The following is a 57,671-nucleotide window of genomic DNA, read 5'->3' as shown; positions in this document are numbered from 1 at the left end:
ACTATTGTTGGTTTTCAAGGTTCCAGCTTTTTGTAATTCTTCAGCTGTACTGTCAATGGTAAGCCCGACTAATTGCTTAGCACTTAATAAACTTGCTTGTTTATTAATATAGTCTGTTGTTGCAAATAAATTAACGATCTCAAAATCAGATTCGAATAATTCAGCAACATTTTTTTCACCTTGCACTAGAAATAGGCCAGATTTTTTACGTTGCTTCTTTTGATCTAAAGAATGAATAAGTTTTAACTGATTTTTAGAAATCATAAAAATTCCAAATTATAAATAACAACAACTCACCACTATAAATTACAGTATATGGCTATTGTATGTAACAACACATCACAATGGCATCTTCTCGACCATTTTCAGCAGGGTAATAAGCAGGACGAATATCCACTTCTACAAAATCTAACTTTTGATAAATAGCAATAGCGGATTGGTTTGATGCTCTTACTTCTAACCAAATTTCCTGCTGCTCTAACTTGTGTGAAAACTGTATTAAATAAGTTAACAATTTTTGCCCGAGCCCTTTCCCTTGGTATTTAGGCGCAATCGCAATATTAAGCAAAGTTACTTCTCCAGCAACATAACTTGCAATAAAGTAACCGATTATTTCATCTTCAATAATAAGTATATGATTGATATAACGCTTACCAAAATTACTTAAAAAGAGTTTTTCTGACCACGGGTGACTATGCGCCGCACATTCAATGGTCAAAACAGCGGGAATATCTGTAACGGCCATTGCAATAATGGAAGGATTTAAAAGATTATTGTTGATAGGCACAGAATTGTTTCCACAATGATTTTTTAGCTGAAGGAGTGTTATTGAGCTCAGCCAAAGAAGGTGAATATAATAGCTGACAATGTGGAGAAACTTCTATTTCACCTAAGGTTGACCATATTAATTTAGGCAATGTGCCTTGCTGATTTTCAAACTGATTCAATGAACAATAAACAACGCTATCTCTCTCAATACCGAATGCGTTAATAATTGCTTTCATTAATGCATGATTTTTATCTTGCTCCGTGCACACCACTAATAATTTATATACAGATAAGTTGAGTTGTTTCAGCTCTTTTTCTGTTGTAAATAATGCCGGTTTTCGCACTTGCCAATGGGAGATCCCCATTTCTTGTAAAAAAACAGCCTGTCGATGTTTCATAACCAGCCCGAGATAAAAAGTATCAATGAATTAAAAAGCAAATATAACATTGAATAAGATAGGAGCGAAATTTTACGCTTTAAAAATTCATCAACAAATTACCCTATAAATACTTAATCTTTATATAAACAGATATTTATTAGATTTAAAATATTGAAAATTTAATTTTAGGACTGTTGAAAGTTTAAACTTGTAACAAAAAACAGCTTCAACAAGCATGATCTAGATCACACAAATAATTCTTCTAAGATATAACTTTATTGCATTACACTGCAATAAGGGTACCTTAATACGCTTTCCGTCACAAAATAAAAGTAGATACAGGTTTAATAAGACTAATTTTAAACTTGTAGGGATCCACTAAATGTCATTATTAGAAGTCAAAAACCTACGCATTGAATACCCTTCACGATTCGGGACTCATGCAGCAGTAAAATCATTATCTTTCTCTATTAACCGTGGCGAAATTGTCGGCGTCGTAGGTGAGTCTGGAGCAGGAAAGTCTACTGTAGGTAATGCCATTATCGATTTATTGAGCCCTCCAGGAGTAATCGCTGGCGGTGAAGTGTTTTTAGACGGAGAACAAATATCAGGCCTAACACTTGAGCAAATGCGCAAAATACGCGGCAATAAAATTGGTTTTATTTTCCAAGATCCAATGACATCGCTCAATCCGCTTTTTACTGTTGAGCAACAATTACTTGAAACTATTCATGCTAATTTAGAAGTCACTCAAGAAGAAGCTTTAGCACGTGCAATTAGTTTAATGGAACAAGTTGGCATCCCAGAAGCTGAAGTACGTATTAAACAATATCCTCACCAATTCTCTGGTGGTATGCGACAACGTGTAGTGATTGCAATAGCCTTATCGGGCGAACCAGATCTTATTATAGCCGATGAACCAACCACAGCTTTAGATGTTTCTATTCAAGACCAAATTCTGACTCTTATCCGCAACTTATGCATTGAGAAAAATGTAGGGTGTATGCTAGTAACCCATGATATGGGCGTAGTCTCTAATGTCACCGATAAAGTGGCTGTTATGTATCGTGGCGATTTAGTTGAATTTGGTGAAACCGCTAAAGTATTAGGCGATCCAGACCATGAATATACACGTAGTTTAATTTCAGCGGTACCTCGTTCAGATAGAAAGTTAGATCGCTTTCCTTTGGTAAGTTACATTGAAGAAGCGCATGAACATCAAGCATTAGACATTAAGAATCATTGGTTAGGTCAAAGTGAAGAGCAGCGTAGCTATGAAGGCCCGCTTTTAAACGTGGAAAATGTCAGTTTAAAATTTCTAACTAAAGATTCTTTCTTTGAAAGTAAACGTGAATATGTTGAAGCCAACAAAAATGTAAGCTTTAGTATTAATGAAGGTGAAACCTTTGGTTTAGTTGGTGAATCAGGCTCAGGTAAGTCAACAATTGCACGAGTTATCACAGGTTTATTTCCACCGAATGAAGGTAAAATCACTTTTGAAGGCATTGATTTAACAGCAATAAAATCAGAGAGTGAACGCCGCCCTATTCGTCGTCAAATGCAGATGGTATTTCAAAATCCATACACTTCAATGAATCCTAGAATGAAGATTTATGACATCATTGCAGAGCCAATCCGTTTCCATAAACTAGCAACAAGCGAATCGCAGATACAACAAATTGTATTTGATTTATTAGACCATGTTGGTTTAGGTAGAATGGCTGCCGTTAAATACCCGCATGAATTTTCAGGTGGTCAACGTCAACGTATCTCTATTGCTCGCGCATTAGCAACACGCCCACGCTTATTAATTTGTGACGAGCCCACTTCTGCATTAGATGTATCAGTACAAGCACAAATTCTAAATCTACTTAAAGATTTACAAGACGAATTAAACTTAACCATGCTATTTATTAGCCATGATTTACCTGTAATACGCCAAATGTGTGATCGTATTGGTGTGATGCAGAAAGGCCAGTTATTAGAAGTAAATGAAAGTGAACAATTGTTTACTCAACCAGAACATCCTTATAGCCAGCATTTGATTTCGTTAATGCCTGAGTTTAAAGGGTTAAGAAGTAGCATTTAAACTTGCTGCTTTATGCTCGACCACAATGAAAAATAATAAAAACAATAATCGAAAGTATTTTTTCACCAAGGAGTTGTAAATGAAATTTTTTAAAACAAAACTAGCTGTCGCATTACTTGCATCAGGTTTAACTTTCTCAGCCGCTGCCGCTGATATTACTGTTGCATATGATTCAGACCCAGTAACACTTGACCCACATGAGCAACTTTCAGCAGGTGTGTTACAAATGTCGCACATGCTATTTGATCCACTTATTCGTTTCACTCAAAAATTAGAGTTTGAACCGCGTTTAGCGACAAAGTGGGAACGTATCGATGAAAAAACATTCCGTTTTACACTACGTAAAGGCGTAACTTTCCATTCAGGAAACAAACTAACTGCTGATGATGTGGTATGGACATTTAACCGTCTAAAAACATCTCAAGACTTCAAAGGTATCTTTGCACCTTTTGAGAAAGTAAAGAAAATTGACGATTACACATTTGATCTTGTTTCTTTTGACGCTTTCCCGTTAGTACTTCATACAGCAACTTACTTATTCCCAATGGATAGCAAGTTCTACTCGGGCAAAATTGATGGCGTTGATAAATCAATCATTATCAAACACGGTAACTCTTTCTCTTCAACAAATGTATCAGGTACAGGTCCATACATTGTTACATCTCGTGAACAAGGTGTAAAAGTTGAGTTTAAACGCTTTGATAAATACTGGGATACTAATTCTCCAGGTAACGTAGATAACATCACTTTAGTACCAATCAAAGAAAACGCGACACGTGTTGCGGCACTATTATCAGGTGATGTGGATATGATTTATCCAGTAGCACCTAATGACCAAAAACGTGTAGAACGTACTAAAAATATCGACTTAGTAACACTAGGTGGAACACGTATTATTGAGCTACAAATGAACCAAAATTCAAATGAAGCATTAAAAGATGTACGTGTTCGTCAAGCGATTGTGTATGCAATCAACAATGATGCAATCGTTAAGAAAATCATGAAAGGTTTCGCGACAACAGCTGGCCAACAAGGCCCTGAAGGTTATGCAGGTTACGACGCAAGTCTAACACCACGTTTCGACCTTAAAAAAGCGAAACAATTGATGAAAGAAGCCGGTTATGAAAAAGGCTTTAAATTATCAATGATGGCACCTAATAACCGTTACGTTAACGATGCTCAAATTGCACAAGCAACGGCGTCAATGTTATCAAAAATCGGTATCACAGTTGATTTGAAAACAATGCCAAAAGCACAATACTGGCCTGAGTTTGATAAATGTTCTGCAGATATGATGATGATTGGTTGGCATGCAGATACAGAAGATTCTGCAAACTTTTCAGAATTCTTAACAATGACACGTAACGCAGAAACAGGTAAAGGCGCATACAACTGTGGCCACTACTCAAATGCAAAAGTGGATGAGTTAGTAGAAAAATCAAATGTTGAAACAGATCCAGCGAAACGTTCTGCAATGTTACAAGAAGTTGAAAAAATTCTTTATAACGAAGCGGCATTCGTTCCACTACACTGGCAGAACCTTGCTTGGGGTGCGAAATCTAACGTAAACATTACACCAATTGTTAACTCAATGAACTTCCCTTACTTTGGTGACCTTGTTGTAAAATAAGTCGTTAAATAAGTAAGTGGTTAGACAAGGAGGTTATGAATTCATACCCTCCTTTAATATATTTTAACTGTAATAAAAACACCCTCATTTCGAGGGTGTTTATAAATTGATAGGAAACAACTGATGTTTACCTTTTTGGTCCAGCGACTGTTTCAGGCATTTATTGTAATGTTTGTGATCAGCCTAGTCGCATTTGCAATCCAAGATAACCTAGGCGATCCACTTCGAGAAATGGTAGGCCAATCTGTATCAGAAGCAGAGCGACAAACCTTACGTGATGAACTTGGTTTAAATGACCCTTACATTACCAAATATGCACGTTTTGTGACTAATGCCGTACAAGGTGATTTAGGTACTTCTTATACCTTTAAACGTCCAGCGGTAGGGCTAATTTTAGACAAATTACAAGCAACACTAGAACTTGTTTTTGGTGCTGCAATTATTATTATCGTGGTCTCAATTCCACTCGGTGTTTATTCCGCAATCCACCCCAAAAGCGTGTGGACGAAAATAATCATGGCATTCAGTAGTATCGGTATTTCAATCCCGGTCTTTTTAACCGCTATTATACTTATGTATATATTTGCCATTGAACTACAGTGGCTGCCTTCCTATGGCCGTGGAGAAACGGTTTCGGTACTTGGTTGGGAAACAGGTTTCTTAACTTCTGATGGCTTATTACACCTCGTATTACCGTGTATTTCTCTGGCTTCTATTATGTTGCCTTTATTTATTCGTTTAGTGCGCTCAGAAATGTTAGAGGCATTAAGCTCTGAATATGTAAAATTTGCGACGGCTAAAGGCTTAGCAATGAATAAAATTTATTACCAACATGCCCTTAAAAACACAATGTTACCTGTATTAACAGTAGGTGGTGTTCAAATTGGTACTATGGTTGCCTACACCATTTTAACTGAAACTGTTTTCCAATGGCCGGGAACAGGTTATTTATTTTTAGACGCGATTAACCGTGTAGATACACCATTAATTACGGCTTATGTTATTGTGGTGGGTCTTATTTTTGTGATCACTAATACTATCGTTGATCTGTTATACGGCGTAGTGAATCCAACCGTTAATATCACTGGCAAAGGAGCATAATATGAATACTATTACAGAACAAAATGCAGCTCCATCTCGCTGGCAACGTATTAAGGATTCAGATTTCCTTTATCACTTTAAACGCGACAAAGTAGCAATGCTTAGTTTTGCTTTATTTGTAACGTTTTTAATTGCAGCTTTATTTGCTCCATTAATTTCGCCTACTAATCCTTATGATTTAACATCGATTGATTTAATGGATTCTGAGTTACCTCCTTCATGGTTAGAAGACGGTAATGTACGATTCCTACTAGGCACAGACGATCAAGGTCGAGATATTTTATCAACCATATTATATGGGTCGAGATTATCATTGACGATTGGTTTCTTAGCCGTTGCAGTACAGCTAATCTTAGGCATTATTATTGGTTTATCAGCAGGCTACTACGGTGGTCGTATCGATAGCTTCCTAATGCGTTTTGCAGACGTACAACTTTCATTCTCAACTATGATGGTCGCTATTATTATTACCGCAATTTTTAAAGCAAGTTTTGGTGCTGAATTTTTTGCTGATTATGCCGTAGTGATGTTAGTGGTGATCATTGGTGTGGCTGAATGGCCGCAGTACGCACGTACTATTCGAGCATCAGTATTAGCAGAAAAGAAAAAAGAATATGTAGAAGCTGCACAGGTGATGGGATTTAGATCCATACGGATCATGTTCCGTCATATCTTACCTAACTGTTTATCGCCTATTCTTGTTATCTCAACGGTACAAGTCGCCAATGCAATCATGTCTGAAGCTGCGTTATCTTTCTTAGGTTTAGGTTTACCGGTAGACCAACCTTCTTTAGGTGCTTTGATTAGTATTGGCTTTAAATACATATTCTCTGGCGCATGGTGGATCACCATCTTCCCAGGTATTGTATTAATTAGCTTAGTCTTAGTGATTAACTTATTAGGAGATTGGTTACGTGATGTATTCAATCCAAAAATCTATAAAGGTTAATTGATTAGCTAAATAGTTAATAAACTAAAGCCAGCAAATTTGCTGGCTTTTTTATAGCGGAAAATCAGTCGAAGTGTTACGCGACTGTATAAGTAATTTGTTTATCAGCATTTTTTAGTTTGATATTAATGCTCGTTAATTTAGCCTCGATGTTTTTTTTCAACATACGGTCTTGTTGAGAACGCTTTAATTCATCGATATCTGATCGTGACATAAAGGCGCAAATGATCTGTAACGAATTAGGGAAACTATCGTAATTCACTTTATGCGTGAGCCATTGGTAACCTTCAATATTCTCAAGCGCAAAATGGCACACTTCAGTTAAAGATTGACGTAACTGATTTTCAATTTTTTTATCTGTTTTTCTCATCGTTTTATTCATTTACTCAGATTCACTTCATTAAAAAGTAAATCGTATTAGTTAGAAGAATTTCTTATTATCGTTTTGATTCAAGCTTGTTAATAATAACGCCTTGAATAATTAATTAAGTAGAAAGAGTATGTTTAAAACACCTATTATTATTACCTTAGTCATGCTGTCCGTGATCATTGCGACCTTAAGCAATGGTATTATTGCCGCTGCTTGCTCACTATTTGCCTTCTCACTTTTATTCTATTTAGTAAGTACTGAAAAAAAACATAAGTCTCATCGAGATTAAAAAACCAACTTATTTGCATTAAGTTGGCTTTAGATTTTCTATCCTACTATTTTTGTAATAATGCTTTAATTTCAGCAAGCTCTTGCTTCAATTCTTTCATTGATGGCTCATCAGAATCTTTCTTTAATAAATCAGCTTCTATCTGACGCTCTTGCTCTAGAACATTTACCACGATACCAATCACCATATTTAAAAAAGCAAACGCGGTAAAGAAGATAAAAGTAAGATAATAAAACCAAGACAAAGAATAAACAGTCATCGTTTCATACATAACGTCAGTCCAATCTTCAAAAGTCATGACACGAAATAAAGTTAACAGACTAACCGCAATATCTCCCCATAAATCAGGATTAATTGCTGCAAAGAATGTTGTCCCCACCGCTGCATAAATATAGAAAATAATAAACATGAGCAACATGACATAACCTAATTGCGGTAAAGCTTTAACTAATGAATTAATTAAAATACGCAACTCTGGAATAATTGAAACCATACGTAATACACGGAAGATACGAACCAGACGTCCTAAGACCGCTAATTCACTGTCTTCAATAGGAATTAAACTAACCAATACAATAAAGGTATCAAACACATTCCAGGCATTATGAAAAAAACGTTTTTTATTAGGCTCGCCAATAAAACGAATAATGATTTCAATTAAGAAAATAACTGTGATGGTAATATCTAAGACAGATAGAACTTGATAGGTAGTAGCAGACACTTGGTAACTGTTTGCTCCAATCATTAATGCTGAAAAGATAATAATTGAAATAACAAACAGCTCGAACATTTTGTTATTTCTAATACTATAAAATTGGCGTTGTAACCTGCCGAACTTGGAAGTGATTAAATTTTTATCAATTGATTTGTCGAACTTTGTCATCTCTGTGCTACCCGAATTAATAATTACTCGCATAGCATAAAAGGAATGCCTTTTAGTGTCTAGACATATTATGACTCTATGCTTTTGATCATCTTATTTAAGCAACTCAATGTAAGCTAATACACTACTAGCAATGGTTATCCATAACAAAACACCTAACAACATAGGTTTATAACCTGCATTGCGAATATGTTTAATGGTTAATCCACAACCAATCAAAAATAAACATAAAACTAATAAGCGCTTACTAACAAAGAACACTCCTTGGTAAAGACCATCAAATTGAGGAAGATAATGCGCAATCGCAATGGCAACACAATAAAATAGAATAAACAAAGGCACTGTGATTTTTTTACCATCACCTTTAAAAAATAAAGCACTTACAAAGGCAATAGGCACAATCCACATAGCTCTTGCTAGCTTAACGGTTGTCGCGATTTGTAATGCTTCGTCACCATAAGCAGAAGCAGCACCGACAACAGAAGAAGTATCATGGATGGCAATGGCACTCCAAAGTCCAAAGTTATATTGGCTCATTGCTAAAGCGTGTCCTACCAGTGGAAATACAAATAGCGCAATGCTATTTAAAATAAACACTGTCGCGAGCGCGTGAGAAGCTTGCTCATTATTCGCTTGGATAGCAGGAGCAACTGCAGCAATCGCGCTACCGCCGCAAATAGCCGTACCAGAAGCGACTAAATGCCCTGTTTTAGGATCTACTTTAAATAACTTAGTTAATAAAGTCCCCATTAACAAAGTAGTAAAAATTGAGCCTACAATGAGTCCAAAATTGTCAGAACTCGCTTGCACGGCTTGTTCTACATTAATACCAAAACCTAAACCTACAATAGATAACGCCAACAACTTCTTTGTTAATGCACCAGTATCTAATTGAGTTGGCACTAAACCAAGCGTTGCAATTGTAAAACCAAGTATTAAAGCGATAGGTGAAGAGATGATAGGAAATAGACACACACAGCCTAAAGCAACAAAGGGGAACATACCTTTTTTTTGTTGAATTTTAGTTAATACTGAAGTGCACGCAGTGGTCATAAGTTTCCCTTTAATTATGACTACTGATAATACAAAAAAGCAGAGATTAAAAATATTAGAAAGAATTTAAGTACTCGTTCAATTTTTCTGAACATGAGGTTTATAGCAAACGACTAACTAAAAGAGGTAAAGCCTAAAGAAATAATGCTCATCAAAAAATTGTTTTAAAAATAACGATCTAATAATGAGCACTGCAATTAAAATACAGTTTGTTAAAAACCTAACGCTCCCAATAAGCCTCTTCTAAACTATCTTCACGTTCGGGTAAACCGTGAGATAAACGAGGACTATGTTGCGCTAACACCTCATAAGCAACACGATTAGCGTACTTACAAATTTGCGAGAATGATGAATAACATAAACCTTGGTTTACGTGCTTACTTGAGCCAGGTACATTAATCTTATGGAAATCATTAGAAGCCAAGTCATGTAATAACGCAGCTAGCGCGGCGTCACCTGCACCGTTAGTATTACGAATCACTTCAGGTCCGCCCATAAAAGGTGGAATGTGAGCGTAAACTTTTAATGGTGTAACACAATGTTCTTTCAACATTGGACGGGAAAATTCATAACGATTAAATTCAGGAATTATTCCTGGTAATAGCGGATGATTTGTTTCTCGTTTTAATGAATCTTCAGCATACCCCGCCATAAACAAACCTAATGGGCCTGCTGTTGTTAATACTAAATCACATAACTCTAACGCAGCTTCACTAGCAGAAAGGGGATCGTTAAAACCAGTTAATGCTTCCCCTTCCTCTTCATTCATTGCCAGAATATCAACATTATTGTTAATAAAATCACACCACCATTGAGGATCACTTTCAATTAAAAATCGCGTTCCTAATGTTAATACCACAGGCACTTTAGCTTGCTTAGCATATTCAATTGCTTTTAATGCAGCTTCAGTCATTTGGTCACCATCACTGGCGCGCATCAAATAAGCTGTAAGCACTAAAGCAGATGCGCCTTGAACAACGTCTTTATCGATAAAATCAGGGGAAAGTTGATCCATTGCGCCCTTGCTAATTGCAAAAGTTCGTTCACCATCTTCAGAGATTAAAGTGAAGCAACGCCCAATAGGCCCTTCAACAGGTTGTAAGTGATTTAAGTTAACCTTTGAAGATGTATTGCAAAGATAACGGTAAGCATAACTTCCCACTTGAATATTTTTACTCATTACACCAAATAAAACGGATTCAGCATCAGCAAGCGTTGAATAATTGTGAATAGTATTACCAATGGTCCCACCTGCAAATTCACCACTAATTAACTGATTTTCTTTCAATTCTTGATATAACGAATGAGCGGCTTGATCATCAATTAAGGTTGAGTTGCCTTTCATTAATTTGTAACGCTCAATAAGTTGCATATCCACTTTCGCTTCTATATCAACTAATACCTGATCAATACCAGCAATATAACTTGAAGCAGCCTCTGGCTGAGGGCGTAGACCAATTAATAACGGATCATTATTATTGACAGGGAAATAATGCTTTGACTTACGCTGACCAGGAAACTTCATGTTTGCTCACTCTACTGTTCAATAGAACTAATATATTGTTTAAGGGGTAATTTTAAGGCGAGCAGTTTAGCATAGACAAAGCGTTATAAGGTATGCCCAAAAGGCTGAAAATAGCTATAATTATGCGTTAATAAGTAGGTATTACACTAAACTCATGCGAATATCTAAAAAGCGATTCAGTGTATAGATAAAAACAACAATGAAACTTGTAACCAACTCAATGCTTAAGCACAATAAACACAGACACAACAAGGAAGGATTTACTTATGATTTCTAAATGGGCATCACGATTTATTCAAATGGCAGAACTAGTTGGTTCATGGAGTAAAGATCCATCAACGCAGGTTGGCGCGGTGATCACCGAGCATAACCGTATCGTTTCATTAGGCTTTAATGGTTATCCACAAGGAATTTCTGATAATGCCGCAATCGATAACCGTGAAATAAAATTACTTAAAACCTTACACGCAGAAGAAAACGCAATACTTTATGCAAAACGCGATTTAAAAGGGTGTGAAATTTGGGTAACACATTTCCCTTGCCCAAATTGTGCGGCGAAAATCATTCAAACAGGTATCAAAGCAGTACATTGCCACGCGCAAAGTGAAGACTTTTTATCGCGCTGGGGTGACAAAATAAAACTCAGTGAAGAAATGTTTACTCAAGCAGGGGTAGAGGTGGATTGGTTACCTTTAGATGAAGAGTTAACTCAATAAAGCACACGTTTTGCATTAATATTGATTCTGTTACAATTGAAACTTCAAGATCCAAGGTTAACTTCCTTAACAGTTAGCCTTGAGTATTTCGACATAAGCAATATTGCTATCTCATTATATTGCTTAGTAATGAATCATAAATGATGAGTAATAAATTTGATATCAACTAGCTACTTTCACCGCCCTACTTTCATTTTAATAAGTATCACCTTGCTAGCGCTTACTGGCTGCGAATCAATGTCGTCCTTCAAGTCTTTAAACTCAGTAAAGAATTTATCAGATCAAATTAAAAATGCTGACAATATTAAAGATGTTAAAGCGATTGCGAAGCAAGCAAAAGTCAGCAAAGCCTTGATCAGTGCCGATCTCAAAGTTGTTAAAGCGTTATATAAAGAATTGGATCAAAAAGTAAACAAAAGATGGGGCTCAAGCAACAGTCAATTACCCGCAAAGAAAAAGTATGTAAAATACAGTAATAACTACCAAGCAAGATCTATTGTCGATTTTGATAAAGGCATCGTCAGAGTTGAAACATTGACAACAGACTCACCAATTTGGTCATTAAAAAAAGCAGTCACCACCACATTATTAACAACATCAGATCCTACAAAAACAGATATCTTTTCTAGCTCTGCTCCTAATACCGATGGCGTACCATTTCTGTATCCACAAGTTGTGGACCATGAAGGTAAACTGGTCAAATACCCTTGGCGCGCGCAACGTTATTCAGATTATTTGGTTTCAAATAAACTACAAAAATCTGTCGTTAATGGTAAAACTGTTTACGCAGTGGAATTTAATTTAGTAGAGCAGCATCAACATTTACGCCAAGAAAAATACAGCCAATATGTGATTGCAGCAGCGAACCGCTATCATCTACCACCCGCGCTTATTTACGGTATTATTGAAACAGAAAGTTCATTCAACCCTTATGCCGTTAGTCCAGCAAATGCTTATGGATTAATGCAAGTTGTGCCAGCGACAGCCGGTAAAGATGTTTATAATTTGGTAAAAAACAAGTCGGGTCAGCCTACTAAAGAAGTACTTTTTTCACCTGCAAATAATATCGATATAGGCAGCGCTTATTTATATATCTTGCAAACGCGATATCTGGCGAAAGTCACTAATAAAGTAAGTCAAGAATACTCAATGATCTCTGCTTATAATGGCGGTACAGGTAATGTGTTAAAAGCTTTTGACCCTAATAATAGAACCACAGCAATGAGTAAGTTAAATCAAACTTCTGCAAGTGGTGTTTATAAAATATTAAGATACGATCATCCGCGTGATGAATCGCGTTATTATTTAGAAAAAGTAACCAAAGCGAAAAAGAATTACGAACAATAATTTCGTTTACAAAAACCAACGACTATTAGTGAGGCGCTGTTTTATATGCAAGCAAATATTGATATTAGTTGGTTGCAATTAGCAATTTTCTCAACGTTATTACTTATCCCATTATCCGTTAATGCTTACTTCAAACTAGGCATTAGCAGAAGCACAATCACTTCATTAATCAGGATGTTCCTGCAGTTACTTTTTCTTGGCTTATACCTTGAATATATCTTTGTGTTAGACAGTATATGGATTAATGCAGCTTGGGTTATTGTGATGATCATTATTGGTAGCCATGGCATCATCAACAAAAGCAACTTGCCTCATCGCACGCTATTTTTTATTAATGTTTTAGCACTGAGCAGCGCTTTATTACCACTGTTATTGATACTTTCAATTGCTATTATTAAACCCACGCCTTTATACAGCGCACAATATATGATCCCATTAGCGGGCATGCTACTAGGCAGTAGTATAAGTAGTAATATTGTTGGCTTACAAACCTTCTTTGATGGATTTAAACAACGTGGAAATGAATATGAAGCAGCGATTGCTTTAGGCGCAACCGCCTCACAAGCCGCCTTTCCTTTTTTACAACAAGCGATGAAAAAAGCACAAGCCCCGATTTTAGCTACAATGGCAACAACCGGTATTGTAACCTTGCCAGGCATGATGACAGGGCAAATATTAGGAGGTGTAACGCCAATCATCGCTATTAAATATCAGCTACTTATCTTAATTGCAATTTTTGTCATGTTAAGTATTTCCTTGTCATTAACCTTGTTACTTTGCTTACGATATATGTTAGCCAGAAATGGGTTACTTAAAATAAAATTAACGAAAGATTAAGGTTAAGCGATAAAATAAAACAATGAATATGGAAATAAAACTATCTATCTATCATTTATTGGGTTAGTATCCAAATCGCTCTAAAGCATCAGAGTTATTAATGTCAAATAAAGTCCAAGATATCCTCAGTTACATCGTTACCGTTGTCCTCAGTATTTCCCTAGCTTCATCAAATCATTGAATAATTTCGATCTTAGCAATGCACCTTTTGTGCAATTAACTTCTGTGAATTGGCTTTTCGCCATTAACAGAAAACTTAACAATCATCCTTATAAGGAAATATATGGCTCGTTCTACAGGTAGAAAAAGATTTTGGTTCCAACAAAATAAAGACGAAGATAAGCAACAAGTAATAGAACAGAAAGACACAACAAAGAATAAATAGAAGTTAATTAAAACTTTTTAACAAGAGCAGAATAGCCCCGCTCGGTTAAGCAAAAGACTGAATATATAATTTCAGTAGTAAGCAAATTATTTTATACGTGCCACAGCATAAGGTTCCTCTACCTTAGCTCTTTTCAAGAACATATCGCTCATCAAATTTAAATACTCGCGCTCTATAACGTGCGAGTGAAATTGTGTTGTTATACCAATTGTATTAGCATTAAACTATCAACACAAAAAACTCCCTATAAAACACCAAACAACTCCAGTGCATAGATTGAATTCAAGCATCCGATATTTGGTGTTATAGCTTTTAATAGCAATTACGATATAGAGTAAATCGATTTTTCTCGCTAAAGCGCTCACTTCTTTGTTGTAAATTTCGTAAAGAGAACAACAATTAAAGTATTAAGGTGTTTACCTTAATATCACCGATAGAGTTAACCACTCGGAAGATATCCACTTAGCCTAGCAATTGAATATTTTACTGAGCAGAATTTAGATAATAGATTTAACGTAGGCGCTATTATTTTGAATCAATAAATTTTAAGCAAAAAAAATGGTAAACCTTTTCAGATTTACCATTCTCTCAAAACATAATTAACAACATAAGTTGTTAATTTGTCATAGCGGATTAAACAGCTACGATGTTTTCTGCTTGCGGGCCTTTAGGACCTTGGCTTACAGTGAATTCTACTTTTTGGCCTTCAGCTAAAGTTTTGAAACCTTCGCTTGCAATTGCACTAAAATGTGCGAATACGTCTGGACCAGACGCTTGCTCGATGAAACCAAAACCTTTAGATTCGTTAAACCACTTAACTGTACCTTGAACTTTAGACATAATAATATCCTGTAAAATTTAATAAAAATTGCCTTCAATAGGCTTGAATAGCGTAAAATTAGACTGGAACTTAAAGACTACAGAGCGAGGTATTATTAATAAAACAACGATGAAGAATGTAAACAAAAGGCTTGATTTTTGCTGAGTTGAATCTTATAGGTTTATGAGTTTAAGTCAACAAGAGTTTCGAGAAAAGGAGCTAAAGGAGGCATAAAGATAGACTTTAATGTAAAAGTGCGATCAAAAAAAAAATTTACTCCAATTAATACGTATTTTGTAATACTTCCTAGGCTAGGTTTTGTATTTCTACATTGACCTAAGTAGCCATTAAACTATACAGTTGAATTCAATCATCAACATCCAAACAGCAAACCTTATCGTGCTTAACTATTATCACAATACAGGGCGACATAGATTTATAAAAAGGGTCAAACAATGAATCAACAAACTGCAGTCTCAGCAACAGAATGGAAGCACATGTGCTTTGCAGGAATCAGTAAGCACTCAATTAATGAGATCGACTTAAATGAAGAACAAATTGCAGGTCTGCTTTCAATGATAGACCTTAGTTCTGTTATTTCTAGTGGTACCGCGATTGAACTTCAACACCTAATTAATGAGCAAGGTACTACTGCATGGGCAGCCATGTATGCACTTGTTATAGCTAACGACAAAGAAGCACTGAATCTCATCGCTAATGGAAAAACTCGCATTCATATCCCAGCTAATTTTATAAGAAGTGTATTTGGCAACCACATTAATTGGCCTGCAGCAATTCTTGAAAAATACGACTTAACTTTAGGAGAATACCGCCCTTTTGCAATCCCTTTCCTCGTCCATAAAAGCGTCACCAATATCGGCGCTCTATCTCAATCATTAAAAGCGCCAGATGGCAGCTTAGAGATATTTGGAGTGTATGAGTTTTTAGATACCGATCCCGAAGGACTACTTAAGGAATACGCTGAATTAGCAACTTTCATAAAAGAAGAACGCGAAGATGCCATTCAGTAAAGTCAGTTTATTCGAGTGAATAATTTACTCAGTGTTTAGTTTGAAAGTGATTTGAAGTAACTAACTTAGAGTGTGATTAAAGCTAAAAACGAAGCACAATCAGAAAACGGTAAAATATTCAGACATAGTTAAATCAATAGTCGTGTTTGTTTACAAATGAATCAACAGAAAAGGAAATAATCTCATGGGAATTGTCATGGCTGTCATCATGCTTCTAGGTGTTTTAGTGCTCGTTAATGCACGCTGGAAACATAAGAGCATTAGCATTGTGTTATTACTTGGCGGTTTATGGAATACATTTTGGTATGGTTTACGTCATATAAACAGTTTCTGGGGCAACTCTGCAATAATCACAGGTATTTTAATGGTGCTAGCTGCATTACATTTACTCGGGATTTTAAAGCTAGTTAAGGGAGGGAATAAATTTTACGCAATCTGTCTCTTCGCAGGATTTTTACTTTATAGCATTACCATTATTCAACTTAATTTAGGTTACCCCATTCTTAAATAAACAAATCAAAAGGATTTATCCATGAGTCTTGAATTAAAAATTGCGACCTTAGAAAACGTAGCTGAAGTGTTAACCTTGCATTATAAATATCAAGTAGATTCTATTTCTGAAGAAGATAAAAAAGATGGTTTTATTACCACTGCTTTTACAGAGTCACATTTAACTCGATTAATCACAGAAGAAAGCGGGCTTTTTATCGCCGTCAAAGATGGAAAGATCGTCGCTTATGCCATGTCTGCTTCTTGGGGATTTTGGTGCCAATGGCCCATGTTTGAATACATGGTAGCCAATTTACATGACGCCACATTATTAGGTAATGAACTCACCGAAAACAACTCATATCAATATGGGCCAGTTTGCGTTGATAAAAGTGTACGTGGTGAAGGTGTGTTTGAGGCTGTATTCCAATTTGCACTTAAAGAAATGTCAGCTCGTTACCCGTTCATGGTCACTTTTATTAACAAAATCAATCTTCGTTCTTATCAAGCACATACGCGAAAAGTCAATTTAGACGTGATCAGCGAATTTGATTTTAACAATAACCACTACTTTAAGTTAGCTTGTAAAACGAGCTAACGCTTTATTGAATTGCCTGAATGGTAGGAATAATATCTTTGCTTACCATATCATGTAATAAGTCACGGTAACCGGTTCGCCCAGAAGGTAGGTTTTCTTGAGAAGTAATAGCAATAGTTAGTGCTAATTCGGGCAAGACATAAATCATTTGCCCGCCATAACCCCAACCGTAATAGCCTTGCACACCAGAAAAAGGTTGAATAAACCAACCATAACCGTATTGACCTCGATGGAAACGTGATTGCGTTCTTGGTATCCAACTTTCTTCAATCCATTGTTTAGGGATAATGCGAACGCCCTTTTCAGTTACGCCACCTCGACGATACAACTCACCGAATGCTAATAAAGAAGCGGGAGTCATACTCACCTGATTACCGCCCATTGGCACTCCCTGTGGGTCTGTCTCCCAACTCTGTATCTTTACACCTGATCCTTGTAACCATTTATTCGCGAGCTTGTAAGTATTCTCTCCGCTTTGTTTCATAATGATCGCAGAAAGCAGGTGCGTATTGCCTGTTGAATATTGCATTTTACCACCAACGTCTTCAACAAATGGCCATGACAAAGCTGACTTAACCCAGTTTTTACTTGTCACCCAGCGACCATAGTTTCGACCCGAGGTACGCTCTAATCCAGCTTGCATTGAAAGTAAGTGGCCAACAGTAATTTCATTAATACGGGGATCTGCTTTGCTGGGTAACTGATTAGGTAATAACGAGGCAACGGTTTGTTGCACACTATCAATAACACCACGCTCAATAGCGATACCAACAATAGCGGACATAATGGATTTTGAAGCTGATTTGATATTGGTAGGCGATGTTAAATGGCTATTGTTATAAGCTTTTGCCCAAACAAGATCGCCCTGATAAGCGATTTGAATGGTTTTAATATTTGGGAATGTCTTCGCCGTTTTGTCCATTGCGCTAAAATCAAACTCATTGGCTTGAGCAAAACTAAAAACAAAAAAACTGCAAAGCAATATAAAACGCATAGGCACTACAAACCATTTAGTAATAAAAATAAAACTATAACATGTTTTGACGCTATTCTTATTTAGGCTGGTTTTGGGGTTTATATGGAAAAGTAAAATAGTTTATGAAGCAATAAACAGAAAAAGTGCACTCTATAATACTCACCCTCATTAAATATGAGGATGAGCAATTAAGTTTTAAAACTTAAAGGTCTGATTTTTGTTTATTTTTATTTTTAAAGTAGGTCACCGCTTTAAAAACAACAACTGCAAATAAAGCCCAAAAAACAGCATGGTAAATCATGTGTAAAGTGCCGTGGCCTAATGCGTGATCAGTATGTGCAAAAGCTTGTGACGATAATAATAGTGCGAAAACTAGGGTAATAAATTTCATAATCGTTCCTTTAAATAACGTATAAAGTTTAGGTTTCAATAATAACAAGCGCGATTCTACTTAAGCATGCCTTGGGTTTCAATGAATTCAATAATATCAGCTAAACCTTGTTGGGTTTTCATATTACTAAAAATAAAGGGTTTATCACCACGCATCTTCTTAGCGTCTCTATCCATGACTTCCAATGATGCTCCCACTAATTCAGCGACATCTATTTTGTTGATAATTAATAAGTCAGACTTTGTAATACCCGGTCCACCTTTACGAGGGATTTTATCACCCGCAGAAACATCAATTACGTATAAGGTTAGATCCGATAATTCAGGGCTAAAGGTAGCACTTAAGTTATCACCACCACTTTCTACTAATACAAAATCTAAGTCAGGATGACGTTCATGTAGCTCATCAATGGCAGCTAAATTCATAGAAGCATCTTCACGAATCGCAGTATGTGGACAGCCGCCGGTTTCAACACCCATAATACGATCCGCAGATAAAGCATCGTTACGCGTTAAAAACTGCGCATCTTCATGTGTATAGATATCATTAGTCACCACAGCCATTTCATATTTTTCACGTAATGCTAGGCATAATTGGCTTAATAATGCGGTTTTACCCGAACCAACTGGGCCACCAACACCAATACGTAAAAGTTGTTTTTTTCTCATTGTATTTCTCTCATATTCAGTAATTTCAGTTTTCTAAGATCGAAAAAGGCGCGTGTACTGTGTTTCATGCCAAGCACTCGCCATCGCTAATCTGGGTAAACTCGCACCAATATCATCGTCTTCAATGGCATTAGCAATATCGATGGCTTTGCTCACTTGTTCACTTAATTCGAACAGTAAATTTTGTGATTGTGTCTGACCTAATGGCACTAACTTAGTAGCAGCAGCAACTTGGTTGTCCAAATAAGTCCAACAATAACCACTTTGAGCAGAAATTAGATCTAACTTGCACAAGTAAGCGGCTAGCGCAAAAATACTGACAAAACTACAATCTTGCTGTGCGAATAAATCCTTATAGGGTTCGCTATCGACACCATCCAGTTTTTTTAATAAACGTACTAAAGCTTTACCCATAGCCACATCAGCAAGTCGTAATTCACTGCTTTCGCGGCAAGCAATTAAGTACTCGTTATGCAATTTAAAACTCTCAAAGTCTTTGTTTTCTAATGCTTGATACAAACGCTTAAATAACGCCAAATCAGTACGAGCAATAGATTCATGAAGGTTTAACTCAATCCAATCAAAGGTGCTTTTTTGACAGCTTATCCAATTCATTTCCGTCGCATATTCAAGTCCCTGTGAGAATGAAAATCCACCGACAGGCAGATTCGCACTACATAATTGTAATAGGCGATTAAGCTTAAGTGGATCCGCAATATTAATGTTCATGGCTATGTGAGTGTCCGTGTGAATGACCGCTACGTTTTCCATAAGCGCCATTTTCTGGTTCAAAAACCGCAGGGCTTTTATTAATACTTAAGCCATAATTTTCAGCTAACTCTTCTAGCACATGATCGGGTTTAAAACGCACCCACAACTCACCTACTTGCAATGTAGTATGACGATTACCTAAGTGATAACAAACCTTACTGAATGCTAACCAATCACTACCAACAGCCGTTGAAACATCTTCAGCTTGGCCTTTTACTTCAACCAACAAACCACATTCCGTTTTTAATATTTCACCCACTACTAATGGATGCCCACGCTCAACAAAAATGCCAATATCCGCACCTTTATCGGTTACGCCTTTGATACGTGATTTTTTACGTGTATCGTGATCTAGCGTGATTGAATCATTGATTTCATCGTGCGTATGGTCCAGCCTTTCAAATACTTTTAACATGATGTTCAGAGCCCCTTAGAATAAAGTATAACGCTGCGCCAACGGCAATTCCGTAGCCGGTTCACAGGTCAACAATTCACCATTGGCACGTACTTCATAGGTTTGTGGATCCACTTCAATATTCGGCATCCAATCATTATGAATCATGTCCTTTTTACCCACATTACGGGTGTTTTTACATACCCCGATTAAACGTGTCATTCCTGCAATTTCAGGTACGTTTTTATCAACCGCCGCCTGCGATAAAAAAGTCATTGACGTTTGTGCCGCTGCGCTGCCAAATGAACCAAACATTGGACGATAATAAACAGGTTGTGGTGTAGGTATCGAGGCATTAGCATCGCCCATTGGCGCTGCAGCAATAAATCCAGACTTCAAAATCATCGAGGGTTTTATACCAAAGAAAGCAGGTTTCCACAGAACTAAATCCGCTAATTTCCCCACTTCAATCGAACCAACTTCATGGCTAATACCATGACTTATCGCAGGATTAATTGTGTATTTAGCAATATAGCGTTTCGCACGGAAATTATCATTCCGCTCAGTATCAGGCGCAAGTGGTCCACGTTGTTGTTTCATTTTATGTGCAGTTTGCCAAGTACGCGTGATCATCTCACCCACACGCCCCATGGCTTGAGAGTCAGATGAAATCATACTGATTGCACCTAAGTCATGCATGATGTCTTCTGCCGCGATACTTTCTTTACGAATACGTGAATCTGCAAAGGCAACATCTTCAGGAATAGATGGGTTTAGATGATGACATACCATTAACATATCTAAATGTTCATCAATGGTATTAACGGTATAAGGTCGCGTTGGATTCGTTGACGATGGTAATACATTCGGCTCACCACAAGCGCGAATAATATCTGGAGAATGACCGCCACCAGCACCTTCAGTATGATAAGTGTGGATAGTACGACCTTTAAACGCGCCCAAGGTATCTTCTAAAAATCCTGACTCATTTAACGTATCAGTATGAATTGCAACTTGTACATCATAGCGCTCTGCAACCGATAAACAGTTGTCGATAGCCGCAGGAGTTGTCCCCCAATCTTCATGTAATTTAAGGCCACAAACACCCGCTTCAATTTGCTCTTCAATGGCTTTAGGTAAGCTCACATTACCTTTACCTAAGAACCCAAAATTCATGGCAAAGTCATTAGTGGATTGTAGCATTTTATGAATGTTCCAAGGTCCCGGCGTACATGTAGTCGCCTTAGTACCTGTCGCTGGACCTGTTCCGCCACCAATCATGGTTGTCACACCTGACATTTGTGCTTCTTCAATTTGCTGCGGGCAAATAAAATGAATATGCGCATCGATGCCACCAGCCGTTAATATTTGTCCCTCACCAGCAATCACTTCGGTACCCGCACCGATTTCAATATCGATATTGTCTTGAATATCAGGATTACCCGCTTTACCGATAATCGCAATGCGCCCATCTTTAATACCAACGTCAGCTTTTACAATCCCCCAATGGTCAAGAATCAACGCATTGGTGATAACAAGATCGACTGTTTCTGAACATGCTGCTTGGCTTTGCCCCATACCATCTCGAATCACCTTACCGCCACCAAAAGTGACTTCTTCGCCATATTCAGTGAAATCTTTTTCAACTTCAATCCATAGGTCGGTATCAGCTAAACGCACGCGGTCACCAACGGTTGGCCCAAACATATGCGCATAAGAATTTTTATCAATCGTTGCCATGGTTATAGATCTCCTTGAATTTCACCGCGAAAACCAAATACACGTTGCCTACCTCGATAAGGAATTAGCGTCACTTCGCGCTCTTGTCCTGGTTCAAAACGCACCGCAGTACTTGAAGTAATATCTAATCGATAACCTTTAGTGATTTCACGATCAAAAACCAAGGCTCGGTTAACTTCATAAAAATGAAAATGAGAGCCCACTTGAATCGGTCTATCACCTGAGTTTGCGACTCTCACCGTTAGTTGCTTTCGGCCGACATTGAGTTCACGATTACCTGTATCCGTTTTTATTTCACCGGGGATCATAAGCTGCTCCATTAAATAATTGGGTTATGAATAGTCACTAATTTAGTACCATCTGGAAATGTCGCTTCAACCTGTACTTCAGGGATCAATTCAGCAATGCCATCCATTACTTGATCACGGGTTAATAAGGTACGGCCATAATCCATCATTTCTGCAACAGTTTTTCCATCGCGAGCCCCCTCCATAATTTCCATCGAGATATAAGCCATCGCTTCCGGGTAATTCAGTTTTACTCCTCGTTTTAAACGACGCTCTGCTAATAATGCCGCAGTAAAAATCAGTAACTTGTCTTTTTCTCTTGGTAATAGATCCATAACGTTCTCTTTCTATATATGAAAAAATTTAAGGTTTTATGTATGCCAAATTCGAGGTTGTATTGCGACTTTATCGGTTAGTAAAGGTCGCAAAATTTCCCATAAGCTTATAAATAATTGTTTGCACTGTTGTGCATGTGCGCCTAAATAACGAATCACTAACAACCCATCAATATCTGTAATACTGATGTTCATCTGTGCGTTTTGCTCATTTATTTTTTCTCGGCATAAATCAACAATGCCTTTTCGTTGGTAAGTATTTATTAATTTTTCAGGTGCATACGCTAAGAAAGTAGCAAACACGCTATTACTAGCTAAGCCTGCAGGATGCGTTAATAAATGATTAGCAGGAGATAATGCAATACGATCATGGTAAATCAATTTCCCATCGCAAAATAAACGATTTAATTGGCAGTATTTACCTTCAACAAAAGGCTCATTAGAATCAGGTAATCCAAGACAAGTGATATCCCAACCTAGGTAAACACTATGACTAGTTAGCTCGATATCAACGGTATTAAAACCATCAGCTCCTTCGTAAACGATCGTTTCTTGTGGAAAGTTTTCACACTTAGCATTATCGCCTAATACAAACTTAGTGATTTGCGCTTGCTTAGATTCACCAATATCAAGATTGGTACGAGCACGATAAAAGCGTCCCGCTCCGGGTGTTGTAAATAGGAGATGAGCATCCTGTTTAACTTCAACACTGATACGTAATTCATCACCGGAAACAATACCTGCTGGTGGATGTAAAAGATAAATATGAGCACAATCTCGGCCCTCAGGATAAAACGCTTTTTGAACTGAGAGTGGGCCTTTACGTTGCGTACGTGTTAATTGAGTGCCAACAGGTGTATTGCTGAATTCCAACAATAAATGTGCAAGCCAATGGTTTTTCACTAGCTTATTGAGTGTTGACCTTGTGGTTTCGGTTACTATCATTGTTACCTTAGTATTATCATTAACATGACAAATTTAAACGGCTAGATACTTTGACACCAATTCATCATCAAGCTCATCCATTGCTCCCGACGCAATCACTTGGCCTTTTTCCATTAGATGAAAATTCTCTCCTACTGCGCGAGCGAAGGGAAGCTTTTGCTCAACTAAAATAATGGTCATACCTTCTTCTTTGTTTAATTTTAGTAATACATCACGAATCAGTTGTACTATGTTTGGCTGAATACCTTCATTAGGTTCATCCAAGATCAATATATCAGGATTTAAAACCAACGCACGACCAATGGCTAATTGTTGCTGTTGACCACCAGAAAGATCGCCACCACGTCTATGTAGCATTTCCTTTAAGACAGGAAACAACTTATAAATATGATTTGGGATGGTTTTACTTGTTTGTCTTGAACAGTTTAAGCTTATCTTTAAGTTTTCTTCAACGGTTAATTGCGGGAAAATATGACGTCCTTGAGGCACATAACCCACACCAATTTCAGGTCGCTTTTCAACGCTACTTTTACTCATATCTTGATCGTTAATCATTAAGCTACCAGCACTAATCGGTAACAACCCCATAATGGTTTTGAGCAAGGTTGTTTTACCGACACCATTGCGTCCCATGATACAAGTACGTGAACCTTTCTCAATTTTCAAATCAAGATCCCAAAGGATTTGAGTGCCACCATATTTTTGGTCTACTGATTTTAATTCAATCATTTACGCTTGCTCCTCACCTAAATAGACTTCACGTACATCTTTGTTTTCTTGTATTTCATCCATTGAACCTTCCGCTAAAACAGAACCTTGATGTAATACAGTTACTTTGCGCGCAATAGATCGAACAAAGGCCATATCATGCTCAACCACTACTACAGAATGCTTACCTGCAAGTGAGGTTAACAACTCAGCAGTACGTTCAGTTTCTTGCGCTGTCATACCGGCAACGGGTTCATCCACCAATAATAAACGTGGTTCTGCAGCTAATAACATACCGATTTCTAACCACTGCTTTTGACCGTGAGATAAACGCCCTGCAGGGTAATTTTGTTCTGCGGTTAAGCCAATGGTAGCTAACACTTCATCAATTTTATCTTTCTGCTCACCACTTAATTTATGGAACAACGCTGTCCAAATGCCTTTATCACCGGATAGACTTAATTCAATATTTTCAAATACAGTTAACGCTTCAAAAACAGTTGGTTTTTGGAATTTACGTCCAATACCAGCGCGTGCAATTTCAGACTCATCTAATTGCAATAAATCGATTTGCTGACCAAAGTTAACTTTTCCTGTATCAGGCCGAGTTTTACCTGTGATCACATCCATTAACGTCGTTTTACCCGCGCCATTAGCACCGATTAAACAGCGTAACTCACCATCACCGATATAAAGATTAAGATCGTTTAAGGCTTTAAAACCATCAAAACTCACGCTGACATCTTCTACATATAAAATCACACCATGTTTTGTATCTGGCGCTTTACTTGTCACTGTTGAGAGCGGCGAACCATTTTTATCTACTATCATTATTTGTTCTCCGTCGCAGTATTCTTATTGTTAATAATGGCTTTGGCATTACTTTCTTTAGCGGGTGGATCTATTTTATCCATCAAGTTAAAGACTAAACCTGCCAGCCCTTTTGGTAATAAAAGCGTGACTAATACAAATAAACCACCTAAACCAAATAACCAAGCTTCAGGCATAATGGCTGTAAAGCGCGTTTTAGCATAACTCACTACAATCGCACCTACGAGAGCGCCGTATAATGTGCCACGGCCACCAATGGCAACCCAAATAACAATCTCAATTGAATTTAATGGAGAGAATTCCCCCGGATTAATAATGCCCACTTGCGGTACATAAAGCGCACCAGCAACACCCGCTAACATAGCCGATACAACAAAGATCCAAACTTTATAATGTTGCGGTTTATAACCAACAAAACGGACTCTGTCTTCCGCATCACGGATCGCAGTTACAACACGTCCCATTTTAGAATTAACAATAAAATGACTGATTGCATAACCAATGGCTAACATCACAGCAGTTGCTACAAACAAGGCTAATTTAGTATCAGGAGACTGTAATGAGAAACCAAAGATTTCTTTAAAGTCAGTGAGTCCATTATTACCACCAAATCCCATTTCGTTACGGAAGAATGAGAGTAACAAGGCATAGGTCATGGCTTGCGTCATGATTGATAAGTAAACACCGCTCACACGAGAACGGAACGCTAAACTACCAAAGATATAAGCTAATAAACCAGGACCTGCAAAGACCAATAAAATCATGATCAAAGGGTTATCAGAGCCAGCCCAATACCAAGGTAATTCAGTCCAATTCAAAAACACCATAAAGTCAGGTAATTCAGCATTACCATACACACCACGGTCTCCGATTTGACGCATTAAATACATGCCCATTGCATAACCGCCTAGCGCAAAAAAAGCACCATGACCTAAACTCAAAATACCACAATATCCCCAGACTAGATCTACTGCTAACGCGAGTAAGGCATAACAAAGATACTTCCCTAACAAACTTACAGTGTAATCACTAACATAAAGTAATGAGCCTTCAGCAAACACTAAATTACAAAAAGTAACGTAAATGGTTGAGATGAATAGAATAGCGATAACCGTATGCAAGCTATTCATTTTTTTAACAAACGGTGAATTAAGTAAATTTTTCATTATTCAGCAGATCTCCCTTTTTGTGGAAATAATCCTTTAGGTCGTTTTTGAATAAACAACACTAAACCCACTAACACAATAATATTTGCCAGCACTGGCCCCATTGAAGGCTCTAGGAATTTATTAAAGGTGCCCATGGTCATCGCTGCCACTAAGGTTCCCCATAAGTTGCCCACACCACCAAACACAACCACTAAGAATGAATCAATGATATAAGCTTGCCCTAAATTCGGTCCCACATTAGTTAACTGACTTAATGCCACACCAGCAACACCTGCGATACCCGATCCTAAACCAAAGGTAATCGCATCAACCCATGAGCTTTTAACACTTAACGCTCTTGCCATATCTCGGTTTTGAGAAACCGCACGAACATGTAAACCTAGTGACGATTTTTTCAAGATCATTAATAAAGTGAAGAACACCGCTAAGGCAAATAAAATAATGTAAAGACGGTTATAAGTAAGCGATAGCATTGGGTTAATTTCTAATGAACCACTCATCCATTGTGGTGCTTCCACTTGACGGTTTAATGGAGAGAAAACACTTCTTACTAATTGTTGCAGAATCAAGCTGATACCAAAGGTTGCTAACAAGGTTTCTAAAGGACGCCCTTTTAAGAAACGGATCACACCACGTTCAATCAATACACCAACAAAACCTGATACCAAGAATGCCGCTGGCACTGCCATCAATAATGAATATTCAATTAAATTAGGGAATAGTTGCTGGATAACATAAGTCGTATACGCACCAAGCATCATCATTTCGCCGTGCGCCATATTAATCACGCCCATTACACCAAAGGTAATAGCCAAACCAATAGCCGCTAGTAATAAAACCGACCCTAAACTTAAACCGAAGAATAGGTTTTCAACTAAACCGTAAACACTTGCACTTTGCTCAATATTATCGATTGATTTAACTAATGCTTTTCTTAGCTCTGCTGTGTCATCTTGTTTAGGTAATAAATCTAATTGCTTTACTAATGCGTTCTTAACCGTTGGCTCTAAACGTTCAGAAAGTTGTTTCGCGGCGGCTAATTTTTCTTCATTTGCGCCAGTTTGTAATTGATTAATTAGTAAAATCACTGACATCAATTCACGGACATCATCTTCTTTTTCAGTTTTGACGAGTTTAGTAACTAGGTTAATGCCGATTTGATTAGGATTTTCTAATAATTGATTAAGGGCATCGAGTCGAACACCTTCCTCGACGCTCATTAAATCTAAATTAGCTAATAAAACACGAATTTGTCCACGTAAACGGTTGTTCGTTCTTACCTTCTTGATCGCAGATTTTTTAACTGCAGGCAGTGATTCTGTTGTTAATACATCAATCAATTCATATTTATTTTGTTCATTTTTTTGTACTGAAACCACTTGTTTGTTTGATTTCAAATAGTACAAATCGCCTTCTATTAAAGGCTCTAAAATATCACGCACTTGAGGTGCTGATGTCGCCGCGATATTTTCAATCAAAGGCGCCATCTTATTTAATTTGGTTGTTGGTAATTGCTCGACAAGAGATGAAAGAGCAGAAGGTTCTTGCGTTTCACTAACAGCTGCTGAAGCGTTGAATGACATGACACAGAAAAGTAATAGGGGAAATAGTCGCAACATGGGCCGTTCCTTAGTATTGATTAATTCAGTCCAGAAAAAGGGAGGTGTAAAACCTCCCTTTTAAAGTTAATTATGACGGAGAGTAATAATTAGAACTTTTGACCTGAACATTTAGCAGTAGTTACATCGAAGTTGCCGCATTTAATTGGTGCTGTCCAATCTGATACTAAGTTCTTAGAGCTTGGTAAAAAATCAGACCATGCGTCACCAATCACAGTATCAGGCGTTTCCCAAACCACTTCAAATTGACCATCTTCTTGGATTTCACCAATTAATACAGGCTTAGATAAATGATGGTTAGGATTCATAACCGCGATTCCGCCAGTTAAGTTAGGTACAGCAACACCAATCATTGCTTGCTCAACAGCATCAACATCTGTAGTTCCTGCTTTTTCAACAGCCTTCACCCACATTTTAAAACCAATGTAAGTCGCTTCCATTGGGTCATTAGTAACACGTTTATCATCACCGATATATTCTTTCCAGTTTTCGATAAACTCTTCGTTTTCTTCAGATTCAACACTTTGGAAGTAGTTCCAAGCCGCTAAATGGCCTACTAGAGGTTTAGTATCAAAACCAGATAATTCTTCTTCACCTACAGAGAATGCAATAACAGGAATATCTTCAGCAGAAATACCTTGGTTGCCTAACTCTTTGTAGAATGGGATATTTGCATCACCGTTTACGGTAGAAATTACGGCAGTTTGCTTGCCTTTAGATCCAAAACGTTTCACATCAGAAACAATGTTTTGCCAATCAGAGTGACCAAATGGCGTGTAGTTAACCATAATATCTTCAGCTTTAACGCCTTTAGATTTTAAGTAAGCTTCTAATATTTTGTTAGTTGTACGAGGGTAAACGTAATCCGTACCTAGTAAAACGAAACGTTTTGCACCGATATCATTGATTAAGTAATCAACGGCTGGAATCGCTTGTTGGTTTGGAGCTGCACCTGTGTAGAAAACATTTTTAGATGATTCTTCACCTTCGTATTGAACTGGGTAGAACATTAAACCGTTCAATTCTTCTAATACAGGTAAAACAGATTTACGAGATACTGAAGTCCAGCTACCGAAAATAACGTCTACTTTTTCTTTTGCTAACAGCTCACGGCCTTTTTCTGCAAATAGCGGCCAGTTTGATGCAGGGTCAACAACAACAGGTTCGATTTTTTTACCTAATAAACCACCTTTTTTGTTTTGGTCTGCAATCATCATTAATACAGTGTCTTTCAGCGTTGTTTCACTGATTGCCATTGTGCCTGATAAAGAATGTAGAACACCTACTTTGATGGTATCTGCTGCGTAAGCAAAGTTAGTCATTAGTCCCGTTGCAACAATCGAGCTCGCAACAATTAGTTTCTTCAATTTCATAGCTAGTTCCTTTCCTTTATCATTTAAGTGTTAAGACTCTACGGTCCTAATCACAACCAATTTCAAGTGATGTAAGTATCTAGCAATGAGCGCAAGCTTTAAATGCGTAAAAGCGCGCAACTAACTACGCAATTATGCGCATATAAAAACAACACTTAATTGGTTAAAATACGCGCGCAAGCCGGAAACGTATTTCTATAAGTAGGATTTAAAAAACAATAACTAAAGATAACTCAACGACGAGTCAACCTAACGAGTAACTATGCAGTCCAATCAAAAAATACTTAAAGCACGCCGCACGTACAACAAACTCGTTGCCAACGAAATGATGGAAGACTTCGCGCTACGCTTCACTGCAAAACGTGCACGAAAATGGTCATTAAATCGCATTTCCATGACGGCATTAGGCATTGTTTCTTTTCTTGTATTAGAAGCCATTGGAGGTGCAATTACATTGACCTATGGTTTTGAAAATGCGGCATGGGCCATTTTAGCGGTCACCTTAGTTGTATTTTTTAATGGGTTACCAATCAGTTATTACGCGGCGAAATATGGCGTTGATATTGATTTGCTCAGCCGAGGAGCCGGATTTGGTTATATTGGTTCAACTATCGCTTCTCTTATTTACGCTTCCTTCACCTTTATCTTTTTTGCCCTTGAAGCCGCTATTATGGCAATGGCATTACAAATCCTCTTTGGCTTACCCTTATTCGCAGGTTATATCGTCAGTACCCTATTAATTATCCCTTTAGTCACGCACGGTATTACTTATATCAGCCGCTTTCAGGTTTGGACTTCTCCTATTTGGGTCGCATTACAAATATTGCCTTTATTCTTTGTATTTACTCACGCCGATAGCCAATTTAGTGAATGGGTCAACTTCACAGGCGATGCAGGCGAATCAGGTAAAACCTTTAATATCTTATTATTTGGCGGCGCTTCGGCAGTTTTATTGGCCTTGGTTGCGCAAATTGGTGAGCAGGTTGATTTCCTTCGCTTTTTACCAGAGAAACCGCATAAGAAAGCATGGAAATGGTGGTTAGCTTTGATCGCTGGTGGTCCAGGTTGGATCATCTTTGGTGCACTTAAATTATTGTTAGGATCCTTCCTTGCTTATTTTGCATTAAAACAAGGTGTTGCACCAGAAAACGCAAGCGACCCTGCACATATGTATCAACTTGCGTTTACCTATGTCTTTGATAATCCCGCAATCAGCGTGATTGTCGCCTGTACCTTTGTGGTGATTTCTCAACTCAAAATTAACGTCGCCAATGCTTATGCAGGTTCATTGGCTTGGTCTAACTTCTTCTCGCGTGTTACGCACAATCACCCCGGTCGCGTTGTATGGATGGTCTTTAACGTTGCCATTGCTTTATTGTTAATGGAATTAGGGATTTACCAAACTATTGCAAGTATGCTGTCGGTTTATTCTGTGATTGTATTAGCTTGGTTAAGCTCAGTGGTTGCCGATTTAATTATCAATAAACCACTTGGCATCAGCCCTCGCCATATTGAATTTAAACGCTCGCATCTTTACGATATTAACCCTGTTGGTGTTGGTTCGATGTTGCTTGCATCAATCGCAGGCTTTACCGCACACATGGGTATTTATGGCGAAACCATGGAAGCTCTCGCTTCTTTTGTGGCTTGTTTTTTACCTTTTATTACTGTGCCTTTAATTGGATGGTTAACTAAAGGAAAATATTATTTAGTTGATAACCAACAACCAGAGATCACCACGTTCACCGAATGTCATATTTGTGAAAACAGTTTTGACCGTGAAGATATGACCTTCTGCCCCGCTTATGGCAAAGCCATTTGTTCACTATGTTGTAGCTTAGACGTTCGTTGTGCTGACCAATGTCGACCAGAAGCCACTTTGTCACAACAAGCTCATGGTTTCTTTAGCCGTTTTCTTAGCCATAGAGCGATACGCTTATTAACTACGCCGTTAACGCAATTCCTAGTGTTAACCATGAGTTTGAGTTTAATTGGCGCAGCCATTCTATTTTTAGTGTACCTGCAAGTTCCCCTTGACGATTTACAAGTGAAAGACGTCTTTGCAAGCACCTTAATTAAGATATTCTTTTTATTAATGATCATTATCGGCATCGTCAGTTGGTTGTTTATTCTTGCGCGTGGCGGCAGTAAAAATGCCTTAAAAGAATTACGTTCACAAACCAATGCATTAGCAAAAGAAGTGGATGCGCATGAGGAAACGTCTTCTGAATTACAGAGAGCAAAAAATATTGCAGAATCTGCCAACGAAGCAAAAAGCCGTTATCTAGCGGCATTAAGTCATGAATTACGAACGCCTTTAAATGTATTGTTAGGTTATGCGCAATTGTTAATGCGAGATGAAGTGTTACCTCCCAAACAGCGTGAAACCATTTCAACCATTCGCCGTAATGGAGAGCATTTAGCAGACTTAATTGAAAGCTTGTTAGAAGTCTCCAAAATAGAAGCAGGTCGAGTAACCCTGCAGCGAGACGAATTCAACTTAAAAGCCATACTGCAACAACTTGTAGATATGTTCCAAATGCAGGCGAGTAAAAAAGGCATTAAATTCCACTACGAAACCAGTGCCAATTTACCTGATTATGTAGCAACGGATAAACAACGTTTTAGACAAATATTAATCAACCTAATTTCTAATGCAATTAAATATACAGAGCAAGGCTCAGTAACTTTCAAAGTCACCTATCGCAGCGAAGTGGCGAACTTCAGCATTATCGATACTGGAGCAGGTATTGCTAAAAGTAATCAAGATTTGATCTTCAAACCCTTTGAGCAGATTCGTAATACACACACACAATCAATTGGGGGAACAGGCTTAGGCTTAACCATTTCTCGTTCTCTTGCTGAATTAATGGGGGGTGAAATCAGTTTAACCAGTCAAATAGGTAAAGGCTCTACCTTCAATTTCAAACTCATGTTATTTAAATTAAATAAGGATCCTAAAGAGCCAGAATTAACCAAGTCAGAAGCGATTGGCTATAACGGCTCAAAACAAACGGTATTGGTGGTTGACGATAACCTTAATCAACGAGAATTGATGCTTAACTTATTAGCGCCGATTGGTTTTGAAGTGCTATTAGCGGAAAGTGCACAGCAAGGTTTTACACTATTAGAAAACAACGATATCGATTTGATTTTAATGGATGTACAAATGCCAGATATGAACGGCTGGCAAATGGTGAAAAGCTTACGAGAACAACATTATCAAATGCCAGTGTTAATGGTTTCCGCAAACGCGCGTGATGCAGAATACAACTTACAAGCGGAAGGTTACCATAATGGTTATATCGCAAAGCCACTTAATATGGATGCGTTGTTAGGTAAAATTGCCCAATTACTTAACTTACAATGGCAATACAAAAGCACAGATAACACGAATCAACTGTTACCTCAAAAACAAAAGAAAATAGATATTAGTAATGAACAATATCAAGCATTAATTGCATTAGCTGAAATCGGTTTCTTATCGGGTTTTAAAGATAAATTTACAGAAATAGAAAGTGAGTACCATTTTCCAGAAGATAGCGCGTCACAAATACTTGAGTATGTTGAGGTTTGTAACTTCCCTAAAATTATTGAATATTTAAGAGAGTTAAGCGATGAATCCTAAAAGCAGCGATGTTGTATTAGTGGTTGATGATTCTCCGGAATCGTTAGGCATGCTGAATGTAGCATTAAACAGCCAAGGTTATACTGCGCTGGTGGCATTAAGTGGGCAACAAGCTTTATCCATTGCCGAAAAAGTCCCCCCAGATGTCGTATTGTTAGATGCCATGATGCCTGAAATGGATGGTTTTGAAACCTGTCGTCGTTTGAAAGAATTGCTACCTAACACACCAATTATTTTCATGACGGGATTAACCGACGTGGAAGATATTGTAAAAGGGATCGAAGCTGGTGGTGTAGATTATGTGACTAAACCAATTTCACCCGATGAAGTGATTGTACGCATCAAACGTCATATCGCCACAGCCAAGCTTGCACTCAGTGCACAGGACGCATTAGATCATGCAGGCAAAACTATTTTTTGTGTGAGTCATTTAGGCCGTCTCTCTTGGGCGACACCTCACGTTCATGAAATACTAGAAGCCATCACTAAAGGGGATTACAGCGCATGGGCAACATTAGCACCACTTATTGAAAACTGGTTACTTACCGATACCAGCAAAGAATTGACCGTTAATTGTTTTGCAGAAAAAGTAACAATCGCCTACGAACGTCAACAAGAAGACATGCATTTACTACGTATTGTGCAAAATCAAACACAAAAATCACCTGAAGATTTAAAGGCAAAATTACCTATTACCAAACGCGAGTCTGAAGTCTTGTATTGGGTGTCATACGGCAAAACCAGTTGGGAAATTTCACAGATTTTAGAAATGAGCCCACGCACAGTGAACAAACATTTAGAGCAGGTTTATAAGAAATTGGGAGTGGATAATAGGACGTCTGCGGCGGCGATTTCGATTCGGATCTTAGAGGGGTGATGCAACAAAGGATTGTTGGTTTATCCTTTTTTCTAGTTACTTTCATCACCGCTAGGAATGTATTTCTCTCGTTTCCATAGTCCTCCGTGGGAATGCATATTTTAAATTAAGGTTCGTCTGCGCTCATCGAGTCTGATTGATATTTATTAACAGTGTTTTCGCCCTGTCGGCGACATACTTTTTCTTACCAGAAGAATAAAGTAAGCAAAAAGACTGGCTCCCAATTCGTTTTTTAATCTGAATCAATGACAGCCTTCTTTACGCACCGCTTATACGGCGCGTCCATGCGCCGAGCTAGCAACGGCAAAGGGCACGCAGAGCTTAGCCCGCTCATAACACTATGCTGCCGCATAATTCGCTCCATGCCTCTACTTGCTAAAGGCTATCATTGATTCAGAAAAACTCAACGGGAGAGTTGCCGTAGCCGCGTTGAGTCATGTTCTATTATTTATAGGAAAACTTAATTCCGTGTTTCTACAGTAAACACGGAACTTTTCCGTCTCTCCACATGACAAAGGTTTTATGTTTTTATTTAATAGCTTGATTTAATGCTTGATTACACTAAAGTAACACCTAATTTATCAAATTAAACTATTCCGCATTTTCACCGTAAATACGGAATAATTCGACTTAGTTGCGTTGTTATACAAAAGGAGTAAGTTATGATTCAACGTTTCGCATATTTAAATATTTGGGAAAAACTTGATAATAGTGCTTTTACTGCGGTGTTTAATTACGCATTCGAGATTGCAACATCAGAATCGAAGGACTTAACTCTGATTGTTAATAATGTAAAGCAATGTTCTGATTTCATAGATAAATTTATAGATAAAACAAGCTCAAAAAAATTACAGAAAGGAGATGTTTTAAGTTATAAGGGGGTAAACATTTCCCTTAAATCTCCTTTCTCATTAAAAAGCCACCAAAATTATGGTCTTTTCTGTGCATTTCACCCTAGTGATAAAGCAATCTCGTCAATGGAAGCTACTAGAGAACCTTTAGCTATTGTTATTCTTGGTGAGCATGAAGACCATCTTAATACCTGGATAGAAAACAACAACGTACAATTATTAGCGCAGAGTTAATTTTGTATTACAAGAGTTTTCAAGCTGGAAGATTTACCGCTGACCATCGCTTCGCAATTCTATCCAACGTTAATTCCCCGCTTAAAACAACGTTATGAATATACTCCAAATTGGGTGGTAACTTGCATAAAAAAGAATTTTTATCTCTTAGAAAAAAAGCCATCATATTGTTTGATGATACATTTAGCTCTCATTTGTCTACTGAGGAGGGACGCATATTCTATTTGCTTAGTAAAAAGTTATTAAATCATATTAATAGCTTTTATACAGTGTTGAATGGCACCAATTTCAATGATGTAGTTGAAAATAGTGAGCAAATTGATCATTCGTCAGCAAAAATACTTTTAAGAGCATCTTTTGAGTCATACCTGGTAATGAATCACTTATTCTTTGAAAAGCCAAACCTAACAGAAATTAGGGTGTTGTTATATAAACACACCGGCTTAAAAGAAAGGCAAGATAAGCTACCAGATAAAAATTTGAATTTTGATTTAAATGCAAAGAAAAAAGAAGAATCAGAATTAATAAAAGCTATTGAGGCATCAATTAATAATGTATCAGCCTCTCTTGACTTAGAACAAAAATATATACGAAAGGCGCTAAAAGAAGGCTGGAGTGCTGGAAATGGTTGGATTCAATTAGGTCGTAAAAGTTCTTTAGCAAACTCATACGTAGAAACTGTATATCCCTATTTATGTGGTTACTCGCACTCCGGGTATGAGTCATTGATGCAGCTGGCAAGCGATGAAAACAGTCGTAATGTTACATGCAGAGATAAGCAATCGATATTATATTTCTATGCTTCATATTTGTTAGCTAACTTCTGTAAACTATACTGCTCACATACTAAAGTTGCTGATAATGAAAGTGTGAAAAAAATAGGTGAAATAGAGATGTTTTTGCAAAAATACCGAAATATATATTCATAATCGGGTAGCCGGAGGTATCTAACCTCTAGCCCACTCGTTGAGCGAAACAATATCAATAAGTTAATATAAAACGACACTCAATGTGGCTACGACTAACCTCCCGTTGAGTTTTTCTGAATTAATGATTGCCTTTAGCAAGCTAAGGCAGGGATGCCGTTGCTAGCGAACTTCGCGGCATGGACGCCGCGTATGAGCGGTGCGTAAAGAAGGCTGTCATTTATTCAGATTAAAAAACGAATTGGGAGCCAGTCTTTTTGCCTACTTTATTCTTCTGGTAAGAAAAAGTAGGTCGCCGACATGGCGAAATACCAAGTAATGAAATATCAAACAGCCTAGATGAGCGAAGACGAACTAAATAACACCACCGACAGAATGCAAAATGAGTATGACTTTACTTTGCCTAAAATTAACTGGAGACATTCCTTTTGATGCTGTGAGTAAAAAGCTTCTTCTGGTAAAAAAAAGGTCGCCGACATGGCGGAATAACAAGTAATGGAATATCAAACAGCTTCAATGATCGCCAGTGAATTAAAATAAGAACAAGCAGTAAAATAAGGAGAGGTTACATGCACAATAAAAAGCTATCAATGCTCACTAGCATCGGGCAATGTCACTGTGGAGAAAGCAATATTATGCTTAATCTTCCTGAGCCTTTAGAAAGATACAGCCCTCGTGCATGTGATTGTGATTTTTGTATTGCTAACAATATATCCTACCTTTCACACCCTAATGGTGAACTCAACATTGAAAGCATTGAGAAACTTGAAATCCAAAAACAAGGCTCTAACCAAGCGAGTTTCATAACCTGCCATAATTGTAAAACGGTTATTGCAGCGGCTTTAGAATGCGAAGGCAAACTGATAGGAGCTTTAAATGCGAGCTTATTATCAGACTTTTCACTACTTCAACATCCCACTACTGTTTCTCCAAAAAAGCTTACCGCAATAGAGAAAATAGATCGCTGGAAAGCTGTTTGGCTTAACATTAAAATCAATGGAAATTGTCACTTAAAATAATAAAGCTAAAAAGCAGATAAAAGTACAATTCTGGTTCTAGTCTTTTGTTAAAATAAAAACTACGCTCTAAACACCACCGGCAGAATAATGAATGTAATTTTAGTTTCAGATATCTTTGGTAAAACACCCGCTTTAATCAAGTTAGCTGAAGCAATTGGTGCGACTGCTATCGTTGATCCTTATGATGGCGTTAATATGGAATTTGAAGATGAAAGTAAAGCTTATGCTTACTTTGTTGAACATGTAGGGTTTGAACAATATTTCGATATTTTACAAGGTGAACTACAAAATCAAGCCAGTCCAATTGACGATATGAATATCTTAATCGGTTTTAGTATTGGTGCTTCTGCTATCTGGAAATTATCTGATAATCCAGCTATCACCAATGTACATAGTGGTATTTGTTATTACGGCTCTCAAATTAGAAACTTAACAACGGTTACACCCCATTTTGATATCGACTTAATATTTCCTGAAAAAGAAGATCACTTTGATGTGTTAGCGCTTCAAGCTGAACTATCTCAAAAGAAGAATGTAAAGATAACGCAAACCAATTACTTACATGGTTTTATGAATTCACATTCAGATAATTACAACCAAGTCGCGTATTTAGAACATGCAAAGCGACTATGTATAAAAAACAACTACGAGAGAGTTTAGAATGAGCATTAGAACCGCAAATATAAATGACTCCGCACAATTAATCTCATTATTTGAAACATTAGATCAAGAATCTACATTTATGTTATTAGAGCCTAGTGAGCGTGACACATCACTAGAAAACCAACAAAAACAGATGGCTAACTTTACTGATTCAAATACTCAAGTGATGTTAGTTAAAGAAAATGATAAGGCTGAGTTAATAGCTTTCGTTGTTGGGATTGCGGGTAATTTTATACGCAATAAGCATTCTTTATATTGTGTGATTGGCGTTAAGAGCGAGTATCACGACAAAGGAATTGGTCATTCTTTATTAACCAATCTAGAAGAATGGGCTAATAATCATGGAATTCATCGTATTGAATTAACTGTGATGGAGCATAATTTAAAAGCAATTAGGCTTTATGAAACATTTGGTTTTATTCGCGAAGGTATAAAAAGAGATTCTATTTGTATAGCGGGCGAGTATATTAATGAATTATATATGTCTAAGTTACTTAATAAATAATAAGTATTAAATTTCCTTGGAGTTTTTGTGAACAAAGTAATAGATAAACTAGCCTGGTTATATATTCGAGATGGTAAATTGTTAGCCGCACGATCTAAAGGCAAAGCCCTTTCTTATATTCCGGGTGGCAAACGTGAATTAGGAGAGTCTGATGAGCAAGCATTGATTCGAGAGGTCAAAGAAGAAATCTCTGTTGATTTAATAGCTGATTCAATTAAATACGCCGCCACTTTTGAAGCACAAGCAGATGGAAAAGAAGCTGGCGTCATTGTTAAACTAACCTGTTATTTTGCTGACTTTGAAGGCGAACTCAGTCCTAATTCAGAGATTGAAGAAATTAATTTTGTGGATTACCAAAGTAAAAACACTTTCTCTCTTGGCGGAGTTAAAGTCATGGAATGGCTTAAAGAACAGAATCTAATTTTGTAAAGCTTTAAGCCATCATAATACTTAGATGCTCTTTGCCCTGAAGGAAATAACAGGCCGGGCTAGAGTTTAATATATTTTCTAAAGGCACTAATCAGGAAAATTTCGCTTCTACTTGATCTGCTTTTTGGAAGGCTTCATGGCTTGCTAATTGTTTCGCATAACGAGCTAAGTTAGGGAATGTTTCAATAGAGCCATTATTCACTAAGGTTTCAACAATCATCGACATCATAATATCTGCACCAGTCAATTGCTCATCAACTAGATAAGTTTTACCTTCCAGGCTTTGATTAAAGTAGGTTAGTATTTTTAATGTTTCTGCATCGGCATATCCAGCTAAAAAGTTAGTTTCACAACCATCTTTAGCAACGAACAATTTCAACAAAAGCGGTAGCATTGCAGAGCCTTCAGCAAAGTGTAACCATTGAGAATACTCAACATAAGCATTAGTACCACGCTTAGGAGCTAACTTACCTTTACCGTATTTTTCAATTAGGTAATCAGTGATTGCGCCAGACTCACTAATAATTAAACCATCATCTTCAATGACTGGTGATTTACCTAGAGGGTGAATACTTTTTAATTCAGGCGGTGCAAGAAAACTTACGCTATCACGTAGATAGGGTTTAATTTCATACTCCAATTCCAATTCTTCTAATAACCAAATAATACGTTTTGAGCGAGATTTATTTAAGTGATGAAGAGTGATCATTGTCTGTCCTATTGGTTGTGATTGTTTTAAGTATTGGTTTTATGAATAGAGCGTTTAATGCTAAACGCGATTTCAGAATAGAAAATATACGCCTTATAAACGTAAAATTCGCCTATCTAGATCAGTTTATTTTGTATAAAGTTTACTAACAAGAAACACTTACCTCTACATAAGGCCAATCGTATGAAAGTTAACATTATTGAAAGTCCTTTTAAACCTGCGACTAAAAATGAAGTTTGTAGTCACTTACAACCGATATTAAAAGTGCTTGAAGAACATGGAAATCAAAGAGATGCAGTAAATAATATTATTAACGATCGCAGCGATGGCAATATCATGTTGGTTGAAAAAGATATCGACTTTGAGCTAGTTGGCGATATCTTTGAAGTACCGAGTTATATTATCTTACAAGAGTCACGAGGTATTATGTGCTCTAAATGTTGGTGTGCAATAGAAAAGAAAAACAAAGATAGAATATTTCAAACGGGAACCAAGGTTATATTTTAATACACTACCTTCTTAGGGACCCTGTAAATAACTCTGTGTAACTGCATTTACTCAACTAATTTATGAAAAATATCCCACCGACTTGTCACTTCTTCCGTCAGCCAAATCAATTCTTGCTCAGAGAGAACTTGAGCGAAAGCATTTACTTTAGGTGTTCTGTATTTTATATAATAATCTTTATTGCCTTTTAATAAACTTATCCCACGCGATGTTGATTCATAATCGATAAATTCTTGTTTAATATCTTTTAAAAACTGGAGTTTATTAACATCTTGATTTAAATAATCAGAGAGTCCGTTTGCTAATAATTGATTAAATTGCTCGCTTCCACCTTGACCACAGCAACTGACATTTCGGGCAATAGCCAAACGAGTGGTTTCTGTACACCAATCATATTTTTCGACAATCGCTCTTATATGCCACATTTGCTCAACTTCATGGTCAAGATTATTGGTTCTTAGAAATTTAATATAGTGGTGTATCCATTTTTTGTTCTGCTCAACAAGTGCCAACATTGCATAAGTGCCTGCAGGAGGTGCATCACCATACTCACTATCAATAATTATTCTAGTGCCTTCTTCACCATCATCCGTAATGTCACAATACGCTAGAATAAGATCGCTGAGTTTAGGGTGTAGTGCAACTAGATCAAAAAATGCTTTCTCTTCAAGTACATTTATACCTTGGTCTTTTGTAGCATAAGTTATTTCAAATTTAAGGCTTTCTACTCTATTATCATGATGAAAAATAACCTTTGTTTGCTGATCTGGATATAATGTTTTTATCTCTTTGACTGCGTTTATTAAATATTTGAGGACTTGCTTTAAGTCATTCTCAGTTAAATCGACTTGGGTTGAGTCTTTTTCTATTAACTTTTCTTTGATGATTTCTTTGCCTTCGTAATCATCACCTATACAACCATAAGCTTTAATAAGTATTTTTATATTATTCATCTGCTATAACCTTTAAACCCGTATTTATTTATAAATGTTAGGTTGATGTAATTCCATAAATTTCTCTGGCGCACCTAAGGCTTGAAAACCAAATTGTTGGTATAAACCATGCGCATCACTTGTCGCTAACACGATACGACGTAAGCCTTGTAAATTAGGATGCTTAATAATTTCACTTAACAGCCATTTACTAAGCCCTTGACCACGATGGTCCTCTAATACATACACATCAGATAGATAGGCAAAAGTTGCTTGGTCAGTGATCAAACGTGCGAAACCTATTTGCTCATTCATATTATTAAAAAGTCCAAAGCATAATGAATTTTTAATAGCTGTATTCATTGTTTCTAATGAAATACCTTTAGCCCAATAGGATCTAACTATATAGTTATGAATAGCAACTAGGTCCATATCTTCTTTTTTACAACTTATTTTATATCCTTTGATCATCATCCCCCCCCTTGCTTTTTACCATCACAATATCAATTTAAATCATTTAATATTTACTTTAAAAATAACAACCGCCTCAAAAACCAAATATTATTCTAAAAACAGCAATAAAAACGAATAAAATGATATTAAAGTCTATAAAAAGAACAAATTCGCCCAAATAATAGACAAATAGTTAATGAAATAACGATTTTTTTTTAATAAGCATTTAATAAATAATTTTTATGGAGTAGACTCCGCCAGCAAAATCACAATTGATTTTTATATACGAAGTACAAATACATAAACAGGAATTATAAATGAACTTTTCAATCATCAAAAAAGCAGCTGTTCTTTTAGCTGTTGCAACTACGCTATCTGCTTGTTCTTTTGGTCCAGCACTAACTAGCTCTAACTCTACAAACATTGCTGGCTTCTACGAAGTTAAAGCACCTTACACTAGCTACACTAGCTACTTTGGTTACGTAGAGCAAGGTACCGCTCCTCAAGGTAAATACAAAGGTAAAGATGCATACTACCTATACCTATGGGTTCCAGCTGTAATTGATGAAATCGGTGTTTCAATGGTTTCTCCAGCGACTAACACGCCATCTGAAAGCGATTTCGTAAGTGAATTATACACTGAAGTTGCTGAAGCAAATGCAGACAAATTTTTCGATACATACATTGTATTAGATCGTTTAAAAATTGTTGACCCAACTGCAATCAACAAAGGCGGCGATGTTTTACAAACGCTTACTTCTAACGATGACAGCAGCGAATTAGAAGCTAACCCATCAGGTAGCAAATACAATTCTTTACTTCGCCATGTAAGCGACACAAGCAACCCTACTAAAGCATTAGTACGTGGTGTTTACCGTATTTCTTTCACTTCATTCCGTTCAGCTATTGAAGGTTCTTTTGAAGCGACTGTTGGTACTAACATCCCAGGTGTTAAAATCGCACCTACTCTAGAAGCATTACACGAATTAGTTAACGCTGCAGAGTAATTCTCTAATTTTAAATTAGTGAATAATCTAGAATGCCGTTCATATATATGAACGGCATTTTTTATTCCCCTTAAATTATTCCCCCACATTAAAATAGCTAAAAGCTATCGCAATAATAAAAACAAACAATTTACCCTATCAAAATTATTCATGTACCTTCTTCTTATATCTAGGAGGCACTATGACAACATCTCACATAAATAAAATTATCCCTTGCCCAGCAACAACTCCGATCCAAAATACAGCTTTAGTGGTTGAAGGCGGTGGACAACGAGGTATTTTCACAGCAGGAGTTTTAGATAGTTGGTTAGCACAGGACTTCAACCCTTTTGCTCTCTTAATTGGCACTTCCGCGGGTGCTCAGAATCTATCAACTTATATGACGAGACAGTTAGGACACGCTAAACGCTCTATTATGCAGTTATCAAATCACCCTGCATTTTTTAGCATGAAACGTTCATTGGCAGGCGGCAATACTGTTGATCTTGATTGGTTCTTTAATCAAGTTTGCCACCCTGAATATCAACTCAATATTGGTTGTGCTGAAGCGCAATTAAAAGATCGTCAATTATTATTTTCAGCAACAAACCGCAATGGTTTCTCAGCAACGTTCTTTGAACCGACCGCAGATAACTGGTTAACAACACTTAAAGCTTCAAGCGCGCTACCTTACTTATATAAGAAAGGAATAGCGATTGGAGAAGATTATTATGTGGATGGCGGAGTTGCATCGCCACTTCCTATTCAAGAAGCATATCAACGTGGCGCTAAAAAAATAATAGTGTTACGCACAATTCCTACCACTCAAAACATCCGTTCCCCTTGGGCGCATAAATTAAAGTCTTGGGTATGCCCTACAAAATCATGTCCTAAAGTATTAGATATCATTACAGGCCATGAAAATGCTTATAATGAAGCTTTAAACTTTATGCATAAACCACCTGCAGATGTAGAGATAATTGAAATTGCGCCACCTAAAAAATTAGCAAGTCGATTACTAGGCAGTACTAATCAAGCGTTAGATGCGGATTACCAAATGGGATTTGAAATAGGCACTCAGTTTTTAGCGACACAACAAGCTCAATCATTTAAAGCTCATTAACCAAATAATAGAATAAACCTAGTACTTGACGAGCAAATACGATTAAAAAGCTTTAAAGTTGATTGTTGAAAAAGAAGCTTTATTTTAGACCTAGCGTATCTCTTTTGCCTTTTATCCATTGCACTGCTTCCGGAATATCAAAGGCAAGTGAGATGATATTAATAGCGGCGAGTATCAATAAATAAGTTTCATATGCTTCAGACACTTCAGGTCTACTTGTTAATATAAGAAGAATAAGTAAACTCCATGGTGGAACATGTACCAATGCCATTAACCTTGAAAAACCGCGCTCATAAAATAGCACCGCTATATTAGGCAATATTCCACCCACAGCTAATATTGCAATTAGCTTTCCCATTGGTTGGTCAAGGAAGAACAAGCTAAAACCATTCAAAGGAACCAATAACAACATCATCCAAACTTGCACCCAAAATGGCATTGAAGAAAATGATCTCCAAATATCCACGAAGATATTATTGCCCGTTTTTTTTGTCATTGTCATGAATTGCCTTTGAACGATAAAACTAGGTGAGGATATGCTAACCAAGCGATATAGAACATAACTATGCACTTGACTCAGGTCCGGACGAACGAAAGTGGAGTTGCTATCTTATTAAAGCGAATTGAAAAGACATTTAACAATTGCAATACAAAAGGAGATAAAAAACGGCACAACCTAAACCAAGTGCATAGCTATGTAATTCACATAGGTATTTGATAGCAATGAATATACGCGCATATGAACGACTGTTCAAACCATTTTTAAGTAAAATATAAATAGATTATTTATATAATATATTAAGAAGTAATATGAACTCAGGCTAAAACAAGTGCTGTTAATATTTTAGATATAAAAGTAGGAAACACAAAGCTAAGTACGGTGGTAAAAACGATTGCTATCAATACACACAACAAGTAGACAGGAAAACCTTTAATACCTTGAAAATAAAAAGATAAAATCCAACAAACCATAAGTCCTAAGCCTATAGCTAAAGGAATTGAAAAAATTGCATAGAGCACTTTATCCCAAAAACTCACCATTAATATTCCCTTTTTTTGATTACTTTAAACTTACTACTTTAATATTATGCTATTAAATGAGTTCCTCACCAATCAGTCGAACAGATAATTGGTTTTCAACTAAAAAATGATAAAAGCGCAGATCATCAATTAAATCGGCATCTGTTAACCAAAACTCTTGGTAGGTTTCATTAGTATAATTAATCTTAAGCACATGCTCTAATTGCTTTTCTTGCCAGTAAAAAGCACTTTCAATAGAAGATAAATCGATTGAAAAATCTAAAAAGAGAAGCTTGTTTTCAATAATTCCAGCAGCAGATTCATTATGTTTATTAGGGAAATAATTAAAGATAATAGAGAATGCAAAATAAAGAAGAACATTACTAATTTGATGCTTTAATGGCAATTCAAAGAAGAGAGTCAGAGCAAAAACAAATATGCTGCCATATAGCGCATGTTTAATTATAGTGCCTATCGGCTTACGCTTGGGCGCTTCAAATTTACTTTTTAATACTGCCATTAATATAATCTAATTAATCTTATTGGTTACCGTTAAAACCACAATAACAACTACCCAAATTTAATCAACTCGTTAATAGTTTGGCAATTGCAAAATCAGTGATAACAGCATTCCAATAAAACATCAGTAGAATAGTTGCAAATTTTAAGAAGACTTATTCAACACACTATCTTTAAACATATTAACCACTATTTTTACTGTCATTTTACGCGACACTAGTCGTGGAATTAAAGAAGTTAAATAATTAGCTGTTCCTGAAATTGTGACCATCTTATTGTTTGCATAGGCAACTAATGCTTCACTCACTACCTGCTTTGCAGGCATTAATTTCATTTTAGAAGTATCAGCATTTGCATTTTCCATAAAGCGCGATGCAGTTGTGCCTGGACATAATGCCATTACACGGATATTCGTATCTAACAACTCTCCCGTTAACGCTTCAGAAAAACTTAAAAAAAATGCTTTAGAAGCACCATATACCGCTTGATAAGGTAATGGTTGAAATGCTCCCGTAGAAGCTACATTAATGATGCCACCAATATTTTTTTGTTTCATCTCAGGTAGAAATAGATGGGTCAGTTCAACAAGTGCATTAATATTTAGCATTAACATTTTATTATAAGTTTCAACACTCTCATTTGAAAACTCACAAAACTTACCAAATCCAGCGTTATTAATTAAATAGTCAACTGAGATGCCCATTTCATCTATACGATCAAATAATATTTGAGCCGCATTTAATTCACTTAAATCAAGCGTAACAGTCTTAACCCAGATGCCAGTATGACTGGTTTCAAGCTGTTTAGATAATACCAGTAAAGCATCGCCAGACCTTGCTGTTAGAATTAAGTTTGCACCTTGATTCGCAAGACTTTTGGCAAACTCTTTACCAATACCTGACGATGCACCAGTGATCAGAACAGTTTTGTTTTTGAAGTTTAATTTTTCCATTGAAATTTACTCAGTTAATAAAGGAGTTATTAACTATAAACCTTCCCCATAGGGTGAAGGTCAAGCGTATTTTTCAACTAAATCAATTTTAAATTTTTGTAGTTCTTTTTCTTTTAATAAAATTAATTCGACTTCTTTTTTTAGAGCGAATATTTTTTCATCAATCAATGAACAAGCAAGATCAACTGGTAATTTTTCTTCTTTATTTTTATACTCACAATTTCTTTTAACTCTTTCAGCGTAAAACCAAGCACTTGAGCCTGTCGGATCATCGCTATTACACTTACATCGAGCTCATTGTAAATACGATATGTACCACTTCTCTCTGGCTCTGGAATTAAACCAATTGATTCATAATGCCTAATCGCTTTTCGCGTTGCGCCAGTGAGTTCTGCAACTCGTCCAATTAACATAAACAAAAGCCTCCGAGTGAAATGGGAAATATATCATTGATTAAATATCTAATATTTAGATAACTAATTAAAACAACATTCATAATTTAAAGGAAATAACCTAATTGCCCTACTTCTTTATTTTTCTGTAAAGAAATTAAAAATTAAAATATACTCAAACCTTTCCATTTATATAGAGCCTTGCCATGCAAACCATAGAAAATGTAGAATTATCTCACTTAAGTCTTGATGATTATCAAGAGCTTAAGGCAGCTATGATCGAAGCTTATACTAATGTATCCCTTTCTGAAGCCTATTGGGAAGAGCAACATATTGAATCACTTATTAATAAGTTTCCTGAAGGACAAGTGGTTATTAAAATTAATAATCAACTAGCGGGTTGCGCCCTTTCGATTCGAATTAATGATGCTGATTTTAATGATGCCCATACTTACGATGATATAACAGGAACCGGTAAAGATACCTTTAGCACGCATAATGATGAAGGTGATACTTTATATGGTATCGATGTATTTATTAAAGCAGAATTTCGTGGTTTACGCCTCGGTCGCCGCCTTTATGATTACCGCAAAGAACTCTGTGAAAGATTAAACCTAAAAGGGATCACCTTTGGTGGACGCATTCCAAACTACCATAAATACTCACATGAACTCTCTCCTAAACAATATATCGAAAAAGTAAAACGTAAAGAAATACACGATCCCGTTTTAAACTTCCAAGTTTCGAATGACTTTCAACCCGCAAGAATTTTAAAAGGTTATTTAGAAGGTGATAAAGGATCAAATAATTATGCAGTGCTACTAAAGTGGAACAATATTTATTACGAAGAGTTAAATAAACAAGAAGTACCAACCAAGATGCTAGTGCGCCTAGGCTTAATACAATGGCAAATGCGACCTTATAAAAATCTTGATGAGTTAATGGAACAAGTCGAATACTTTGTGGATGCCGTTGCTGGTTATCGCTCTGATTTTGCATTATTCCCTGAATTTTTTAATGCCCCTTTAATGGCTGAAAATAACCATTTAAGTGAACCGCAAGCGATTCGAGAATTAGCTAAACATACCGAAACCATAGTACAAAAATTTACTGACTTAGCGATTAGTTACAACATCAACATAATCACAGGAAGTATGCCTGAAATTGTAAACGACCGACTTTATAACGTTGGTTATTTATGTCGCCGTGACGGTACTAAAGAGCGCTTTGAAAAACTTCATGTCACGCCAGATGAAACCAAAGTATGGGGAATGGAAGGAGGTTCGCAACTTCAAGCCTTTGATACTGACTGTGGAAAAATTGGCATCTTAATTTGTTATGACTCTGAATTTCCTGAATTAAGTCGAATTTTAGCAGATGAAGGCATGGATATTCTCTTCGTTCCTTTCTTGACTGACACCCAAAATGGCTACTCTCGTGTAAGAAACTGTTCTCATGCGCGCGCGATTGAAAACGAATGTTATGTTGCCATTGCTGGCGGTGTCGGCAATTTACCTAAAGTGCATAACATGGATATTCAATACGCCCAATCAGCAGTGTTCACTCCATGTGATTTTGCTTTCCCTGCCAATGGGATAAAAGCCGAAGCCACACCTAACACTGAAATGATTTTAATCGCCGATGTCGATATTTATTTGCTACGAGAGCTCAATCAATTTGGTAGCGTGAAAAATTTAAAAGACAGACGCACTGATTTATTTCAATTAAAAAAGCGTTAATAAAAAATAGCTTTGAATAACTAGATCTTTATTTAATTATTACAGCTTAAATTTGATAGCACTCTGTACGGTCTCTACCATTATTTTTTGCCAAGTAGAGTGCCGTATCAGCATGTTCAATAAGCTCGTTACTTGACTCATTTGGTCCAATACAAGCAACCCCCAAACTAATAGTGACTGAAATATTTTTTCCTGCAAAAACAACATTTAAGCCTGAAATTTCCTCTCGAATTTTTTCTGCCATTTCATAAGCAACTTTTAAATCAGTTTCTGGCAGAATAAGAAAAAACTCCTCACCGCCCCAGCGAAATATTAGGTCTGACTCTCTAAGCATTGACTTTATAGTTTGAGTTAATTTTTTTAATACGACATCTCCAGTAGGGTGACCGTATGTATCATTAATTTGCTTAAAATAATCGAGATCAAACATAATAGCAGATAATGAGCCACCACTACTCAGCTTTGATTGAGCATGAGCTTGTTTAAAAAGCACATCAAACATATGCCTATTAGCCGCGCCTGTAAGCTTATCTGTTGTCGCCATTGTTTCTAATTTCTTTTGATAGTTGGCAATGATCAAGTTAACGAGAAGGATAATAATAATAGAAATAACAAAGCTTACGATTAGGTTCATAAACAATGTATTTTGCAAACGAGTTTGTACTTCATCATTTTCTTGAACAACAATAAGATACCACCCGAATTCTGGTATAAAACGGCTATTTAAAAAAACATCATTATTGCCATCTTTATACTTTATTGAGCTATTAAGTGAAGACGTAATTTGTTTAGAGAATTTAGATAAGCCAGTAATTTGATGAATATCATCGATATGGTTACTTGCTCCACCCCGAAGCATAACAAGACCATCAGAATTAATAAAATAAACACCTTTACCGTAACGGTGATTATAATTTTCTATTAACTCCTTTACTTTATTTAATGCTAATCCAACGCCTATTGCTCCAATATAATTCCCAGAGTAATCGTAAACTTTGTGATTTATAAACACAGTCAAGGAAGACCGATCTGATGTGTCAGTATCTACATTAATCTCATAGTTTTGAGACATTTTTTGGACTCTAAAATACCAAACATCTTGTTTATTAAACGGTTCGACTATACGTAGAACACCACTTGAGTGATAATACTTTCTCGATTTATCTGAAACAAAAAAACTAGTCACTGCACCATATTGCTCTTGTACTTCTTTCAAATATTTAATAATTTCATCTTCATTACCTTCACCATCTAATACCCAGTCTCGGACAAAAGTATCTTTTGCCATCATTGAAGAAATGAAGATAGGTCTTAAGAGATCTCTTTGTATTTCTGAATAAATATTATCGCTAGTCAAAGGAAGTGTTGAGGTTGTTACTTGTGAATTAATTGAGTCATGTGCAGTGAGATAACTTACAAAACTTGTAAATAAAAAACCTATTACTAATAATAATGAAAGCAAAATTACTGAACGTCGCTTTATATCCTTCATTAATGCCTCTTAAATGTTCAATTATGTATTTCACTGCCAAAAAATAGATGTAATAAATGAGAAGGTATTAAGTGTTATTTATTGCATCTATGTTTTTATGATTAATTTATATTATTACCTTGATAAGCAACACAAGCAATAAGAATACACACTTATTGTCATCATTGGCTTAGAAATTGCCTAGTTAAGAGGGTTATGGGTTAACACACCATAAAATTTAAATAGAATTAACCACTACATTGCATATAGGTGACAAAATGATTAACTTTTTGATGGATATTGAATTACATCGTAATAGCTCTTATCAGAAGCAAATCAAAGCAAAACTTATTGAATTAATCAAAGGAAATGCCTTTGCTAACAACCCTTTACCGTCGGGAAGAAAAATGGCAGAGCAACTTAAAGTGTCACGAAATACAGTTGTCGCAGTATACGAAAGTTTAGTTGATGATAGTTATCTTGTTGCTCGTACTCGTAGCGGTTTTTATGTTCATCCAGACTTCCTTATGGTGCATTCAATGCCTAAATTGGTGCAAACAAGTCAACAAGGCGTTTCAAATTCACATCACCAGAACCTTCAAATCTCTTAAAGTACCGTTAACTTAATCTACGCATTATTTATTTAGATAATAGATAATTGTTAATCATTTTCACAAATCATTGCATTTAATTAGACGATCGGTCTATTATAATGAAATGACAACTTTAAAGACTAAACCACGACGTGGTAGACCACCTAAAAATACGCGAAATAATTCAGACACAAAAGCTGAATTGATTCGCAGTGGCCTAGAGCAACTGACTGAAAATGGTTTTGCATCTTCAGGTATTGACCCTATTTTAAAAAAAGTTGGCGTTCCCAAAGGCTCTTTTTATCATTACTTTGCAAGCAAAGAAGCTTTTGGTTTAGCTGTGATTGAGAGTTACGCTAATTATTTTGCAAAAAAGCTCGATAGTTGTTTATTAGATAGTGAAACTTCTCCATTGAAGCGGTTAAGTAATTATGTTGAAAGTGCTAAACGAGGCATGATTCGATATGAATTTAAACGTGGTTGTCTAATAGGTAACTTGGGCCAAGAAGTAGAGTTATTACCAGAAAGTTTTCGACCTATATTAATTGATGTTTTTAATACTTGGCAACAACGCGTTGCAAGTTGCTTTAAAGAAGCACAAAACCACGGTGAATTATCAAAGACAGCTAATTGCGAATTTTTAGCTGAATGTTTTTGGATAGGTTGGGAAGGTGCTGTGAGCAGAGCACGATTAGTAAAAAACAATAAACCGCTAGATAACTACTTTAAAAACTTTATCGCAGGATTGCCTCGATAAATTATTTAACCATTAATAGACGATCGGTCTAATAGGAGTAAAAAATGTTCAAAGGCATTTTAATAGAAAAAGATGAGCAAGGTTACAGAGCCGCAGTCAAAGACATTGACGAAAACTTATTACCCGAAGGCGATGTGCTGATCAAAGTATCACATAGTACGTTAAATTATAAAGATGCATTAGCAATCACCGGGAAAGGCCCTGTCGTGCGTAGTTTTCCAATGATTCCTGGTATTGATTTAGTAGGAACAGTCGAAGAGACTAGCAGTAATAAATTTAAAATTGGCGATAGCGTTTTACTTAATGGATATGGTGTTGGGGAAACACATTCAGGTGGTTTAGCAGAAAAAGCCCGCCTAAAAAGTGAATGGTTAATTCCATTACCAGCAGCCTTTTCACCTCGCCAAGCAATGGCAATTGGTACTGCTGGTTACACTGCAATGCTTTGTGTTATTGCACTTGAAAAACATGGTATTACACCAGACAAAGGCGAAGTTTTAGTGACCGGTGCGAATGGTGGAGTAGGTAGTTTTGCAATCGCTATCTTAGCGAAACTCGGTTATCACGTGGTTGCTTCAACTGGACGAATGGAACAAGCTGAATACCTTATAAAATTAGGTGCAAAAGAAGTACTTGATCGTGCCATTTTATCTGAGGCAGGACGTCCACTTGCAAAAGAACGTTGGGCAGCAGCGATTGATTCAACGGGCAGTCATACATTAGCCAATATTTGTGCAAGTTTACAGTATGGAGGTGTTGTCGCAGCCTGTGGTTTGGCACAAGGTATGGACTTTCCAAGTACTGTTATGCCATTTATTTTACGTGGTATCACCTTAGCCGGTATTGATAGTGTTATGCGTCCTATCGAAGATAGAATTGAAGCGTGGCAACGTCTTGCAGACATTCTAGATACTCATGTTTTTGAAGATATTTGTAAAGACATCGGTCTAGATGAAGCAATTAACACTGCAGAGGAATTAATGTCAGGTAAAGTAAGAGGCCGAGTAGTTGTTGATGTTAATAAATAGTAAAAGACTTTTAAATTAAAGTGAATAGTTCAAAGCCAGTAGTATCAGGCTTTGAACTCTACGAGTTCCCCCCTTCTCATTATCCCCCACACCGTTAACTAAAGCACAGAAAAAATCAGGATAAATAAAATAATTGGCGTAAAATACTTTATTTAAATAACCCTAATCAAAATAAGCATAAATGAAGATATTAGATAATTTTAAAAATAACTGGTTTCTAGTGGGGATGGTAATCGCCATATTGTTAGCCACTATCAGCGCAGATATTGGCCGTTCCGGTGGAATAATTCATCTCGATAAACTCACAGGAATAGGTGTTGCGATTGTTTTCTTTTTACATGGTTTAGGTTTATCCCCCTCTGCGATTAAGTCAGGTATCAGCAATTGGCGTATGCATATTTATATTCAACTCGCGACCTTTGTTATTTATCCATTACTTTGGGTTATTTTTGGCGATCTATTATTAACTTACATGCCAGCAGCATTAGCTTTTGGTTTTTGTTATTTACTTGTATTACCAAGCACAGTTTCTTCATCGGTTGCGATGACGAGTGTTGCAAAAGGGAATGTACCAGCCGCTATTTTTAATGCCTCTTTATCCACTATGTTAGGGGTATTGATCACTCCCCTATTGATTCAATTATTTATGGGGCTAGAAGATGCAAAATTAGATTTAATGACGTCTATTATTTCAATAACAAAGCTATTACTTTTACCCATGATATTTGGACAAATACTACGCCCTCTTTTGCGTTCTTTTATTGAAAAACATAAAGCGATTGTTAATAAAGTCGATAAATACGTGATTCTATTAATTGTTTATAACGCTTTTTGTAATTCCGTGGCGAATGGAATTTGGCATTCATTTTCAATTAAGATGCTTGTATCAAGTATTATTATCTGTGTTTTATTGTTACTTATAATGGTGAATTTAGTACGTTGGGGCTCACAGCAATGTCAATTTGGACTCGCTGATGAAGTTACCACTGTTTTTTGTGGGACGAAGAAGACACTGGTTGCTGGCATCCCAATGGCCAACGCTATATTTGCTAATGATCCTCATTTAGGCATGATTTTATTACCCGTAATGTTATACCACCCAATTCAAATATTTTACTGTGCAGTATTAGCCAATCGTTATGCGAAACGAATTGACAAAATAGCAGAAGATTTACAATTACAACAAAATCAACTTGAAATAACTAAGCAGCAGGCTCAATTTTAGCCAAAAGTTCTTGTTTTCGTTTCTCAATAACTTGTCCTAGATAAGCACCACCGATAATTAAAAATAAAGTAACAAGGTGTATCGGCGAGAGTGTAATTTCAGGTATGAAGGTAGCCATCCATATTACCGACAATAATGGGGCTAAATAGGCAAGAGCACCAATAATTCGAGTATCTCCATGACGAATAGCATAATCCCAAGTATAGAAACTTAAACCCATCGGCCCTAATCCAAGCAAAGCAATTGTTATTAAATCAAAAGAAGAAGGAATAACCGCAGACACATCATTAGTCAGCGCGTAACTACTCAGCGCTAATATCCCTGATACCAAACAGAAGCCAGCGACCGCAGACATTGGCATTTGCGTATAACGACGGTTAGATAAAGTATAAAAAGCCCATAATAAAGCAGCGATAAATGCTTCACCATAACCAAACAAGTCATCAATATTAAATGCGATAGGCTCCTGTGCAAGTGTTAGTAATACGCCAGAAAACCCTAAAATGGCGCCAATAACATGCCCTAAATTTAGCTTAGCATGACTGAAAAGTGGCGTACCTAATACAATAAATAAAGGCCATAAATATTGAATCATATTGACACTCATTGCAGGCGAACGAGCAAAAGCATCAAATAATAAATAGTGATAACCAAACATACCGATTATTGCACTTAACCATACTTTCAATGGGAGTTTCCATTGTCGCCAATATTTAAGGCCAGGTAGTGAAGCAAAGATCAAGACTAATCCCACTGAAAGTAATGATGGGATATGGGTAATAGTGATTGTTAACGCAGCTAATGATGACCACATTAAAATCGTTAGCAAGGCACTTAGATAAGCTTTGTTCATAGTTATCCTAATAAATATATTCTTCAATAATACGCTGTTAATGCCAGTAAGCACTTCCATTACAATTTATATTAGAAAGAAAAAACAAACAATAAGAATGCTTATCTACTGTTGATCTGAAAAACAAAGTTTCATTGAAAAATCCCTAATGTTTACATTTTGTTAAAAATTTAATCCGATTATTACATAATTTAGTTATACTGAATTTATATAAACCACACTTTTCAAATAACTTAGTCTATAAAAATCTATGAATAATATAAATATTGACTCTACTTATGGAGTTGTGATCATTCAAGACCTTAACGTGGTTTATGCTGATAATAATTACGCTAACATGTATGGTTACGAGACAGAAATAGAATTGTTAAGCTCTATTCACTCTTTTTTTGAACTCATACCTCCACAATTTCACGATATTGCTAAAAAAAATTACGCAGACACGATCGCAGGAAAAATGACTCCCCGAGGAAAAACATTCACCAATATCGATAGATATGGCAAGAGTTTTACAGTCTTTTCTGTTGATCATGTCATCGAGTGGAAAGGTAAGCCTGCATTACAAGTAACAGTCATTGATTTATCTATCATGGTAGAAGCAAATAAGAAAATCCGTGAAAAAGACTTAATGTTTAAACGTTTAATTATGAATTCAGGGCAAGGCATATTAGTACATAGAAACTTTAAACCTTTGATGATTAATCAAGCGTGGGTAGACGCTATGCATGGAGAGTCTATTGAACAAGCCATGGCAATTGATTCAATATTGCAATTCATTCCCGCTGAAAAACACGAACAAGTCATAGAACATTATCAACAGCTAATGGACGGAACTTCAAATAGTAAAAGCGTTATCGTTGAAAATATTTGCTTTGATGGTAAAAAACGTTTCTTTAATATTTATGATAGCCCTATCGAATGGGAAGGAAAACCTGCAATGCAGGTTGTATTAGAAGACTTTACCGATAAAGTTGAATTTGAAAAAGCATTGAAATACCGAGCATCACACGACCAGTTAACTGATTTATATAACCGTGGTGCAGTTTATGACTGGCTAGATGAGAACTTAAAAAGTAGTGATGATATCTTTTGTATATTAATGGATATAGATGACTTTAAAAAAGTAAATGATACCCATGGACATCAAGTGGGCGATCAAGTAATTCAAACTTTATCTAGTATTATTAAAAATACAGTCAAAAAGCTAGACGGTGTTGCAGGGCGCTGGGGAGGAGAAGAGTTTATTGTTTTTCTACCGAATACTTCATTAACAAAAACCACATTTATTGCAGAATTAATTCGTTCGGATTTTAATAAAGTTCAATATTTACCTTCTACTCAAAAGGCATTTAATGCCAGCGTAAGTATTGGAATTAGCGCTCATTATTGTTGTGATGAAATGATTAATATTGATGAATTAATAAAACAAGCAGATAAATACCTTTATCTAGCAAAAGCTCAGGGTAAAAATTGCGTAATGAATGGCAAAGCAGGCGTTAATCATCAACCTACCAGTGAAAATTAAATAAGCTATTTATTGTGATTGGTATTAGATAAAATGGTTCCTGAATTACAAAAAATAGCGGCGAAACAATAGCTAATAAAAAGCCCCATTTAAACGAGTTAAAATGGGGCTTTGAATCTACCTTTTATAGGTGTTTATTGAAGTTTAAACTGTCCCACAAGCTTTTCTAATGAATGATTTGTTCTAGCTAGTTCTTCCATTTTTCGAGAAGCAGACTCCCCATTTTCCCCAAGACTTAACACCATATCGCGCATCGCAACCATATTTTTATCAATCTCAAGGCTCACTTCTCGTTGTTCGTTAGCAGAATGAGAAATTTGCTCGTTCAATTCCGAAATATTTGTCACTGACTCACCAACAAGATCGAGTGATTCATGGATTTTATTGGTATTAGATGACGTATTTTGACAACTAACCATGGTTCCATCCAATGCTTTAACAACTTTAGTACTGCCGCTTTGTAACTTCTCAAGCATTTCATTAATTTCAGCAGTGCTATCTTTTGTACGAGCAGCAAGTGCCCTTACCTCATCTGCAACAACAGCAAACCCTCTTCCCTGTTCCCCTGCGCGTGCGGCCTCAATAGCGGCATTTAATGCAAGTAGGTTTGTCTGTTCTTGAATAGCACCAATCACATCAATGACTTGTCCTATTTTTTCAACATCCGACACCATGGTATTAATTGATGTCGCCATTTGGTTAAATTCTTCGGTTAAACTATCTACACTGCTAACCGCATCTTTGACTATCACTTTACTCGTTTGCATCGCTTGCAATGCCGCACTTGTTTGATGTGCTGCGTTATTTGCACTTTCTGCAACTGTACTTGCCGTGGTACTCATTTCAGTGATTGCAGTAACAGCTAATTCGATCTCTTCATTATGACTTCTGGTCATTTCTTTGTTAGCGGTGGTTTTATCTTGTAATGAATTAATCTCTTGTGTGGATTGCTCACTGGAATCTTTCACTTCCAACATTAATCCCTGTAGTCGTTCGACAAATTTATTAATACCTTTTGAGATTCGACTAATATCATCATTGTTATTAGCTTTAAGGCGTTTAGTTAAATCCGCGTCACCATGGGCAAGATCTTCCACTAACTCTCTTAGGGCAACAATAGGACGGTAAGTCATGATGATAATAACAATACCTCCGAGCATAATTAATGTACCAAAACTTAAAGAAACTAAATTAATGCTATTACTTAGTGATGAGGTATGATCTTTAACATATTGATTATCTATATAACCATTCAGTTTCCACTCTCGCCCAGCTACAGTGATTAATTTCTCTAGTTTAGTAACATCATTTGTTGATTTATCGCTGTAAATAACTTGGTCTAAATTATCAATTAGCTCTAAAAAGCTTCCTTCTGTTTTAATCTCTGTCAGCGTATCAATGATAAAACTCAAATCTAGAATAAACACATCTGTACCGCGAGAACTCGATCGCGCAATAGTGATTAGAGGTTGATTTTCCTCGTAATACACATCACTGATATATATTTCTTTACCTTTTGCTTTCGCTTCAATATCGAGATATTTCTGCTGACTTTGATCATCATATTCAATTAATGGTGTCGCTTTTGAAGGTGAGTATTCAACTTTATTATCTGGTGTAAAAACCGAACCATAGGTTACTTTAGAAAGACTATGAAAACCTGTTTTATGAAGTGTTTCTCCTAAATTAGAGATACTTAGTTGAAGTGTTTGTGCCAATAAAAGTTTTGCTGTGAATTCTTCATCAACAATTTTAGAAACGAGTATGAGCTGTGATTTAATACGATTAGTGTCTGTTGCAGAAAGCTCTTTTTCAATAAAGTAGTCTGCACTTAAAAATGAAGTCACTGTTGATGTTAATAATAAAACAACCATTACTGTGATAATTTTTGTTTTAAAAGATAATTGCTGAATTCCGTTCATATTCTACCTTCCTTGAATATACAACCCTATCTATATGTAGGTTTCATTTAAGCATAGTACATAGCACTCAAACCTTACTACCTTATTTAATCAAATAAGTTACACATGCCACATTAAAAACTATCAACAGTGCTTACGTCACAATTACATGAAAATACGCTAAAGAAATTTATTATTTGAAAAAACACTTAGAAAAGTGAAATGTTGCGGCATATACAAAGAATTTTTAGTCATAAGAAAAGCATTGTATGAGTTATAAACATAGGTGACACTTTGTTGCTTATACATAGGTAACAATTTCTTAAACTATAAGTACCCAAAATAAGGAGGTACTTATGCCTTGGAATGAGTTGAACCTAATGGACA

61 protein-coding genes (1 of these 61 running past the window's edge) are annotated in these 57,671 nt (G+C 36.5%); 28 read left to right on the top strand and 33 right to left on the bottom strand.

All coding sequences use genetic code 11. The annotated features are described in order from the left end of the window. The 3 genes in view from E2R67_RS09645 to E2R67_RS09635 are tightly spaced (at most 55 nt apart) and all read right to left on the bottom strand, a layout consistent with a single transcriptional unit that may run on beyond the window. Window positions 1–264: the 5' end (the start) of an RNA methyltransferase gene (locus E2R67_RS09645; protein WP_134290742.1), read on the bottom strand. Its footprint begins 480 nt before the window's first position; only the first 264 of its 744 coding nucleotides appear in the window; it begins with the start codon at window positions 262–264; its stop codon lies off the left edge, out of view. A gap of 55 nt (window positions 265–319) precedes the next feature. Then, the gene (gene rimI, locus E2R67_RS09640) at window positions 320–787 is read right to left on the bottom strand and encodes a ribosomal protein S18-alanine N-acetyltransferase (RefSeq protein ID WP_243836995.1); all 468 of its coding nucleotides are present in this window, start codon (window positions 785–787) and stop codon (window positions 320–322) included. Beyond that, the gene (locus tag E2R67_RS09635) at window positions 771–1,166 is read right to left on the bottom strand and encodes a DNA polymerase III subunit psi (protein ID WP_134290741.1); all 396 of its coding nucleotides are present in this window, start codon (window positions 1,164–1,166) and stop codon (window positions 771–773) included. The genes rimI and E2R67_RS09635 overlap by 17 nt, the downstream gene beginning before the upstream one ends. 364 nt (window positions 1,167–1,530) lie before the next feature. Here E2R67_RS09635 and E2R67_RS09630 point away from each other — a divergent pair, with 364 nt between their 5' ends. The 4 genes from E2R67_RS09630 (at window position 1,531) to E2R67_RS09615 (ending at window position 6,917) form a co-directional block, all read left to right on the top strand. After that, window positions 1,531–3,237 carry a dipeptide ABC transporter ATP-binding protein gene (locus E2R67_RS09630; protein ID WP_134290740.1) on the top strand — a complete coding sequence of 569 codons (1,707 nt, stop codon included), beginning with the start codon at window positions 1,531–1,533 and terminating at the stop codon, window positions 3,235–3,237. Between the two features lie 79 nt (window positions 3,238–3,316). Next, window positions 3,317–4,867: an ABC transporter substrate-binding protein gene (locus E2R67_RS09625; protein ID WP_134290739.1), complete on the top strand. Its 1,551-nt coding sequence runs from the start codon at window positions 3,317–3,319 to the stop codon at window positions 4,865–4,867. A 123-nt stretch (window positions 4,868–4,990) separates the two neighbouring features. Further along, window positions 4,991–5,968, top strand: coding sequence for an ABC transporter permease (locus E2R67_RS09620; RefSeq protein ID WP_134290738.1), 978 nt, complete (start codon window positions 4,991–4,993; stop codon window positions 5,966–5,968). Between the two features lies 1 nt (window position 5,969). Continuing rightward, window positions 5,970–6,917 carry an ABC transporter permease gene (locus E2R67_RS09615; RefSeq protein WP_134290737.1) on the top strand — a complete coding sequence of 316 codons (948 nt, stop codon included), beginning with the start codon at window positions 5,970–5,972 and terminating at the stop codon, window positions 6,915–6,917. 76 nt (window positions 6,918–6,993) lie between these two features. Here E2R67_RS09615 and E2R67_RS09610 read toward each other — a convergent pair whose 3' ends face one another. Then, the gene (locus E2R67_RS09610) at window positions 6,994–7,299 is read right to left on the bottom strand and encodes a Fis family transcriptional regulator (RefSeq protein WP_208379505.1); all 306 of its coding nucleotides are present in this window, start codon (window positions 7,297–7,299) and stop codon (window positions 6,994–6,996) included. A gap of 118 nt (window positions 7,300–7,417) precedes the next feature. Here E2R67_RS09610 and E2R67_RS16630 point away from each other — a divergent pair, with 118 nt between their 5' ends. Next, window positions 7,418–7,576, top strand: a complete 159-nt coding sequence (locus tag E2R67_RS16630) for a hypothetical protein (protein ID WP_166739359.1) — start codon at window positions 7,418–7,420, stop codon at window positions 7,574–7,576. A 46-nt stretch (window positions 7,577–7,622) separates the two neighbouring features. On the opposite strand, the gene E2R67_RS09605 is transcribed toward E2R67_RS16630, so the two are convergent. The 3 genes from E2R67_RS09605 to E2R67_RS09595 all read right to left on the bottom strand — a co-directional run bounded on the left by E2R67_RS09605 (window position 7,623) and on the right by E2R67_RS09595 (window position 11,037). Next, window positions 7,623–8,366, bottom strand: coding sequence for an ion transporter (locus tag E2R67_RS09605; RefSeq protein WP_243836994.1), 744 nt, complete (start codon window positions 8,364–8,366; stop codon window positions 7,623–7,625). Between the two features lie 186 nt (window positions 8,367–8,552). Next, window positions 8,553–9,512, bottom strand: coding sequence for a YeiH family protein (locus tag E2R67_RS09600; protein ID WP_134290735.1), 960 nt, complete (start codon window positions 9,510–9,512; stop codon window positions 8,553–8,555). A 220-nt stretch (window positions 9,513–9,732) separates the two neighbouring features. Beyond that, window positions 9,733–11,037 (bottom strand): inosine/guanosine kinase, encoded by a 1,305-nt coding sequence (locus E2R67_RS09595; RefSeq protein ID WP_134290734.1) that lies wholly within the window; start codon window positions 11,035–11,037, stop codon window positions 9,733–9,735. 266 nt (window positions 11,038–11,303) lie between these two features. On the opposite strand from E2R67_RS09595, the gene E2R67_RS09590 reads away from it, so the two are divergent. From E2R67_RS09590 to E2R67_RS09580, 3 genes are all read left to right on the top strand, one after another. Next, window positions 11,304–11,753 carry a deoxycytidylate deaminase gene (locus E2R67_RS09590; protein ID WP_134290733.1) on the top strand — a complete coding sequence of 150 codons (450 nt, stop codon included), beginning with the start codon at window positions 11,304–11,306 and terminating at the stop codon, window positions 11,751–11,753. 237 nt (window positions 11,754–11,990) lie between these two features. Next, the gene (locus E2R67_RS09585; protein WP_166739358.1) at window positions 11,991–13,100 is read left to right on the top strand and encodes a murein transglycosylase domain-containing protein; all 1,110 of its coding nucleotides are present in this window, start codon (window positions 11,991–11,993) and stop codon (window positions 13,098–13,100) included. Window positions 13,101–13,145: 45 nt separating this feature from the next. Further along, window positions 13,146–13,937, top strand: a complete 792-nt coding sequence (locus E2R67_RS09580; protein ID WP_134290732.1) for an ABC transporter permease — start codon at window positions 13,146–13,148, stop codon at window positions 13,935–13,937. A gap of 1,018 nt (window positions 13,938–14,955) precedes the next feature. Here E2R67_RS09580 and E2R67_RS09575 read toward each other — a convergent pair. Continuing rightward, window positions 14,956–15,162 (bottom strand): cold-shock protein, encoded by a 207-nt coding sequence (locus E2R67_RS09575; protein ID WP_134290731.1) that lies wholly within the window; start codon window positions 15,160–15,162, stop codon window positions 14,956–14,958. 477 nt (window positions 15,163–15,639) lie between these two features. On the opposite strand from E2R67_RS09575, the gene E2R67_RS09570 reads away from it, so the two are divergent. The 3 genes from E2R67_RS09570 to E2R67_RS09560 all read left to right on the top strand — a co-directional run bounded on the left by E2R67_RS09570 (window position 15,640) and on the right by E2R67_RS09560 (window position 17,260). Beyond that, window positions 15,640–16,173, top strand: a complete 534-nt coding sequence (locus tag E2R67_RS09570; RefSeq protein ID WP_166739357.1) for a hypothetical protein — start codon at window positions 15,640–15,642, stop codon at window positions 16,171–16,173. Between the two features lie 184 nt (window positions 16,174–16,357). Beyond that, a complete protein-coding gene (locus E2R67_RS09565) occupies window positions 16,358–16,684 on the top strand; it encodes a hypothetical protein (protein ID WP_134290729.1) in 327 nt (108 codons plus the stop codon). Between the two features lie 21 nt (window positions 16,685–16,705). Then, window positions 16,706–17,260, top strand: coding sequence for a GNAT family N-acetyltransferase (locus E2R67_RS09560; RefSeq protein WP_134290728.1), 555 nt, complete (start codon window positions 16,706–16,708; stop codon window positions 17,258–17,260). 4 nt (window positions 17,261–17,264) lie between these two features. Here E2R67_RS09560 and E2R67_RS09555 read toward each other — a convergent pair whose 3' ends face one another. From E2R67_RS09555 to urtA, 14 genes are all read right to left on the bottom strand, one after another. After that, window positions 17,265–18,254: a serine hydrolase domain-containing protein gene (locus E2R67_RS09555; RefSeq protein ID WP_134290727.1), complete on the bottom strand. Its 990-nt coding sequence runs from the start codon at window positions 18,252–18,254 to the stop codon at window positions 17,265–17,267. A 184-nt stretch (window positions 18,255–18,438) separates the two neighbouring features. Continuing rightward, window positions 18,439–18,627, bottom strand: coding sequence for a hypothetical protein (locus E2R67_RS09550; RefSeq protein WP_134290726.1), 189 nt, complete (start codon window positions 18,625–18,627; stop codon window positions 18,439–18,441). A gap of 56 nt (window positions 18,628–18,683) precedes the next feature. After that, on the bottom strand, window positions 18,684–19,295 hold the full coding sequence (ureG, locus tag E2R67_RS09545) for an urease accessory protein UreG (protein ID WP_134290725.1): 612 nt from the start codon (window positions 19,293–19,295) through the stop codon (window positions 18,684–18,686). Window positions 19,296–19,328: 33 nt separating this feature from the next. Next, on the bottom strand, window positions 19,329–20,024 hold the full coding sequence (locus E2R67_RS09540) for an urease accessory protein UreF (protein ID WP_134290724.1): 696 nt from the start codon (window positions 20,022–20,024) through the stop codon (window positions 19,329–19,331). Then, entirely contained in the window at window positions 20,014–20,481 is a 468-nt protein-coding gene (gene ureE / locus E2R67_RS09535; RefSeq protein ID WP_134290723.1) for an urease accessory protein UreE, read from the bottom strand. The genes E2R67_RS09540 and ureE overlap by 11 nt, the downstream gene beginning before the upstream one ends. A gap of 15 nt (window positions 20,482–20,496) precedes the next feature. Further along, a complete protein-coding gene (ureC, locus tag E2R67_RS09530) occupies window positions 20,497–22,200 on the bottom strand; it encodes an urease subunit alpha (RefSeq protein ID WP_134290722.1) in 1,704 nt (567 codons plus the stop codon). Window positions 22,201–22,202: 2 nt separating this feature from the next. Next, window positions 22,203–22,508 (bottom strand): urease subunit beta, encoded by a 306-nt coding sequence (locus tag E2R67_RS09525; protein WP_134290721.1) that lies wholly within the window; start codon window positions 22,506–22,508, stop codon window positions 22,203–22,205. Window positions 22,509–22,519: 11 nt separating this feature from the next. Further along, complete coding sequence (gene ureA / locus E2R67_RS09520; RefSeq protein ID WP_134290720.1) at window positions 22,520–22,822, bottom strand: urease subunit gamma; 303 nt, start codon at window positions 22,820–22,822, stop codon at window positions 22,520–22,522. Window positions 22,823–22,858: 36 nt separating this feature from the next. After that, complete coding sequence (locus E2R67_RS09515; protein ID WP_134290719.1) at window positions 22,859–23,767, bottom strand: urease accessory protein UreD; 909 nt, start codon at window positions 23,765–23,767, stop codon at window positions 22,859–22,861. 33 nt (window positions 23,768–23,800) lie between these two features. After that, on the bottom strand, window positions 23,801–24,496 hold the full coding sequence (urtE, locus tag E2R67_RS09510; RefSeq protein ID WP_134290718.1) for an urea ABC transporter ATP-binding subunit UrtE: 696 nt from the start codon (window positions 24,494–24,496) through the stop codon (window positions 23,801–23,803). After that, window positions 24,497–25,306 (bottom strand): urea ABC transporter ATP-binding protein UrtD, encoded by an 810-nt coding sequence (urtD, locus tag E2R67_RS09505; RefSeq protein ID WP_134290717.1) that lies wholly within the window; start codon window positions 25,304–25,306, stop codon window positions 24,497–24,499. Continuing rightward, complete coding sequence (gene urtC, locus E2R67_RS09500) at window positions 25,306–26,472, bottom strand: urea ABC transporter permease subunit UrtC (RefSeq protein WP_134290716.1); 1,167 nt, start codon at window positions 26,470–26,472, stop codon at window positions 25,306–25,308. Before urtC ends, urtD begins: the two co-directional genes overlap by 1 nt. Then, the gene (gene urtB, locus E2R67_RS09495) at window positions 26,472–28,094 is read right to left on the bottom strand and encodes an urea ABC transporter permease subunit UrtB (RefSeq protein WP_134290715.1); all 1,623 of its coding nucleotides are present in this window, start codon (window positions 28,092–28,094) and stop codon (window positions 26,472–26,474) included. The genes urtC and urtB overlap by 1 nt, the downstream gene beginning before the upstream one ends. Window positions 28,095–28,183: 89 nt before the next feature. Continuing rightward, the gene (gene urtA / locus E2R67_RS09490; RefSeq protein WP_134290714.1) at window positions 28,184–29,467 is read right to left on the bottom strand and encodes an urea ABC transporter substrate-binding protein; all 1,284 of its coding nucleotides are present in this window, start codon (window positions 29,465–29,467) and stop codon (window positions 28,184–28,186) included. A 262-nt stretch (window positions 29,468–29,729) separates the two neighbouring features. Here urtA and E2R67_RS09485 point away from each other — a divergent pair, with 262 nt between their 5' ends. The 8 genes from E2R67_RS09485 (at window position 29,730) to E2R67_RS09450 (ending at window position 38,599) form a co-directional block, all read left to right on the top strand. Then, window positions 29,730–33,095, top strand: coding sequence for an ATP-binding protein (locus E2R67_RS09485; RefSeq protein WP_134290713.1), 3,366 nt, complete (start codon window positions 29,730–29,732; stop codon window positions 33,093–33,095). After that, a complete protein-coding gene (locus tag E2R67_RS09480; RefSeq protein WP_134290712.1) occupies window positions 33,085–33,972 on the top strand; it encodes a response regulator transcription factor in 888 nt (295 codons plus the stop codon). Before E2R67_RS09485 ends, E2R67_RS09480 begins: the two co-directional genes overlap by 11 nt. Window positions 33,973–34,634: 662 nt before the next feature. Then, entirely contained in the window at window positions 34,635–35,057 is a 423-nt protein-coding gene (locus tag E2R67_RS09475; RefSeq protein WP_134290711.1) for a hypothetical protein, read from the top strand. A 122-nt stretch (window positions 35,058–35,179) separates the two neighbouring features. Continuing rightward, window positions 35,180–35,986, top strand: a complete 807-nt coding sequence (locus E2R67_RS09470; protein WP_134290710.1) for a DUF5677 domain-containing protein — start codon at window positions 35,180–35,182, stop codon at window positions 35,984–35,986. Between the two features lie 566 nt (window positions 35,987–36,552). After that, window positions 36,553–37,002, top strand: coding sequence for an aldehyde-activating protein (locus E2R67_RS09465; protein ID WP_134290709.1), 450 nt, complete (start codon window positions 36,553–36,555; stop codon window positions 37,000–37,002). 87 nt (window positions 37,003–37,089) lie between these two features. Beyond that, complete coding sequence (locus E2R67_RS09460; protein WP_134290708.1) at window positions 37,090–37,662, top strand: dienelactone hydrolase family protein; 573 nt, start codon at window positions 37,090–37,092, stop codon at window positions 37,660–37,662. Between the two features lies 1 nt (window position 37,663). After that, on the top strand, window positions 37,664–38,170 hold the full coding sequence (locus E2R67_RS09455; protein WP_134290707.1) for a GNAT family N-acetyltransferase: 507 nt from the start codon (window positions 37,664–37,666) through the stop codon (window positions 38,168–38,170). A 27-nt stretch (window positions 38,171–38,197) separates the two neighbouring features. After that, window positions 38,198–38,599, top strand: coding sequence for an NUDIX hydrolase (locus E2R67_RS09450; protein WP_134290706.1), 402 nt, complete (start codon window positions 38,198–38,200; stop codon window positions 38,597–38,599). A gap of 91 nt (window positions 38,600–38,690) precedes the next feature. On the opposite strand, the gene E2R67_RS09445 is transcribed toward E2R67_RS09450, so the two are convergent. Continuing rightward, window positions 38,691–39,308, bottom strand: a complete 618-nt coding sequence (locus E2R67_RS09445) for a glutathione S-transferase family protein (protein ID WP_134290705.1) — start codon at window positions 39,306–39,308, stop codon at window positions 38,691–38,693. A 183-nt stretch (window positions 39,309–39,491) separates the two neighbouring features. Here E2R67_RS09445 and E2R67_RS09440 point away from each other — a divergent pair, with 183 nt between their 5' ends. Next, window positions 39,492–39,815 carry a hypothetical protein gene (locus E2R67_RS09440; RefSeq protein WP_134290704.1) on the top strand — a complete coding sequence of 108 codons (324 nt, stop codon included), beginning with the start codon at window positions 39,492–39,494 and terminating at the stop codon, window positions 39,813–39,815. Window positions 39,816–39,862: 47 nt separating this feature from the next. Here the strand turns inward: E2R67_RS09440 and E2R67_RS09435 are convergent, their stop codons facing one another. Together E2R67_RS09435 and E2R67_RS09430 are read right to left on the bottom strand one after the other, a co-directional pair. Continuing rightward, window positions 39,863–40,768 (bottom strand): hypothetical protein, encoded by a 906-nt coding sequence (locus tag E2R67_RS09435; RefSeq protein ID WP_134290703.1) that lies wholly within the window; start codon window positions 40,766–40,768, stop codon window positions 39,863–39,865. A gap of 24 nt (window positions 40,769–40,792) precedes the next feature. Next, window positions 40,793–41,218, bottom strand: coding sequence for a GNAT family N-acetyltransferase (locus tag E2R67_RS09430; protein WP_134290756.1), 426 nt, complete (start codon window positions 41,216–41,218; stop codon window positions 40,793–40,795). 299 nt (window positions 41,219–41,517) lie between these two features. On the opposite strand from E2R67_RS09430, the gene E2R67_RS09425 reads away from it, so the two are divergent. Together E2R67_RS09425 and E2R67_RS09420 are read left to right on the top strand one after the other, a co-directional pair. Beyond that, window positions 41,518–42,207 carry a LipL32 family surface lipoprotein gene (locus E2R67_RS09425; RefSeq protein WP_134290702.1) on the top strand — a complete coding sequence of 230 codons (690 nt, stop codon included), beginning with the start codon at window positions 41,518–41,520 and terminating at the stop codon, window positions 42,205–42,207. A 181-nt stretch (window positions 42,208–42,388) separates the two neighbouring features. Further along, the gene (locus E2R67_RS09420) at window positions 42,389–43,309 is read left to right on the top strand and encodes a patatin-like phospholipase family protein (protein ID WP_134290701.1); all 921 of its coding nucleotides are present in this window, start codon (window positions 42,389–42,391) and stop codon (window positions 43,307–43,309) included. Window positions 43,310–43,388: 79 nt separating this feature from the next. Here E2R67_RS09420 and E2R67_RS09415 read toward each other — a convergent pair whose 3' ends face one another. The 5 genes from E2R67_RS09415 to E2R67_RS09395 form a co-directional block, all read right to left on the bottom strand. Next, window positions 43,389–43,811 (bottom strand): hypothetical protein, encoded by a 423-nt coding sequence (locus tag E2R67_RS09415; RefSeq protein ID WP_166739356.1) that lies wholly within the window; start codon window positions 43,809–43,811, stop codon window positions 43,389–43,391. Between the two features lie 314 nt (window positions 43,812–44,125). Further along, window positions 44,126–44,350 (bottom strand): hypothetical protein, encoded by a 225-nt coding sequence (locus tag E2R67_RS09410; protein ID WP_134290699.1) that lies wholly within the window; start codon window positions 44,348–44,350, stop codon window positions 44,126–44,128. Window positions 44,351–44,402: 52 nt separating this feature from the next. Then, the gene (locus E2R67_RS09405; RefSeq protein ID WP_134290698.1) at window positions 44,403–44,849 is read right to left on the bottom strand and encodes a hypothetical protein; all 447 of its coding nucleotides are present in this window, start codon (window positions 44,847–44,849) and stop codon (window positions 44,403–44,405) included. A 144-nt stretch (window positions 44,850–44,993) separates the two neighbouring features. Continuing rightward, the gene (locus E2R67_RS09400) at window positions 44,994–45,800 is read right to left on the bottom strand and encodes an SDR family NAD(P)-dependent oxidoreductase (RefSeq protein ID WP_134290697.1); all 807 of its coding nucleotides are present in this window, start codon (window positions 45,798–45,800) and stop codon (window positions 44,994–44,996) included. 164 nt (window positions 45,801–45,964) lie between these two features. Next, a complete protein-coding gene (locus tag E2R67_RS09395) occupies window positions 45,965–46,213 on the bottom strand; it encodes a MerR family transcriptional regulator (RefSeq protein ID WP_134290696.1) in 249 nt (82 codons plus the stop codon). A 185-nt stretch (window positions 46,214–46,398) separates the two neighbouring features. Between E2R67_RS09395 and E2R67_RS09390 the strand changes: the two genes are divergently transcribed. After that, window positions 46,399–47,931, top strand: a complete 1,533-nt coding sequence (locus tag E2R67_RS09390) for a carbon-nitrogen hydrolase family protein (RefSeq protein WP_134290695.1) — start codon at window positions 46,399–46,401, stop codon at window positions 47,929–47,931. 46 nt (window positions 47,932–47,977) lie between these two features. On the opposite strand, the gene E2R67_RS09385 is transcribed toward E2R67_RS09390, so the two are convergent. After that, window positions 47,978–49,423 (bottom strand): sensor domain-containing diguanylate cyclase, encoded by a 1,446-nt coding sequence (locus tag E2R67_RS09385; RefSeq protein ID WP_134290694.1) that lies wholly within the window; start codon window positions 49,421–49,423, stop codon window positions 47,978–47,980. Between the two features lie 257 nt (window positions 49,424–49,680). Between E2R67_RS09385 and E2R67_RS09380 the strand changes: the two genes are divergently transcribed. The 4 genes from E2R67_RS09380 (at window position 49,681) to E2R67_RS09365 (ending at window position 53,005) form a co-directional block, all read left to right on the top strand. Further along, window positions 49,681–50,013, top strand: a complete 333-nt coding sequence (locus E2R67_RS09380) for a GntR family transcriptional regulator (RefSeq protein ID WP_134290693.1) — start codon at window positions 49,681–49,683, stop codon at window positions 50,011–50,013. A gap of 106 nt (window positions 50,014–50,119) precedes the next feature. Then, complete coding sequence (gene acuR, locus E2R67_RS09375) at window positions 50,120–50,752, top strand: acrylate utilization transcriptional regulator AcuR (RefSeq protein WP_134290692.1); 633 nt, start codon at window positions 50,120–50,122, stop codon at window positions 50,750–50,752. Window positions 50,753–50,796: 44 nt separating this feature from the next. Beyond that, the gene (gene acuI / locus E2R67_RS09370; RefSeq protein WP_134290691.1) at window positions 50,797–51,780 is read left to right on the top strand and encodes an acrylyl-CoA reductase (NADPH); all 984 of its coding nucleotides are present in this window, start codon (window positions 50,797–50,799) and stop codon (window positions 51,778–51,780) included. A gap of 181 nt (window positions 51,781–51,961) precedes the next feature. Further along, on the top strand, window positions 51,962–53,005 hold the full coding sequence (locus E2R67_RS09365; protein WP_134290690.1) for a bile acid:sodium symporter family protein: 1,044 nt from the start codon (window positions 51,962–51,964) through the stop codon (window positions 53,003–53,005). Here the strand turns inward: E2R67_RS09365 and E2R67_RS09360 are convergent. Continuing rightward, entirely contained in the window at window positions 52,983–53,858 is an 876-nt protein-coding gene (locus tag E2R67_RS09360; protein ID WP_166739355.1) for a DMT family transporter, read from the bottom strand. The genes E2R67_RS09365 and E2R67_RS09360 overlap by 23 nt on opposite strands. Window positions 53,859–54,108: 250 nt before the next feature. Here E2R67_RS09360 and E2R67_RS09355 point away from each other — a divergent pair, with 250 nt between their 5' ends. After that, on the top strand, window positions 54,109–55,383 hold the full coding sequence (locus tag E2R67_RS09355) for a sensor domain-containing diguanylate cyclase (RefSeq protein ID WP_134290688.1): 1,275 nt from the start codon (window positions 54,109–54,111) through the stop codon (window positions 55,381–55,383). A 134-nt stretch (window positions 55,384–55,517) separates the two neighbouring features. On the opposite strand, the gene E2R67_RS09350 is transcribed toward E2R67_RS09355, so the two are convergent. Beyond that, window positions 55,518–57,305 carry a methyl-accepting chemotaxis protein gene (locus E2R67_RS09350; protein WP_134290687.1) on the bottom strand — a complete coding sequence of 596 codons (1,788 nt, stop codon included), beginning with the start codon at window positions 57,303–57,305 and terminating at the stop codon, window positions 55,518–55,520. Window positions 57,306–57,671 lie beyond the last annotated feature (366 nt).

It is taken from the genome of Psychromonas algicola, assembly GCF_004378355.1.
Lineage (GTDB): Bacteria > Pseudomonadota > Gammaproteobacteria > Enterobacterales > Psychromonadaceae > Psychromonas.
Note: the sequence above shows the minus strand (reverse complement) of the source record. Positions and strands in the feature narration are given on the sequence as shown.

Bases quoted from the DNA above. Each gene is read 5' to 3' on its own strand.
- E2R67_RS09390 (WP_134290695.1), top strand. From the start codon at position 46,399: ATGCAAACCATAGAAAATGTAGAATTATCTCACTTAAGTCTTGATGAT.
- E2R67_RS09475 (WP_134290711.1), top strand. From the start codon at position 34,635: ATGATTCAACGTTTCGCATATTTAAATATTTGGGAAAAACTTGATAAT.
- E2R67_RS09585 (WP_166739358.1), top strand. From the start codon at position 11,991: ATGTCGTCCTTCAAGTCTTTAAACTCAGTAAAGAATTTATCAGATCAA.
- E2R67_RS09565 (WP_134290729.1), top strand. From the start codon at position 16,358: ATGGGAATTGTCATGGCTGTCATCATGCTTCTAGGTGTTTTAGTGCTC.
- E2R67_RS09595 (WP_134290734.1), bottom strand. From the start codon at position 11,037: ATGAAGTTTCCTGGTCAGCGTAAGTCAAAGCATTATTTCCCTGTCAAT.
- E2R67_RS09625 (WP_134290739.1), top strand. From the start codon at position 3,317: ATGAAATTTTTTAAAACAAAACTAGCTGTCGCATTACTTGCATCAGGT.
- E2R67_RS09395 (WP_134290696.1), bottom strand. From the start codon at position 46,213: ATGTTAATTGGACGAGTTGCAGAACTCACTGGCGCAACGCGAAAAGCG.
- E2R67_RS09560 (WP_134290728.1), top strand. From the start codon at position 16,706: ATGAGTCTTGAATTAAAAATTGCGACCTTAGAAAACGTAGCTGAAGTG.
- ureE (WP_134290723.1), bottom strand. From the start codon at position 20,481: ATGTTAAAAGTATTTGAAAGGCTGGACCATACGCACGATGAAATCAAT.
- urtE (WP_134290718.1), bottom strand. From the start codon at position 24,496: ATGATTGAATTAAAATCAGTAGACCAAAAATATGGTGGCACTCAAATC.
- E2R67_RS09600 (WP_134290735.1), bottom strand. From the start codon at position 9,512: ATGACCACTGCGTGCACTTCAGTATTAACTAAAATTCAACAAAAAAAA.
- E2R67_RS09610 (WP_208379505.1), bottom strand. From the start codon at position 7,299: ATGAATAAAACGATGAGAAAAACAGATAAAAAAATTGAAAATCAGTTA.
- E2R67_RS09605 (WP_243836994.1), bottom strand. From the start codon at position 8,366: ATGTTCGAGCTGTTTGTTATTTCAATTATTATCTTTTCAGCATTAATG.
- E2R67_RS09445 (WP_134290705.1), bottom strand. From the start codon at position 39,308: ATGATCACTCTTCATCACTTAAATAAATCTCGCTCAAAACGTATTATT.
- E2R67_RS09400 (WP_134290697.1), bottom strand. From the start codon at position 45,800: ATGGAAAAATTAAACTTCAAAAACAAAACTGTTCTGATCACTGGTGCA.
- E2R67_RS09515 (WP_134290719.1), bottom strand. From the start codon at position 23,767: ATGATAGTAACCGAAACCACAAGGTCAACACTCAATAAGCTAGTGAAA.
- urtD (WP_134290717.1), bottom strand. From the start codon at position 25,306: ATGATAGTAGATAAAAATGGTTCGCCGCTCTCAACAGTGACAAGTAAA.
- E2R67_RS09415 (WP_166739356.1), bottom strand. From the start codon at position 43,811: ATGACAATGACAAAAAAAACGGGCAATAATATCTTCGTGGATATTTGG.
- E2R67_RS09575 (WP_134290731.1), bottom strand. From the start codon at position 15,162: ATGTCTAAAGTTCAAGGTACAGTTAAGTGGTTTAACGAATCTAAAGGT.
- urtB (WP_134290715.1), bottom strand. From the start codon at position 28,094: ATGTTGCGACTATTTCCCCTATTACTTTTCTGTGTCATGTCATTCAAC.
- acuR (WP_134290692.1), top strand. From the start codon at position 50,120: ATGACAACTTTAAAGACTAAACCACGACGTGGTAGACCACCTAAAAAT.
- E2R67_RS09620 (WP_134290738.1), top strand. From the start codon at position 4,991: ATGTTTACCTTTTTGGTCCAGCGACTGTTTCAGGCATTTATTGTAATG.
- ureG (WP_134290725.1), bottom strand. From the start codon at position 19,295: ATGAGAAAAAAACAACTTTTACGTATTGGTGTTGGTGGCCCAGTTGGT.
- E2R67_RS09540 (WP_134290724.1), bottom strand. From the start codon at position 20,024: ATGAACATTAATATTGCGGATCCACTTAAGCTTAATCGCCTATTACAA.
- E2R67_RS09430 (WP_134290756.1), bottom strand. From the start codon at position 41,218: ATGATCAAAGGATATAAAATAAGTTGTAAAAAAGAAGATATGGACCTA.
- urtC (WP_134290716.1), bottom strand. From the start codon at position 26,472: ATGAAAAATTTACTTAATTCACCGTTTGTTAAAAAAATGAATAGCTTG.
- E2R67_RS09550 (WP_134290726.1), bottom strand. From the start codon at position 18,627: ATGAAATTTATTACCCTAGTTTTCGCACTATTATTATCGTCACAAGCT.
- E2R67_RS09480 (WP_134290712.1), top strand. From the start codon at position 33,085: ATGAATCCTAAAAGCAGCGATGTTGTATTAGTGGTTGATGATTCTCCG.
- E2R67_RS09615 (WP_134290737.1), top strand. From the start codon at position 5,970: ATGAATACTATTACAGAACAAAATGCAGCTCCATCTCGCTGGCAACGT.
- E2R67_RS09385 (WP_134290694.1), bottom strand. From the start codon at position 49,423: ATGAAGGATATAAAGCGACGTTCAGTAATTTTGCTTTCATTATTATTA.
- E2R67_RS09630 (WP_134290740.1), top strand. From the start codon at position 1,531: ATGTCATTATTAGAAGTCAAAAACCTACGCATTGAATACCCTTCACGA.
- E2R67_RS09350 (WP_134290687.1), bottom strand. From the start codon at position 57,305: ATGAACGGAATTCAGCAATTATCTTTTAAAACAAAAATTATCACAGTA.
- E2R67_RS09580 (WP_134290732.1), top strand. From the start codon at position 13,146: ATGCAAGCAAATATTGATATTAGTTGGTTGCAATTAGCAATTTTCTCA.
- E2R67_RS09570 (WP_166739357.1), top strand. From the start codon at position 15,640: ATGTGCTTTGCAGGAATCAGTAAGCACTCAATTAATGAGATCGACTTA.
- E2R67_RS09440 (WP_134290704.1), top strand. From the start codon at position 39,492: ATGAAAGTTAACATTATTGAAAGTCCTTTTAAACCTGCGACTAAAAAT.
- E2R67_RS09590 (WP_134290733.1), top strand. From the start codon at position 11,304: ATGATTTCTAAATGGGCATCACGATTTATTCAAATGGCAGAACTAGTT.
- ureA (WP_134290720.1), bottom strand. From the start codon at position 22,822: ATGGATCTATTACCAAGAGAAAAAGACAAGTTACTGATTTTTACTGCG.
- E2R67_RS09405 (WP_134290698.1), bottom strand. From the start codon at position 44,849: ATGGCAGTATTAAAAAGTAAATTTGAAGCGCCCAAGCGTAAGCCGATA.
- E2R67_RS09525 (WP_134290721.1), bottom strand. From the start codon at position 22,508: ATGATCCCCGGTGAAATAAAAACGGATACAGGTAATCGTGAACTCAAT.
- ureC (WP_134290722.1), bottom strand. From the start codon at position 22,200: ATGGCAACGATTGATAAAAATTCTTATGCGCATATGTTTGGGCCAACC.
- E2R67_RS09355 (WP_134290688.1), top strand. From the start codon at position 54,109: ATGAATAATATAAATATTGACTCTACTTATGGAGTTGTGATCATTCAA.
- E2R67_RS09455 (WP_134290707.1), top strand. From the start codon at position 37,664: ATGAGCATTAGAACCGCAAATATAAATGACTCCGCACAATTAATCTCA.
- E2R67_RS09420 (WP_134290701.1), top strand. From the start codon at position 42,389: ATGACAACATCTCACATAAATAAAATTATCCCTTGCCCAGCAACAACT.
- urtA (WP_134290714.1), bottom strand. From the start codon at position 29,467: ATGAAATTGAAGAAACTAATTGTTGCGAGCTCGATTGTTGCAACGGGA.
- E2R67_RS09360 (WP_166739355.1), bottom strand. From the start codon at position 53,858: ATGAACAAAGCTTATCTAAGTGCCTTGCTAACGATTTTAATGTGGTCA.
- E2R67_RS09365 (WP_134290690.1), top strand. From the start codon at position 51,962: ATGAAGATATTAGATAATTTTAAAAATAACTGGTTTCTAGTGGGGATG.
- E2R67_RS09635 (WP_134290741.1), bottom strand. From the start codon at position 1,166: ATGAAACATCGACAGGCTGTTTTTTTACAAGAAATGGGGATCTCCCAT.
- E2R67_RS09380 (WP_134290693.1), top strand. From the start codon at position 49,681: ATGATTAACTTTTTGATGGATATTGAATTACATCGTAATAGCTCTTAT.
- E2R67_RS16630 (WP_166739359.1), top strand. From the start codon at position 7,418: ATGTTTAAAACACCTATTATTATTACCTTAGTCATGCTGTCCGTGATC.
- E2R67_RS09555 (WP_134290727.1), bottom strand. From the start codon at position 18,254: ATGCGTTTTATATTGCTTTGCAGTTTTTTTGTTTTTAGTTTTGCTCAA.
- E2R67_RS09485 (WP_134290713.1), top strand. From the start codon at position 29,730: ATGCAGTCCAATCAAAAAATACTTAAAGCACGCCGCACGTACAACAAA.
- E2R67_RS09435 (WP_134290703.1), bottom strand. From the start codon at position 40,768: ATGAATAATATAAAAATACTTATTAAAGCTTATGGTTGTATAGGTGAT.
- E2R67_RS09460 (WP_134290708.1), top strand. From the start codon at position 37,090: ATGAATGTAATTTTAGTTTCAGATATCTTTGGTAAAACACCCGCTTTA.
- E2R67_RS09425 (WP_134290702.1), top strand. From the start codon at position 41,518: ATGAACTTTTCAATCATCAAAAAAGCAGCTGTTCTTTTAGCTGTTGCA.
- acuI (WP_134290691.1), top strand. From the start codon at position 50,797: ATGTTCAAAGGCATTTTAATAGAAAAAGATGAGCAAGGTTACAGAGCC.
- E2R67_RS09410 (WP_134290699.1), bottom strand. From the start codon at position 44,350: ATGGTGAGTTTTTGGGATAAAGTGCTCTATGCAATTTTTTCAATTCCT.
- E2R67_RS09465 (WP_134290709.1), top strand. From the start codon at position 36,553: ATGCACAATAAAAAGCTATCAATGCTCACTAGCATCGGGCAATGTCAC.